This window comes from Buttiauxella noackiae ATCC 51607 (assembly GCF_001654865.1).
Lineage (GTDB): Bacteria > Pseudomonadota > Gammaproteobacteria > Enterobacterales > Enterobacteriaceae > Buttiauxella > Buttiauxella noackiae.
In genome coordinates this window covers 1-57,671 of sequence record NZ_LXEO01000052.1, presented here as the reverse complement: position 1 = coordinate 57,671, position 57,671 = coordinate 1, and the positions used below count along the sequence as shown (strand labels likewise).

General features: G+C 49.6%; 54 protein-coding genes and 2 pseudogenes (1 of these 56 running past the window's edge). 32 read left to right on the top strand and 24 right to left on the bottom strand.

Features of this window, described 5'->3' with window-relative positions; translation table 11 throughout:
• The 5 genes from rbsB to kup form a co-directional block, all read right to left on the bottom strand.
• Positions 1–15, bottom strand: the beginning of a protein-coding gene (gene rbsB, locus M979_RS17650; RefSeq protein WP_034460716.1) for a ribose ABC transporter substrate-binding protein RbsB. Its footprint begins 873 nt before the window's first position; 15 of the gene's 888 nt are visible here — the first part of the coding sequence; it begins with the start codon at positions 13–15; its stop codon lies beyond the left edge, outside the window.
• A gap of 28 nt (positions 16–43) precedes the next feature.
• Positions 44–1,009, bottom strand: a complete 966-nt coding sequence (gene rbsC, locus M979_RS17645) for a ribose ABC transporter permease (protein WP_034460715.1) — start codon at positions 1,007–1,009, stop codon at positions 44–46.
• Positions 1,006–2,520, bottom strand: coding sequence for a ribose ABC transporter ATP-binding protein RbsA (gene rbsA / locus M979_RS17640; protein ID WP_034460713.1), 1,515 nt, complete (start codon positions 2,518–2,520; stop codon positions 1,006–1,008). Before rbsA ends, rbsC begins: the two co-directional genes overlap by 4 nt.
• Positions 2,521–2,527: 7 nt before the next feature.
• Positions 2,528–2,947, bottom strand: a complete 420-nt coding sequence (gene rbsD, locus M979_RS17635; RefSeq protein ID WP_034460712.1) for a D-ribose pyranase — start codon at positions 2,945–2,947, stop codon at positions 2,528–2,530.
• Positions 2,948–3,141: 194 nt separating this feature from the next.
• A complete protein-coding gene (kup, locus tag M979_RS17630; RefSeq protein WP_034460711.1) occupies positions 3,142–5,010 on the bottom strand; it encodes a low affinity potassium transporter Kup in 1,869 nt (622 codons plus the stop codon).
• Between the two features lie 227 nt (positions 5,011–5,237).
• On the opposite strand from kup, the gene ravA reads away from it, so the two are divergent.
• On the top strand, positions 5,238–6,731 hold the full coding sequence (gene ravA / locus M979_RS17625; RefSeq protein ID WP_064555905.1) for an ATPase RavA: 1,494 nt from the start codon (positions 5,238–5,240) through the stop codon (positions 6,729–6,731).
• Complete coding sequence (gene viaA / locus M979_RS17620) at positions 6,731–8,182, top strand: ATPase RavA stimulator ViaA (RefSeq protein WP_064555898.1); 1,452 nt, start codon at positions 6,731–6,733, stop codon at positions 8,180–8,182. Before ravA ends, viaA begins: the two co-directional genes overlap by 1 nt.
• Before the next feature lie 3 nt (positions 8,183–8,185).
• Here viaA and asnA read toward each other — a convergent pair whose 3' ends face one another.
• Positions 8,186–9,178 carry an aspartate--ammonia ligase gene (gene asnA, locus M979_RS17615; protein WP_064555896.1) on the bottom strand — a complete coding sequence of 331 codons (993 nt, stop codon included), beginning with the start codon at positions 9,176–9,178 and terminating at the stop codon, positions 8,186–8,188.
• 156 nt (positions 9,179–9,334) lie between these two features.
• On the opposite strand from asnA, the gene asnC reads away from it, so the two are divergent.
• The 13 genes from asnC (at position 9,335) to M979_RS17550 (ending at position 20,789) form a co-directional block, all read left to right on the top strand.
• Positions 9,335–9,793 carry a transcriptional regulator AsnC gene (asnC, locus tag M979_RS17610; RefSeq protein ID WP_034460708.1) on the top strand — a complete coding sequence of 153 codons (459 nt, stop codon included), beginning with the start codon at positions 9,335–9,337 and terminating at the stop codon, positions 9,791–9,793.
• 90 nt (positions 9,794–9,883) lie between these two features.
• On the top strand, positions 9,884–10,333 hold the full coding sequence (mioC, locus tag M979_RS17605) for an FMN-binding protein MioC (protein WP_064555894.1): 450 nt from the start codon (positions 9,884–9,886) through the stop codon (positions 10,331–10,333).
• A gap of 373 nt (positions 10,334–10,706) precedes the next feature.
• Positions 10,707–12,596 (top strand): tRNA uridine-5-carboxymethylaminomethyl(34) synthesis enzyme MnmG, encoded by a 1,890-nt coding sequence (gene mnmG, locus M979_RS17600; protein WP_064555892.1) that lies wholly within the window; start codon positions 10,707–10,709, stop codon positions 12,594–12,596.
• Positions 12,597–12,652: 56 nt separating this feature from the next.
• Positions 12,653–13,276, top strand: coding sequence for a 16S rRNA (guanine(527)-N(7))-methyltransferase RsmG (rsmG, locus tag M979_RS17595; protein ID WP_064555889.1), 624 nt, complete (start codon positions 12,653–12,655; stop codon positions 13,274–13,276).
• A gap of 618 nt (positions 13,277–13,894) precedes the next feature.
• Positions 13,895–14,275 carry a F0F1 ATP synthase subunit I gene (gene atpI / locus M979_RS17590; RefSeq protein WP_034460701.1) on the top strand — a complete coding sequence of 127 codons (381 nt, stop codon included), beginning with the start codon at positions 13,895–13,897 and terminating at the stop codon, positions 14,273–14,275.
• An 8-nt stretch (positions 14,276–14,283) separates the two neighbouring features.
• Positions 14,284–15,102, top strand: coding sequence for a F0F1 ATP synthase subunit A (gene atpB, locus M979_RS17585; protein ID WP_034460700.1), 819 nt, complete (start codon positions 14,284–14,286; stop codon positions 15,100–15,102).
• 48 nt (positions 15,103–15,150) lie between these two features.
• On the top strand, positions 15,151–15,390 hold the full coding sequence (gene atpE / locus M979_RS17580) for a F0F1 ATP synthase subunit C (protein ID WP_000429386.1): 240 nt from the start codon (positions 15,151–15,153) through the stop codon (positions 15,388–15,390).
• Positions 15,391–15,451: 61 nt separating this feature from the next.
• Positions 15,452–15,922: a F0F1 ATP synthase subunit B gene (gene atpF, locus M979_RS17575; protein ID WP_034460698.1), complete on the top strand. Its 471-nt coding sequence runs from the start codon at positions 15,452–15,454 to the stop codon at positions 15,920–15,922.
• Positions 15,923–15,936: 14 nt separating this feature from the next.
• On the top strand, positions 15,937–16,470 hold the full coding sequence (gene atpH / locus M979_RS17570) for a F0F1 ATP synthase subunit delta (RefSeq protein ID WP_034460697.1): 534 nt from the start codon (positions 15,937–15,939) through the stop codon (positions 16,468–16,470).
• Positions 16,471–16,482: 12 nt separating this feature from the next.
• Positions 16,483–18,024 (top strand): F0F1 ATP synthase subunit alpha, encoded by a 1,542-nt coding sequence (atpA, locus tag M979_RS17565; protein ID WP_034460696.1) that lies wholly within the window; start codon positions 16,483–16,485, stop codon positions 18,022–18,024.
• Positions 18,025–18,074: 50 nt separating this feature from the next.
• On the top strand, positions 18,075–18,938 hold the full coding sequence (gene atpG, locus M979_RS17560) for a F0F1 ATP synthase subunit gamma (protein WP_034460694.1): 864 nt from the start codon (positions 18,075–18,077) through the stop codon (positions 18,936–18,938).
• Between the two features lie 28 nt (positions 18,939–18,966).
• The gene (atpD, locus tag M979_RS17555; protein WP_034460693.1) at positions 18,967–20,349 is read left to right on the top strand and encodes a F0F1 ATP synthase subunit beta; all 1,383 of its coding nucleotides are present in this window, start codon (positions 18,967–18,969) and stop codon (positions 20,347–20,349) included.
• Between the two features lie 20 nt (positions 20,350–20,369).
• Positions 20,370–20,789 carry a F0F1 ATP synthase subunit epsilon gene (locus M979_RS17550; protein ID WP_034460692.1) on the top strand — a complete coding sequence of 140 codons (420 nt, stop codon included), beginning with the start codon at positions 20,370–20,372 and terminating at the stop codon, positions 20,787–20,789.
• A 67-nt stretch (positions 20,790–20,856) separates the two neighbouring features.
• On the opposite strand, the gene M979_RS17545 is transcribed toward M979_RS17550, so the two are convergent.
• Positions 20,857–23,034, bottom strand: a complete 2,178-nt coding sequence (locus M979_RS17545; RefSeq protein ID WP_064555887.1) for a right-handed parallel beta-helix repeat-containing protein — start codon at positions 23,032–23,034, stop codon at positions 20,857–20,859.
• A gap of 339 nt (positions 23,035–23,373) precedes the next feature.
• On the opposite strand from M979_RS17545, the gene glmU reads away from it, so the two are divergent.
• Both glmU and glmS read left to right on the top strand, forming a co-directional pair.
• On the top strand, positions 23,374–24,744 hold the full coding sequence (gene glmU, locus M979_RS17540; protein WP_034460688.1) for a bifunctional UDP-N-acetylglucosamine diphosphorylase/glucosamine-1-phosphate N-acetyltransferase GlmU: 1,371 nt from the start codon (positions 23,374–23,376) through the stop codon (positions 24,742–24,744).
• Positions 24,745–25,047: 303 nt separating this feature from the next.
• Positions 25,048–26,877: a glutamine--fructose-6-phosphate transaminase (isomerizing) gene (gene glmS / locus M979_RS17530; RefSeq protein ID WP_064555884.1), complete on the top strand. Its 1,830-nt coding sequence runs from the start codon at positions 25,048–25,050 to the stop codon at positions 26,875–26,877.
• Positions 26,878–26,949: 72 nt separating this feature from the next.
• Here the strand turns inward: glmS and M979_RS17525 are convergent, their stop codons facing one another.
• The gene (locus tag M979_RS17525; protein ID WP_064555882.1) at positions 26,950–28,221 is read right to left on the bottom strand and encodes an MFS transporter; all 1,272 of its coding nucleotides are present in this window, start codon (positions 28,219–28,221) and stop codon (positions 26,950–26,952) included.
• Between the two features lie 306 nt (positions 28,222–28,527).
• On the opposite strand from M979_RS17525, the pseudogene rluF reads away from it, so the two are divergent.
• The 6 genes and pseudogenes from rluF to phoU all read left to right on the top strand — a co-directional run.
• Positions 28,528–29,262: pseudogene (gene rluF / locus M979_RS17520) on the top strand (23S rRNA pseudouridine(2604) synthase RluF); the annotation flags it as partial.
• A gap of 143 nt (positions 29,263–29,405) precedes the next feature.
• The gene (pstS, locus tag M979_RS17515) at positions 29,406–30,446 is read left to right on the top strand and encodes a phosphate ABC transporter substrate-binding protein PstS (RefSeq protein ID WP_064555880.1); all 1,041 of its coding nucleotides are present in this window, start codon (positions 29,406–29,408) and stop codon (positions 30,444–30,446) included.
• A 122-nt stretch (positions 30,447–30,568) separates the two neighbouring features.
• Positions 30,569–31,531: a phosphate ABC transporter permease PstC gene (pstC, locus tag M979_RS17510; protein WP_034460683.1), complete on the top strand. Its 963-nt coding sequence runs from the start codon at positions 30,569–30,571 to the stop codon at positions 31,529–31,531.
• Positions 31,528–32,418, top strand: coding sequence for a phosphate ABC transporter permease PstA (gene pstA, locus M979_RS17505; protein ID WP_034460682.1), 891 nt, complete (start codon positions 31,528–31,530; stop codon positions 32,416–32,418). The genes pstC and pstA overlap by 4 nt, the downstream gene beginning before the upstream one ends.
• 47 nt (positions 32,419–32,465) lie before the next feature.
• Entirely contained in the window at positions 32,466–33,239 is a 774-nt protein-coding gene (pstB, locus tag M979_RS17500) for a phosphate ABC transporter ATP-binding protein PstB (protein WP_034460764.1), read from the top strand.
• Between the two features lie 138 nt (positions 33,240–33,377).
• Positions 33,378–34,103, top strand: coding sequence for a phosphate signaling complex protein PhoU (gene phoU / locus M979_RS17495; RefSeq protein ID WP_034460681.1), 726 nt, complete (start codon positions 33,378–33,380; stop codon positions 34,101–34,103).
• Positions 34,104–34,171: 68 nt separating this feature from the next.
• On the opposite strand, the gene M979_RS23410 is transcribed toward phoU, so the two are convergent.
• From M979_RS23410 to yieH, 6 genes and pseudogenes are all read right to left on the bottom strand, one after another.
• Positions 34,172–34,366, bottom strand: coding sequence for a hypothetical protein (locus M979_RS23410; RefSeq protein ID WP_157093268.1), 195 nt, complete (start codon positions 34,364–34,366; stop codon positions 34,172–34,174).
• A 145-nt stretch (positions 34,367–34,511) separates the two neighbouring features.
• Positions 34,512–34,712 carry a DUF4926 domain-containing protein gene (locus tag M979_RS17490; protein WP_064555878.1) on the bottom strand — a complete coding sequence of 67 codons (201 nt, stop codon included), beginning with the start codon at positions 34,710–34,712 and terminating at the stop codon, positions 34,512–34,514.
• 43 nt (positions 34,713–34,755) lie between these two features.
• Positions 34,756–34,965, bottom strand: a pseudogene (locus M979_RS22690) (transposase domain-containing protein); the annotation flags it as partial.
• Between the two features lie 131 nt (positions 34,966–35,096).
• Complete coding sequence (locus tag M979_RS17485; protein ID WP_034460679.1) at positions 35,097–35,384, bottom strand: colicin immunity domain-containing protein; 288 nt, start codon at positions 35,382–35,384, stop codon at positions 35,097–35,099.
• Positions 35,381–36,475 (bottom strand): DUF8093 domain-containing protein, encoded by a 1,095-nt coding sequence (locus tag M979_RS23845; RefSeq protein WP_083963945.1) that lies wholly within the window; start codon positions 36,473–36,475, stop codon positions 35,381–35,383. The genes M979_RS17485 and M979_RS23845 overlap by 4 nt, the downstream gene beginning before the upstream one ends.
• Positions 36,476–36,869: 394 nt before the next feature.
• The gene (gene yieH / locus M979_RS17475; protein ID WP_034460678.1) at positions 36,870–37,535 is read right to left on the bottom strand and encodes a 6-phosphogluconate phosphatase; all 666 of its coding nucleotides are present in this window, start codon (positions 37,533–37,535) and stop codon (positions 36,870–36,872) included.
• A 180-nt stretch (positions 37,536–37,715) separates the two neighbouring features.
• Between yieH and M979_RS17470 the strand changes: the two genes are divergently transcribed.
• On the top strand, positions 37,716–39,053 hold the full coding sequence (locus M979_RS17470) for an NCS2 family permease (protein WP_064555876.1): 1,338 nt from the start codon (positions 37,716–37,718) through the stop codon (positions 39,051–39,053).
• Between the two features lie 106 nt (positions 39,054–39,159).
• Here M979_RS17470 and M979_RS17465 read toward each other — a convergent pair whose 3' ends face one another.
• Together M979_RS17465 and M979_RS17460 are read right to left on the bottom strand one after the other, a co-directional pair.
• Entirely contained in the window at positions 39,160–39,501 is a 342-nt protein-coding gene (locus M979_RS17465) for a RamA family antibiotic efflux transcriptional regulator (protein ID WP_034460676.1), read from the bottom strand.
• A gap of 21 nt (positions 39,502–39,522) precedes the next feature.
• Complete coding sequence (locus M979_RS17460; RefSeq protein WP_034460675.1) at positions 39,523–40,638, bottom strand: MBL fold metallo-hydrolase; 1,116 nt, start codon at positions 40,636–40,638, stop codon at positions 39,523–39,525.
• A gap of 188 nt (positions 40,639–40,826) precedes the next feature.
• On the opposite strand from M979_RS17460, the gene M979_RS17455 reads away from it, so the two are divergent.
• Entirely contained in the window at positions 40,827–41,399 is a 573-nt protein-coding gene (locus M979_RS17455; RefSeq protein WP_034460674.1) for a TetR/AcrR family transcriptional regulator, read from the top strand.
• Here M979_RS17455 and M979_RS17450 read toward each other — a convergent pair.
• The 7 genes from M979_RS17450 to rpmH form a co-directional block, all read right to left on the bottom strand.
• Positions 41,396–41,962: an NADPH-dependent FMN reductase gene (locus tag M979_RS17450; RefSeq protein WP_064555875.1), complete on the bottom strand. Its 567-nt coding sequence runs from the start codon at positions 41,960–41,962 to the stop codon at positions 41,396–41,398. The two genes, M979_RS17455 and M979_RS17450, sit on opposite strands and share 4 nt — an antisense overlap.
• 34 nt (positions 41,963–41,996) lie before the next feature.
• On the bottom strand, positions 41,997–42,725 hold the full coding sequence (locus tag M979_RS17445) for a 4'-phosphopantetheinyl transferase family protein (protein WP_034460672.1): 729 nt from the start codon (positions 42,723–42,725) through the stop codon (positions 41,997–41,999).
• 211 nt (positions 42,726–42,936) lie between these two features.
• Positions 42,937–44,301 carry a tRNA uridine-5-carboxymethylaminomethyl(34) synthesis GTPase MnmE gene (gene mnmE, locus M979_RS17440; RefSeq protein WP_064555873.1) on the bottom strand — a complete coding sequence of 455 codons (1,365 nt, stop codon included), beginning with the start codon at positions 44,299–44,301 and terminating at the stop codon, positions 42,937–42,939.
• Positions 44,302–44,408: 107 nt separating this feature from the next.
• The gene (gene yidC / locus M979_RS17435) at positions 44,409–46,055 is read right to left on the bottom strand and encodes a membrane protein insertase YidC (protein WP_034460670.1); all 1,647 of its coding nucleotides are present in this window, start codon (positions 46,053–46,055) and stop codon (positions 44,409–44,411) included.
• A gap of 2 nt (positions 46,056–46,057) precedes the next feature.
• Entirely contained in the window at positions 46,058–46,315 is a 258-nt protein-coding gene (yidD, locus tag M979_RS22685; RefSeq protein ID WP_072009476.1) for a membrane protein insertion efficiency factor YidD, read from the bottom strand.
• Positions 46,279–46,638 (bottom strand): ribonuclease P protein component, encoded by a 360-nt coding sequence (rnpA, locus tag M979_RS17430; RefSeq protein ID WP_034460669.1) that lies wholly within the window; start codon positions 46,636–46,638, stop codon positions 46,279–46,281. Before rnpA ends, yidD begins: the two co-directional genes overlap by 37 nt.
• A gap of 17 nt (positions 46,639–46,655) precedes the next feature.
• Positions 46,656–46,796: a 50S ribosomal protein L34 gene (gene rpmH, locus M979_RS17425; protein ID WP_003849659.1), complete on the bottom strand. Its 141-nt coding sequence runs from the start codon at positions 46,794–46,796 to the stop codon at positions 46,656–46,658.
• A 694-nt stretch (positions 46,797–47,490) separates the two neighbouring features.
• Between rpmH and dnaA the strand changes: the two genes are divergently transcribed.
• Genes dnaA through gyrB form a run of 4 tightly spaced genes read left to right on the top strand, consistent with a single transcriptional unit; the run spans position 47,491 to position 53,432 of the window.
• A complete protein-coding gene (gene dnaA, locus M979_RS17420; protein ID WP_373978044.1) occupies positions 47,491–48,810 on the top strand; it encodes a chromosomal replication initiator protein DnaA in 1,320 nt (439 codons plus the stop codon).
• 4 nt (positions 48,811–48,814) lie between these two features.
• Positions 48,815–49,915, top strand: a complete 1,101-nt coding sequence (gene dnaN / locus M979_RS17415) for a DNA polymerase III subunit beta (protein WP_034460667.1) — start codon at positions 48,815–48,817, stop codon at positions 49,913–49,915.
• On the top strand, positions 49,916–50,989 hold the full coding sequence (recF, locus tag M979_RS17410) for a DNA replication/repair protein RecF (protein WP_034460666.1): 1,074 nt from the start codon (positions 49,916–49,918) through the stop codon (positions 50,987–50,989).
• A gap of 28 nt (positions 50,990–51,017) precedes the next feature.
• On the top strand, positions 51,018–53,432 hold the full coding sequence (gene gyrB / locus M979_RS17405) for a DNA topoisomerase (ATP-hydrolyzing) subunit B (protein WP_034460665.1): 2,415 nt from the start codon (positions 51,018–51,020) through the stop codon (positions 53,430–53,432).
• A gap of 1 nt (position 53,433) precedes the next feature.
• Here the strand turns inward: gyrB and M979_RS17400 are convergent, their stop codons facing one another.
• Positions 53,434–54,336: a LysR family transcriptional regulator gene (locus M979_RS17400; protein ID WP_064555871.1), complete on the bottom strand. Its 903-nt coding sequence runs from the start codon at positions 54,334–54,336 to the stop codon at positions 53,434–53,436.
• 124 nt (positions 54,337–54,460) lie between these two features.
• Between M979_RS17400 and M979_RS17395 the strand changes: the two genes are divergently transcribed.
• The 3 genes from M979_RS17395 to M979_RS17385 all read left to right on the top strand — a co-directional run bounded on the left by M979_RS17395 (position 54,461) and on the right by M979_RS17385 (position 57,485).
• Complete coding sequence (locus M979_RS17395) at positions 54,461–55,486, top strand: zinc-dependent alcohol dehydrogenase family protein (RefSeq protein WP_064555903.1); 1,026 nt, start codon at positions 54,461–54,463, stop codon at positions 55,484–55,486.
• A gap of 48 nt (positions 55,487–55,534) precedes the next feature.
• Positions 55,535–55,924 (top strand): YidB family protein, encoded by a 390-nt coding sequence (locus M979_RS17390; RefSeq protein ID WP_034460663.1) that lies wholly within the window; start codon positions 55,535–55,537, stop codon positions 55,922–55,924.
• A 517-nt stretch (positions 55,925–56,441) separates the two neighbouring features.
• Positions 56,442–57,485 (top strand): fimbrial protein, encoded by a 1,044-nt coding sequence (locus M979_RS17385; RefSeq protein WP_064555869.1) that lies wholly within the window; start codon positions 56,442–56,444, stop codon positions 57,483–57,485.
• Positions 57,486–57,671 lie beyond the last annotated feature (186 nt).

Below are 57,671 nucleotides of genomic sequence, written 5' to 3'. Positions count from 1 at the left end.
CTTTTTCATATTCATAGTCAGATGTCCTGTAGGGTTATGATTGTTACTGTTTTTTGTTGTCCACCAGCACCGCCAGTAAAATAACCACTGCTTTGACGATCATCTGGTAATAAGAAGAAACACCTAATAAATTCAGCCCGTTATTCAGGAAGCCTAAGATCAGCGCACCGATCAGCGTCCCAACGATTCGCCCTTTCCCGCCAGCAAGGCTTGTGCCGCCCAGAACCACCGCCGCGATAGCATCTAGCTCATAGCCAGTACCCGCTGTCGGTTGCGCTGAAGAAAGACGCGCCACTTCGATGATCCCGGCCAATGACGCCAGCAAACCGCAAAGTGAGTAAACAATAATTTTGACTTTGTTAACGCTGATACCGGACAAACAAGTCGCAGCTTCGTTACCGCCCAGCGCATAGATATAACGACCCAGGCGAGTGTGATGCAGCATGTACCATGCAGCCAGGAAAACGATACCCATGATCCATACAGGCGTTGGGATCCCCAGCGGGCGGCCAATACCAAACCAGCCAAACAGATCTGCGTTATCAGAGAACCCGGTGTTTACTGGACTCCCGTTGGTGTACACCATCGTCACACCACGCAACAAAAGCATCATCACCAGCGTGGCAATAAACGCCTGCACCCGCCCTTTAGCAACAATCACCCCTGTTACAGCCCCGATTGCGGCACCCAATGCCAGTGCCCCGGCAATAGCCACCAGGGCATTCACTTCTAAACCAACAATCGAGGCCGCCACAGCTCCGGTCAGCGCCAGTAAAGAACCAACGGACAGGTCGATCCCGGAAGTCAAAATGACCAGCGTCATCCCGACCGCCATAATGGCGTTTACGGAGGTTTGTTGCAGGATATTGAACAGGTTATTTACAGTGAAGAAGTTAGGGCTAAGGCTCGAGACAACAGCAATCAACACAAGTAGTGCGATAAGTGATTTTTGCTCCAATAGCCACGCTTTAGTGAACCAGCGACGTGTCGAAATAGACTGGGTACTCATTTTACAGACTCCTGATTCACGCGATTTAACTTGCCGACGGCCGCCGCCATAAGTATTTCTTGGGTGGCCTCTTCACGGGTAAATTCCCCGCCGAGATGCCCTTCGTGCATCACCATAATTCGGTCGCTCATACCGAGGACTTCCGGCATTTCCGACGAAACAAGGATGATGCTTAACCCATCGGCTTTGAACTGATTGATTAACTGATAAATTTCTTTTTTGGCCCCAACGTCAACGCCGCGCGTTGGCTCATCAAGAATCAACACTTTCGGGCGAGTCATCAGGCCACGGGCAATCGCCACTTTTTGTTGATTACCACCTGAAAGCAGGCCAATCGGCTGTTCCATTGATGGGGTTTTCACGTTGAACAAACGGATAAAGTCCTGCACCGCTTGCTGTTCATCTTTATGTTTCAGGCGACCCGCGTTATGGCTGAAGTAGCGCAGTGCGGTCAGCGACATGTTCTCTTTCACTGACATGCCGAGCACCAGCCCATCACGCTTACGGTCTTCCGAAATATAAACAATACCGTTTGCCAGACCATCTTGCGGTGAACGCGTCACCACTTCACGGCCATCAAGCGCCACATAACCACCGGTACGCGGCAGTGCGCCATACAGCACTTTCATTAATTCAGTGCGACCCGCGCCCATTAAACCGGCAACACCAAGAATCTCACCTTTGCGCAAAGTGAAACTGACGTCATGCACGCCTGGTCCAGAAAGGTTATCTACGCGCAGGCGCGTTTCGCCCGGTTGTTTATCCAGCCGTGGGTATTGATCTTCGAGTTTGCGGCCGACCATCATTTCAATCAGCGTATCTTCGCTCAGCGTCACCACTTCGCGCTCGGCAATAAACTGGCCGTCGCGGAAAACAGTGACGTCATCGCAAATCTCAAAGATCTCTTTCATGCGATGGGAGATATAGACGATGCCGCGTCCCTGGGCTTTCAGCTCGCGGATCACGCGGAATAAAGAGTCTGTTTCGGTATCGGTCAAAGCATCGGTTGGCTCATCCATCACAATGACTTTCGACTCAAAGCTCAGAACCTTGGCAATTTCGACCATCTGCTGATCGCCGATCGACAAATCACCCACCAGCTTCTGGCTGTTGAAGCGCAGGTTGAGCTTAGCGAGTAATTTATCTGCCTCGGCATACATCGTTTTCCAATCAATTTTGCCGAAACGGTTTACGAATTCACGGCCAAGGAAGATGTTTTCCGCAATGCTTAGCTGCGGAATCAGGTTGAGTTCCTGATGAATAATACCGATGCCCGCTTCCTGTGAGGATTTCGGGCCATTAAAGGTGGTTTCTTTGCCAAGCCATAATAGCGAACCCGCATCGCGTTGATAAATGCCGGTCAGCACTTTCATCATGGTGGACTTGCCCGCGCCGTTTTCACCCACCAGCGCCATTACGCGCCCTGCGTACACATTCAGCGCAGCACCAGAAAGAGCTTTCACTCCCGGGAACGCTTTATCGATCCCTTTTAATTGCAGTAACGGTTCCATACCGGCCTCAGAAAGTTACGCCAGCACAAAGAATGATATTCGCATACGGGGAACACTCCCCGCTGCGAATAACCGCCTGGCTATCAGCGGTGTGAAGCTTGAACTGCTCATGACTAATGTAACGAATAGAAATGGTGTTTCCCTGGTGTTGTTGCAGTTGCTCGATGTGCTTGAGCAACGTTTCATGGAGTTGGGGATTATGTTGTTTAATTTCCGAAGCTAAGATCGCAGTTTCAACCTGCATCTCTTGCGTTACGACTTCAACGACCTGCATAAAACCCGGTACGCCGTGAGTCAGTGCCAAATCTATACGCGGTGTATTGCGCGGAATGGGCAATCCGGCATCGCCAATCACCAGCGTGTCGGTGTGGCCAAGACGGGAAATAACGGACGAGATATCAGCGTTGAGAACGGTGCCTTTCTTCATTTTCTTACTCCACTAGCGAAACGTTTCGCTGAGGTAAAGTGTAGGAAATCTAGTGATGGGAAAACAACCAGCTCGTAACGAAAATGTGATCGCTATCGAAACGTTTCGCTGAATTGTTTCATTGCGAAGGAAATGAGAGCGAGCACAGTCAAGCTAACAAAAAAAACGCCCCTTCGATTGAAGAGGCGTTAACGTTAAATCTCGACCTGAGTTCCTAACTCGATAACCCGGTTTGGTGGGATTTCAAATTGGTCAGGTGCACGCAAGGCGTTGCGTTGCAGAGCGAGGAACAGTTTGCCGCGCAGTCTCAGATACCATGGGCGTTTACCGATGATCAGTGATTCATGCGACATAAAGAACGATGTCTCCATCATTCGACAACTTAACCCTTCAAGGCCACAGCGATGGAACACCTCTTCCACATTTGGCGTTTCGCGCCAGCCGTAACTTGCAACCACGCGCCAGAACGTCGGTGAAAGTTGTTCGATAGAAACACGACGTACATTATGAACGTACGGTGCATCTTCAGTTCGCAACGTCAGCAGTACCACACGCTCATGCAGCACTTTGTTGTGCTTGAGGTTGTGAAGCATCGCAAAAGGAATCACGTTCAGCGCACGGGACATATAAACCGCTGTACCCGGCACGCGCACCGGTGGCGATTTTTCCAGAGAGGCAATCATTGCTTCAAGTGAATTTCCGTGCTCATGCATACGACGCAGCAGGCGGAAACGCTCGCTTTTCCAGGTGGTCATGATGATAAACATCACCAGCGCCAGGCACAGCGGCAGCCAACCACCGGAGAAGATTTTGACCACGTTTGCTGAGAACAGTGGGATGTCGATGCACAGGAAAGCAAAGCCCATCAGCAGTACGGCAATTTTGTTCCAGTGCCAGTTTTTGGTGGCGACAGTACAACAAAGGATGGACGTCAGCACCATCGTACCCGTTACCGCGATGCCGTAAGCCGCCGCCAGGTTACTGGAGTGCTCAAAGCTCACAATCACAATCACCACAGAGATATAGAGGAGCCAGTTAATTGCTGGCACATAAATCTGCCCGGACTCCATTTCCGAGGTGTGGATAATGCGCATTGGTGACAGATAACCCAGGCGGACAGCCTGACGAGTCAGCGAGAACACGCCCGAGATAACCGCCTGAGAGGCGATAACCGTTGCCAGTGTTGCCAGAATCATCAGCGGTATCAGCGCCCAGTCTGGAGCCAGCAAGAAGAATGGGTTCTTTATAGCTTCCGGAGTTTTGAGCAGCAGTGCGCCCTGGCCGAAATAGTTCAGCACCAGTGACGGCAAAACCACCGAGAACCACGCAATACGAATCGGCAACTTACCGAAATGGCCCATATCCGCATACAGCGCTTCAACCCCGGTAATTGAAAGCACTACTGCACCGAGTGCAAAGAATGAAACCGTTTTGTATTCGATAAAGAAGTGCACCGCCCAAGCCGGATTCAATGCATGAAGCACTTCCGGGTTGGCAATAATACTGCGTGCACCTAACACCGCCAGCACCAGGAACCACAGCATCATGACAGGAGCAAAGAGTTTGCCCACCATGCCGGTACCATGTTTCTGAATCATAAACAGCAGTGTCAGCACGACTATCGATAACGGAACGATATAGGCGTCAAGCTGCGGCGCGGCTATCTCAAGCCCTTCGATGGCCGACATAACCGATATTGCCGGGGTGATGACTACCTCGCCATAGAAGAAGCTACCGCCGATCAATCCCATGATCACCAGCACCGACGTCATTCTCGCCGAAGTATTACGCCCAGCCAAAGACATTAGCGTCAAAATCCCGCCTTCGCCGGCGTTATCAGCACGCATGACAAAAGTGAGATATTTAACAGAGACGACTAAGATCAATAACCAGAAAATTAAAGATAAAAAGCCAAATACGGCATCACGTTCTACGCCAAACCCAAATTGACCAGACAGACATTCACGAAGGGTATAAAGCGGGCTAGTACCGATATCACCGTATACCACCCCAATTGCAGCCAGCGTTATCGCAGGCAATGATTGTTTATTATCAGCGCTCATAGACTAATCTTTTGTTGGAATCCTGAAAGCGTGTGCTTAGTCCCTTGGCCCACAAAAAGGCGCACAGTATGCACGATAATGAAGTAAATCGTACCCCTAAATACAACAGGCTTAACTTATGTCAGGGAAAAAAGAGCCGTTCATCAATCCATTAACGATAATATAGATGAACGATATACTCGCTGTACTCAATGAGTTTTATACCGCGTAAGGATGCAATGCTAATTATGGCTCAATCACATTTATTGGCTGAAAGAATTTCACGGCTTAGCCAGGCACTGGAAAAAGGATTGTTTGAACGCCAACATGCAGTACGACTTTGCCTGCTGGCAGCGCTAAGCGGTGAAAGTGTTTTCTTACTTGGCCCTCCAGGTATAGCCAAGAGTTTGATTGCCCGCCGACTGAAGTTTGCATTCCAGCATGCGCGCGCTTTTGAATACCTGATGACGCGTTTCTCCACCCCTGAAGAGGTATTTGGTCCGCTTTCCATTCAGGCTTTAAAAGATGAAGGCCGCTATGAACGCCTCACTGCCGGGTATTTGCCAGAAGCTGAAATCGTCTTCCTCGATGAAATTTGGAAGGCAGGCCCAGCCATTCTTAATACTCTGCTGACTGCAATAAATGAACGCCGTTTCCGTAATGGGGCAAGTGAAGAAAAAATCCCAATGCGTTTGCTGGTGGCGGCCTCCAACGAACTCCCGGAAGCAGATAGCAGCCTGGAAGCGTTATATGATCGTATGTTGATTCGCCTGTGGCTCGACAAAGTGCAGGATAAAGGCAATTTCCGCTCAATGCTCGTCAGCCAACATGATGAGAACGACAACCCGGTTCCCGAAAGCCTGCAAGTCACTGACGATGAGTATTTCAAATGGCAGCAGGAAATTGGCACCGTGGTACTTCCTGATAATGTATTTGAACTGATCTTCACCTTACGCCAGCAACTCGATAATGCTTCAGGGGCACCTTATGTTTCTGACCGCCGCTGGAAGAAAGCCATTCGCCTCCTACAAGCCAGTGCCTTCTTTAGTGGCCGCAATGCTGTCGCCCCGATTGATTTGATCCTGCTAAAAGATTGCCTGTGGCACGACCATGCAGCGATGAATTTGATGCAGCAACAGTTGGAAATATTGATGACCGGGCACGCCTGGCAGCAAAATGCGATGCTCAGTAAATTGGGTGCCATTATTCAGCACCGTATTCAATTACAGCAGCAACACAGTGACCGGGAAGCAATCACCGTAACCAAACAAGGTGGCATGTTTAGCCGTCGTCCACAGTATCAGTTGCCTGATTCACTAACAGGGGAAACGCTGACGTTATTACTCCAGCAGCCGCTGAAACTGCACGATATCGAAGTTATCCACGTCTCTATTTCCCGCGAAGCTTGTGCCCAGTGGCTAATAAAAGGAGGGGAGTTGCGTGGCAAACTCAACGGTATTGGTTTTGCCCAGGTCTTGAATATGGAAATAGACGCAAGCCAGCATCTGGTTCTGCGCGATATAAGTCTGCAAGGTACGCGTCTGCTGCTTCCGGGCAAACAGCAAGAAGGGATGCCGGATGAGATCAAACAACAATTCGACTCTCTCGAAGCCACACTCCACCAGCAACATGAACGTTTTAACGATCAGCAAAAATGTTTGTTCATCCACAACGAATGGCTTGGGAAAATTGAAGCCAGCCTGCAAGACGTTGCGGAGCAGATTAAACAGGCACGCCACTAATGTTAAGCGTTGAAGCTCTTGATGTGATCCTCGCGATTAGCGAGGGTGAGCTAATAGAAGGAATTATTGTCGCACTGTTGGCAGCGCCTCAGTTGGCGGTGTTTTTTGAAAAATTCCCACGCATGAAAAACGCGGTAACCAAAGATATTCCTCGTTGGCGCGAATTGCTCAAAGCGCGACTGCACGACACCAACGTGCCGCAAGAGCTAACCCTGGAAGTCATGTGTTATCAGGAGAGCCAACTGCTCACCACAAACCAACTATCCGCAAAGCTTCCAGATATCTTACGCCTGCTGGAAAGGGTTGATTCTCCATTCTTCGGGCAGGCCCAGAAGCTGGTGGCTGAAACACCCAGACTGACACCTGCCCAACAAACGTTGTTTCTGCAACGCTGGCGTCTGAGCCTGGTGGTTCAGACCACATCACTTAACCAACAATTACTGGAAGACGAGCGTGACCAGTTGCTCGCTGAAGTGCAGCAGCGTCTGGCACTGAGTGGCCAGCTAGAACCGGTTTTAGTCGACAGTGATAACGCCGCAGGGCGTCTGTGGGATATGAGTGCCGGGTCGCTTAAACGTGGGGATTATCAGCTTATCGTTCAGTATGGCGATTTTCTTGCCAGCCAGCCTGAATTGCTCAAACTGGCCGAGCAGCTTGGTCGCTCTAAAGAAGCAAAAGCGGTACCTAAAAAAGATGCACCCACCGAAACCTGGCGCATGCTGGTGCGTGAACCTGCAACGGTGCCAGAGCAGGTTGACGGGCTTCAGCGTAGCGATGACATTTTGCGGTTATTACCGCCAGAGTTGGCAACACTTGGCATTAGTGAGCTGGAATTTGAGTTCTATCGTCGGCTGGTGGAAAAACAGCTGCTGACGTATCGGTTACACGGTGATTCCTGGCGCGAGAAAGTTGTCGAGCGCCCTGTTGTTCACCAGGATTTTGACGAGCAGCCACGCGGGCCGTTTATTGTTTGCGTTGATACTTCCGGTTCAATGGGCGGTTTTAACGAACAATGCGCCAAAGCGTTTTGCCTCGCACTGATGCGCGTGGCCCTGGCGGATAACCGCCGCTGCTTCATTATGCTGTTTTCCAGCGAAGTGGTGCGCTATGAAGTTTGTGGTGCAGATGGTATCGAGCAAGCGATCCGTTTTCTGAGCCAGCGTTTTCGTGGTGGTACCGATCTCGCCAGTTGCTTTAGGGCAATCGCAGAAAAAATGCAGGGAAGTGAATGGTTTGATGCCGATGCGGTAGTGATTTCTGACTTTATTGCTCAACGCCTGCCAGATGAGGTCGTCACGCAAGTGAAGGATCTGCAGCGTAAACACTTGCATCGTTTTCATGCCGTCGCCATGTCGGGGCATGGCAAGCCCGGCATCATGCGCATATTCGATCATATCTGGCGCTTCGATACCGGGATGCGTAGCCGCCTGCTGCGTCGCTGGCGGCGTTAATTCTTACAACAGTGACGCAACTTTAGCGTGGACTTCAGAAGGCCACACGCCGCACTGCACCTGACCAATGTGCGGCTGTTGCAGCATCAGCATCACCAGGCGAGACTGACCAATACCACCACCAATAGTTTGCGGCATTTCACCTTTAAGCAATGACTGGTGCCACTCAAGTTGCAGACGATCATCATCACCTGTTACTGCCAACTGGCGTTTTAAAGCTTCAGCATCAACACGGATCCCCATTGAAGAGAGCTCAAATGCATCTTCAAGGATCGGGTTCCACACCATAATGTCACCATTCAACCCTTTGAAATCACCCTGGCTGGCGGTTGACCAGTCATCGTAATCCGGTGCACGAACATCATGACGTTTCCCGTCAGCCAACTTACCGCCGATACCAATCAGGAACACTGCGCCCAGCTCTTTGGCAATCGCACGCTCACGCCCTTTTGCATCAAGCTCAGGGAAACGCTGTTGTAACTCTTCGCTATGAACAAAGTGGATTTGTTCTGGCAGGATAGGTGTCAAACCGTACTGCTCGCTCACTGCGGCTTCTGTGGCTTTCATTGCCGCCCAGATGCTTTCTACAGTTTGTTTAAGCGTACCGAGATGACGTTCTCCTTCACCCATAACGCGTTCCCAATCCCACTGATCGACATATACAGAGTGGATCGGAGTCAAACGGTCTTCATCGGGGCGAAGAGCTTTCATGTGCGTGTAAAGCCCTTCGCCCGCGCTGAAGTCATGCTGGCCGAGTGTTTTTCTTTTCCATTTAGCCAGCGAATGCACCACTTCAAACTGCGCATCAGGCAAGGTTTTCACCTTCACCTGCACCGCCTTTTCGCAACCAGACAGATTGTCTTGAGTACCATCACCCACGCGACTGAGAATTGGAGCCTGGACTTCCATCAAACCAAGCTTTTCTTCCAGTTGACGTGAGAAGTGGGACTTAACAAAACTAATCTGGCGTTGTTTAGCGATGTAGGCAGTTTTCATGGTTTTCTCTTTATTGTGTTGTTTTACTGACGATGATTAAGCAACAAACCCGGCATAACATTCAATAATCAACAATAAAAAAGCCTTACTGGTTTTCAATCGACTAATTTAAGGCTATAAAATCTGAACTATCGTTACTAATCATAGGAAAAAGTGATGGATAATTATCAGATCGACAATCTCGATCGCGGCATCCTCGACGCTTTAATGGCAAATGCTCGTACTGCTTATGCAGAACTGGCTAAACAATTCAGTGTTAGCCCTGGCACAATCCATGTGCGGGTAGAGAAAATGAAACAGGCTGGGATTATTACCGGCGCACGCATTGATATCAGCCCTAAACAACTGGGTTACGACGTTTGCTGTTTTATCGGCATCATTTTAAAGAGTGCGAAAGACTACCCTTCTGCACTGGCAAAACTGGAAAGTCTCGAAGAAGTCACGGAGGCGTATTACACCACCGGGCACTACAGCATCTTTATTAAGGTGATGTGCCGATCTATCGATGCGCTTCAACAGGTACTTATCAACAAGATCCAAACAATTGATGAAATTCAGTCCACCGAAACACTGATCTCCCTCCAGAACCCGATCATGCGGACCATCAAGCCCTGACAGCTATTTTTAATACCCATATTATCCACAGGTAGATCGCAGGCCTTACACAGCGTACAATGCCCATCGTTTCGAAAAGGTGGGATCGCAATGACAGAAGTTACTCTGATTAGCGGCAGTACCCTGGGCAGTGCTGAATATGTGGCTGAACATTTAGCGCAGAAGCTAGATGAGGCGGGTTTTACGACCCAAACGCTGCACGGGCCACTGTTTGAAGATCTACAAACCAGTGGGATATGGCTGATTGTCTCTTCTACTCATGGAGCAGGTGATCTTCCTGACAATCTGCAACCGTTGTTCGATGCTATAAATGAAGAACGTCCGGATCTGAGTTCTCTTCATTATGGTGCAATCGGAATTGGTAGTCGTGAATACGACACTTTTTGCGGTGCAATTGAAAAACTGGACACCCTTCTGACGGAGTGCGGAGCTAAAAGAGTGGGCTCTTTACTCAAAGTGAACATCCTTGATCACGATATTCCTGAGGATCCGGCTGAGATTTGGGTCGGATCATGGAAGAATTTACTCCTGGATTTGTAAAGATCTCACTTTTATCTGTGTATAAGTATGCTTAAAAGCTTGGGTTAAGCAGTAGTTATCCCAATAACAACTCCTGTTCACTTTTTGAGTTGTGCATAAGTAGCTATTTTGATCCCAGCTTATACGTTCTGGGATCACCGATCATTCACAGCTAATGATCCTTCTTAATTACTTGATCTCTTTGCCATAAAAACGGTTATCCACAGAACATGCCGATCCTAATAAGAGATCATAATAAAGAGATCTTTAAATAAAAAAGATCTTCTTTTAATTACCTACGATCCCAAGACTTTCTCGAAAGGCTAAAGTTAAGTAGAATCGCCAACCTCGGGAATCAGTCATCCCCCCATTTGCAAAACCGTGAGGCAGTACCATGTTTTATCCAGATCCTTTTGACGTCATCATCATTGGTGGGGGTCATGCAGGCACTGAGGCTGCTATGGCCGCTGCACGGATGGGCCAACAAACCCTTCTTTTGACTCACAATATCGACACTCTGGGACAGATGTCTTGTAACCCAGCGATTGGCGGTATTGGCAAGGGACATCTGGTTAAAGAAGTGGATGCTTTAGGCGGTTTGATGGCAAAAGCTATCGACCATGCAGGCATCCAGTTTAGGATACTAAACGCAAGCAAAGGCCCCGCAGTACGGGCTACTCGTGCTCAGGCAGACCGAGTGCTGTATCGTCAGGCGGTACGCACTGCGCTGGAAAACCAACCAAACCTGATGATCTTCCAACAGGCGGTTGAAGATCTGATTGTTGAGAACGATCGCGTTGTCGGTGCTGTTACGCAAATGGGTCTGAAGTTCCGTGCTAAATCCGTGGTACTGACTGTCGGTACGTTCCTGGATGGCAAAATTCATATCGGACTGGATAACTACAGCGGTGGCCGTGCAGGCGATCCGCCATCCATTTCGCTTTCACGTCGTTTGCGTGAACTGCCACTTCGTGTCAGTCGCCTGAAAACAGGCACACCTCCACGTATCGACGCTCGCACAATCGATTTCAGCGTACTTGCCCAACAGCATGGCGATACCCCAATACCGGTGTTCTCGTTCATGGGAAATGTGAACCAGCATCCTGCGCAAGTACCGTGTTACATCACGCATACCAACGAAAAAACGCATGACGTTATTCGTAATAACCTCGATCGCAGCCCGATGTATGCTGGCGTTATCGAAGGGATTGGCCCGCGTTACTGCCCGTCTATTGAAGACAAAGTGATGCGTTTTGCTGATCGCAACCAGCACCAAATCTTCCTTGAACCTGAAGGGCTAACCAGCAACGAAATCTACCCGAACGGTATCTCCACCAGCCTGCCGTTTGATGTTCAGATGCAGATCGTCCGTTCGATGGAAGGCATGGAAAATGCGAAGATCGTCCGTCCTGGCTATGCCATCGAATACGACTTCTTCGATCCTCGCGATCTGAAACCAACACTGGAAAGCAAATATATCCAGGGTCTGTTCTTTGCTGGCCAAATCAACGGCACTACCGGTTACGAAGAAGCTGCGGCGCAAGGTTTATTGGCTGGTTTGAACGCAGCACGCTTCTCTGCTGAGAAAGAGGGATGGGCTCCTGCTCGCTCACAAGCCTACCTCGGCGTACTGGTTGACGATCTTTGTACTCTCGGTACCAAAGAGCCGTACCGCATGTTTACCTCACGAGCCGAATACCGCCTGATGCTGCGTGAAGACAACGCCGATCTGCGTTTAACCGCCGTTGGCCGTGAAATGGGTCTGGTGGATGACGAACGTTGGGCACGCTTTAACGAAAAACTGGAAAGCATTGAGCTTGAGCGCCAGCGTCTGAAAGATATCTGGCTGCACCCTCACTCTGAAAGCGTTGAAGAAGTGAACGCAAAATTAAGCGCCCCTCTTTCTCGTGAAGCAAATGGCGAAGATTTACTGCGTCGCCCAGAAATGACCTATGCTGAGATGATGCAATTGTCAGTGTTCGCACCGGGCCTTCAAGATCCACAGTCTGCTGAACAGGTAGAAATTCAGGTTAAATACGAAGGCTACATTGCTCGTCAGCAAGAAGAGATTGAAAAACAACAACGTAACGAAAATACATTGTTGCCTGCAACACTTGATTACCGGCAGGTGAGTGGTCTTTCTAACGAAGTGATCGCTAAGCTTAACGATCACAAACCAGTCTCCATTGGGCAGGCCTCACGCATTTCAGGGGTAACCCCGGCTGCGATCTCTATTTTGCTTGTCTGGCTAAAAAAACAAGGCTTGCTACGCCGTAGCGCCTGATGAATACATTTCAGGGCCAGGATTTCCTGGCCTTTTTTTGATGGGTATAAACCACAGTGCTTAACAAACTCAATCGCCTGCTGGATAGTGCAGGCATTACGTTGCCAGAAAACCAGAAACAACAGCTGGTGGGTTATGTTGAACTGCTCCACAAGTGGAACAAAGCGTATAACCTAACCTCCGTTCGTCTTCCTGATGAAATGTTGGTGCGCCATATTCTCGATAGTATCGTTGTAGAGCCGTACTTGCAGGGCTCACGTTTTATCGATGTGGGAACAGGCCCGGGTTTACCGGGGATACCGCTGGCGATAGTGCGCCCGGACTCGCATTTTACGCTGCTGGACAGCCTCGGTAAGCGTGTTCGCTTCCTGCGTCAGGTTCAACATGAGCTTCACCTTGATAACATCACGCCAGTACAAAGCCGTGTAGAAGAGTTTCCGGCTGAGCCACCATTTGATGGGGTTATCAGCCGTGCTTTTGCCTCAATGACTGACATGGTGACCTGGTGTAAACATCTGCCTTCTGAGAATGGTCGCTTTTACGCTCTCAAAGGATTGCGCCCGGATGACGAAATTGCAGCCTTACCCGCAAGCTTCACGGTTGAAGAAGTTATTCGTTTGCAGGTGCCAGAGCTTGATGGTGAACGCCATCTGGTGATGATTAAGCCAAACAAAAATTAATATTTATCAAAAAAAGGCGAAAAAGGATTGTTTCGAGAACGTTAAAAATACGAGGGGAAATGCCTGAAATCTCTGGTTACATTTAACGCAATCCTAACTTTCCTGCTTGTAGTTTTTAACGTGGCGAGCATTGGCGATTTCAAAAATAGTAAACTATGAAAATATAACCCTGCTAAATATTTTGTAGGGTTGCAACTCGCGTGAATGTTAAAGTTTTAATAAAAATGTCAATGGATTGTTTTAAGTGTGTTTCAGGCTATTTTAAATAGAGTAGACAGTAATCAGCTTATTTATCAGTCATCTGTGTTTCGCACTTTATGAGGCAGACAAATGCATAATGCCTATGAGATGTTTGATTTGTGATCGGGTGCACGCTTTATAATGCGGTTATTTCGGTTGTTTGCAGTTTTTAAGAAAATAACCGCTATTCAGCAAAAGTTGAAAAATAACGCCGCAGGAAAATATTTAAACATTTGTTCACCTTTTTGCTACTTAATGTTTGAAATCACGGGGCCGCACCGTATAATTTGCTCGCTTTTTGAGGCTTGACTCAAAGTCGTAAAGGCAGTTTTATACCAGCGCGATATACCCCGAAGGGAGCAGGAGTTTGGATAAGCCATGTCTGTGTCTCTGTTGAGTAGAAACGTTGCTCGTAAGCTTTTATTCCTTCAGCTTCTTGCAGTGATAGCAATTGGATTGCTGTTTTGTCTCAAAGACCCCTGGTGGGGTGCTTCTGCTTTTGGCGGAGGCCTGGCAGCCTGGTTGCCAAATGTTGTATTTATGAATTTTGCCTGGCGTCACCAGGTGCATACACCGTCAAAGGGCCGTTTGGCCTGGACCTTCGCTATTGGCGAAGTATTAAAGGTGATAGCGAGCTTTACCATACTGGTGGTGGCGTTAGCTGGTTTTAAGGCGGTATTGTTGCCGCTTATTGTGACGTGGGTTTCGGTGCTGGTTGTGCAGATACTCGCACCAGCTGTAATTAACAACAAAGGGTAAGAGGCATCATGTCTGCAGGAGAAATCTCTACACCGCAGGAGTATATAGGCCACCATCTGAATAACCTTCAGTTGGACCTGCGTACTTTCTCGCTGGTTGATCCGTATCACCCCCCAGCTACCTTCTGGACACTCAATATTGACTCCATGTTCTTCTCCGTGGTTCTGGGTTTCTTGTTCCTGGTGTTATTCCGCAAAGTAGCAAAAAACGCTACCAGTGGTGTACCAGGGAAATTCCAGACGGCAGTTGAGTTGGTCATAGGCTTTGTTAATAGCAGTGTCAAAGACATGTACCATGGCAAAAGCAAGGTCATCGCACCTCTTGCTCTGACGGTCTTTGTCTGGGTATTCCTGATGAACCTGATGGACCTGCTGCCAATCGATTTCCTGCCGTTTATCGGCGAGCATATCTTTGGCCTGCCAGCCCTGCGTGTGGTGCCGTCTGCGGACGTGAATATCACCCTGTCTATGGCGCTTGGTGTGTTTATCCTGATTCTTTTCTACAGCATCAAAATGAAAGGCATTGGCGGCTTCACGAAAGAGCTGACGCTGCAGCCGTTCAATCACTGGGCATTTATACCGTTCAACTTAATCCTTGAAGGTGTGAGCCTGCTGTCCAAACCTATTTCTCTTGGTCTGCGACTGTTCGGCAACATGTATGCCGGTGAATTGATTTTCATTCTGATTGCTGGTCTGTTGCCGTGGTGGTCACAGTGGATTCTGAGTGTGCCTTGGGCCATTTTCCACATCCTGATCATTACGCTGCAAGCCTTCATTTTCATGGTTCTGACGATCGTCTATCTGTCGATGGCATCTGAAGAGCATTGATTTTACTTACCACTACTGCGTTTTAACTGAAACAAACTGGAGACTGTCATGGAAAACCTGAATATGGATCTGCTGTACATGGCTGCCGCTGTGATGATGGGTCTGGCGGCAATCGGTGCTGCGATCGGTATCGGCATCCTCGGGGGAAAATTCCTGGAAGGCGCAGCGCGTCAACCTGATCTGATTCCTTTGCTGCGTACTCAGTTCTTTATCGTTATGGGTCTGGTGGATGCTATCCCGATGATCGCTGTTGGTCTGGGTCTGTACGTGATGTTCGCCGTCGCGTAGTAAGCATTGCTTAATACACCAAGCAATATCAGAACGTTAACTAACAAAGAGGCATTGTGCTGTGAATCTTAACGCAACAATCCTCGGCCAGGCCATCGCGTTTGTCCTGTTTGTTCTGTTCTGCATGAAGTATGTATGGCCGCCAATCATGGCTGCCATCGAGAAGCGTCAACAAGAAATTGCTGACGGTCTCTCTTCTGCAGAACGTGCCAAAAAGGACCTTGACCTTGCACAGGCCAACGCGACCGACCAGCTGAAAAAAGCCAAAGGTGAAGCTCAGGTGATCATTGAGCAGGCGAACAAACGCCGTGCTCAGATCCTTGAAGAAGCTAAAACCGAGGCAGAGCAGGAACGTGACAAAATCGTTGCACAGGCTCAGGCAGAAATCGACGCAGAGCGTAAACGCGCTCGTGAAGAACTGCGTAAGCAAGTGGCTCTGCTGGCTATCGCCGGTGCCGAGAAGATCATTGAACGTTCCGTGGATGAAGCTGCTAACAGCGACATCGTTGATAAACTGGTCGCTGAACTGTAAGGAGGGAGGGGCTGATGTCTGAATTTGTAACTGTAGCTCGCCCCTACGCCAAAGCAGCTTTTGACTTTGCCGTCGAGCACCAAAGCGTTGATAACTGGCAGCATATGCTGGCATTCGCCGCTGAGGTGTCTAAAAACGAACAAATAGCAGAGCTTCTTTCCGGCGCATTAGCTCCGGATACTCTCTCTGCGTCGTTTATCTCCATCTGTGGTGACCAGCTAGACGCCAATGGCCAGAACCTGATTAAGGTGATGGCTGAAAATGGGCGTCTGAAAGTTCTTCCTGATGTTCTTGAGCAATTCGTTCAATTGCGCGCAGCCCGAGAGGCTACCGTTGAAGTCGAAGTGACTTCTGCCAGCGCATTAAACGAAGACCAGCTTTCGAAAATTAGCGCCGCGATGGAAAAACGTCTGTCACGCAAAGTTAAGCTGAATTGCAAAATTGACAAGTCTGTAATGGCGGGTGTCATTATCCGCGCAGGTGATATGGTTATTGATGGTAGCGTACGCGGCCGTCTTGATCGCCTGACAGACGTCTTGCAGTCTTAAGGGGACTGGAGCATGCAACTGAATTCCACCGAAATCAGCGAACTGATCAAGCAGCGCATTGCTCAGTTCAGTGTTGTGAGCGAGGCTCACAACGAAGGTACAATCGTTTCTGTAAGTGACGGTATCATCCGCGTACACGGCCTGGCCGATGTTATGCAGGGTGAGATGATTTCCCTTCCGGGAAACCGTTACGCCATTGCACTGAACCTCGAGCGCGACTCTGTAGGTGCAGTAGTAATGGGTCCGTACGCTGACCTTGCCGAAGGCATGAAAGTTAAGTGTACTGGCCGTATTCTTGAAGTTCCCGTTGGCCGTGGCCTGTTAGGCCGCGTGGTGAACACCCTGGGTGCACCTGTCGACGGTAAAGGTCCTTTAGAGCATGACGGCTTCTCCGCTGTTGAAGCGATTGCACCTGGCGTTATCGAACGCCAATCCGTAGACCAACCTGTGCAGACAGGCTATAAGTCCGTTGATGCCATGATCCCAATCGGTCGTGGCCAGCGTGAACTGGTCATCGGTGACCGTCAGACAGGTAAAACTGCTCTGGCGATCGATGCCATCATCAACCAGCGTGATTCCGGCATCAAATGTATCTATGTGGCTATCGGCCAGAAAGCGTCCACCATTTCTAACGTGGTTCGTAAACTGGAAGAGCACGGCGCACTGGCAAACACCATCGTTGTTGTTGCAACTGCATCCGAATCTGCTGCACTGCAATACCTGGCACCGTACTCCGGCTGCGCAATGGGTGAATACTTCCGTGACCGCGGTGAAGATGCACTGATCGTTTATGATGACCTGTCTAAACAGGCTGTTGCTTACCGTCAGATTTCTCTGCTGCTTCGTCGTCCACCTGGTCGTGAAGCTTACCCAGGCGACGTTTTCTATCTCCACTCCCGTTTGCTGGAACGTGCTGCGCGTGTTAACGCCGAGTACGTTGAAGCATTCACTAACGGTGAAGTGAAAGGTAAAACAGGTTCCCTGACCGCACTGCCGATTATCGAAACGCAAGCTGGTGACGTTTCCGCGTTCGTTCCGACTAACGTAATTTCTATTACCGATGGTCAGATCTTCCTGGAATCCAACCTGTTTAACGCCGGTATTCGTCCTGCGGTTAACCCGGGTATCTCCGTATCCCGTGTTGGTGGTGCTGCTCAGACCAAGATCATGAAAAAACTGTCCGGTGGTATCCGTACCGCTCTGGCACAGTATCGTGAACTGGCTGCGTTCTCTCAGTTTGCATCAGACCTTGACGATGCGACCCGTAAGCAGTTGAGCCACGGTCAGAAAGTGACCGAGCTCCTGAAACAGAAACAGTATGCGCCAATGTCTGTTGCGCAGCAGTCTCTGGTTCTGTTCGCTGCTGAACGTGGTTACCTCGAAGATGTGGAACTGGCTAAAATCGGTAGCTTCGAAGCCGCTCTGCTGGCTTACGTTGACCGTGACCATGCTCCACTGATGCAAGAAATCAACCAATCTGGTGGCTATAACGACGAAATCGAAGGCAAGCTGAAAGGCATCCTCGATTCCTTCAAAGCAACTCAGTCCTGGTAAAGTCTGGCGGCTTGTCTTAGGGCAAGCCGCAAGGCATTGAGGAGAAGCTCATGGCCGGCGCAAAAGAGATACGTAGTAAGATCGCAAGCGTCCAGAACACGCAGAAGATCACCAAAGCAATGGAAATGGTCGCCGCGTCCAAAATGCGTAAATCGCAGGAACGCATGGCTGCCAGCCGTCCTTACGCAGACACCATGCGTAAAGTGATTGGTCACCTTGCTCTGGGGAATCTTGAATACAAACACCCTTACCTGGATGAACGCGAAGTCAAACGCGTGGGCTACCTGGTGGTGTCCACTGACCGTGGTCTGTGTGGTGGCTTGAACATTAACCTGTTCAAAAAGCTGCTGGCTGACATGAAAGAGTGGTCCGATAAAGGCGTTCAAAGCGAAATCGCAATGATCGGCTCTAAAGGCGTCTCTTTCTTCAACTCTGTAGGCGGCAATATTGTTGCTCAGGTGACTGGTATGGGTGATAACCCTTCCCTGTCCGAGTTGATTGGCCCGGTGAAAGTGATGTTGCAGGCCTACGATGAAGGCCGTCTGGACAAGCTGTATGTTGTCAGCAACAAATTTATAAACACAATGTCTCAGGTTCCTACCCTGACCCAACTGCTGCCGTTACCGCCAGCAGAAGACGGTGAGTTGAAGAAGAAATCCTGGGATTATCTGTATGAACCTGATCCTAAAGCGCTGCTGGACACCTTGTTGCGCCGTTATGTGGAATCTCAGGTTTATCAGGGCGTCGTAGAAAACCTGGCCAGCGAGCAGGCCGCACGTATGGTGGCGATGAAAGCCGCTACCGACAATGGCGGCAGCCTGATTAAAGAGCTGCAGTTGGTTTACAACAAAGCTCGTCAGGCCAGCATTACTCAGGAACTCACCGAAATCGTCGGTGGCGCTTCCGCGGTATAACCAGGTTTACGTATTTAGAGGATTCGAGATGGCTACTGGAAAGATTATCCAGGTAATCGGCGCCGTGGTGGACGTCGAGTTCCCTCAGGATGCCGTACCAAAAGTGTACGACGCTCTTGAGGTTACAAATGGTAAAGACCGTCTGGTGCTGGAAGTTCAGCAGCAGTTAGGTGGTGGCGTAGTGCGTACTATCGCCATGGGTACTTCTGATGGTTTGCGTCGTGGTCTGGAAGTTTCTAACCTCGATCACCCAATCGAAGTGCCGGTAGGTAAAGCAACTCTGGGTCGTATCATGAACGTCCTGGGTGAGCCTATCGACATGAAAGGCGATATCGGCGAAGAAGAGCGTTGGGCTATTCACCGTCCTGCTCCAAGCTACGAAGAGCTGTCCAGCTCTCAAGACCTGCTGGAAACTGGCATCAAAGTAATGGACCTGATTTGCCCGTTCGCTAAGGGCGGTAAAGTTGGTCTGTTCGGTGGTGCGGGTGTTGGTAAAACTGTAAACATGATGGAGCTGATCCGTAACATCGCGATCGAGCACTCCGGTTACTCTGTGTTTGCAGGCGTGGGTGAGCGTACTCGTGAGGGTAACGACTTCTACCACGAAATGACCGATTCCAACGTTCTGGACAAAGTATCACTGGTTTATGGCCAGATGAACGAGCCACCAGGTAACCGTCTGCGCGTTGCGTTGACCGGTCTGACCATGGCTGAGAAGTTCCGTGACGAAGGTCGTGACGTTCTGCTGTTCGTTGATAACATTTACCGTTATACCCTGGCCGGTACAGAAGTATCTGCACTGCTGGGTCGTATGCCATCTGCGGTAGGTTACCAGCCAACTCTGGCAGAAGAGATGGGTGTTTTGCAGGAGCGTATTACCTCCACCAAAACTGGCTCTATCACTTCTGTTCAAGCGGTATACGTACCTGCGGATGACTTGACTGACCCATCTCCAGCAACCACCTTTGCTCACTTGGATGCAACCGTGGTACTGAGCCGTAACATCGCGTCTCTGGGTATCTACCCTGCGGTAGATCCACTGGATTCCACCAGCCGTCAGTTAGATCCACTGGTTGTTGGCCAGGAACACTACGACACCGCGCGTGGCGTGCAGTCTATTCTGCAACGTTACCAGGAACTGAAAGACATCATCGCCATTCTTGGTATGGATGAACTTTCTGAAGAAGATAAATTGGTTGTAGCACGTGCGCGTAAGATTCAGCGCTTCCTGTCTCAGCCATTCTTCGTAGCAGAAGTCTTTACCGGTTCTCCGGGCAAGTTCGTATCGCTGAAAGATACTATCCGTGGCTTTAAAGGCATCATGGACGGCGAATATGACCATCTGCCAGAGCAGGCGTTCTACATGGTTGGTACTATCGACGAAGCCGTTGAGAAAGCTAAAAAACTTTAACGCCTTAATCGGAGGGTGACATGGCAATGACTTATCACCTGGACGTCGTCAGCGCGGAGAGCCAAATGTTCTCCGGTCTGGTTGAGAAGATCCAGGTAACGGGTAGCGAAGGTGAGCTGGGGATTTATCCTGGCCACGCCCCGCTGCTCACCGCCATTAAGCCTGGTATGATCCGCATCGTTAAACAGCACGGACAGGAAGAGTATATCTACTTGTCTGGTGGTGTGATGGAAGTGCAGCCTGGCACGGTAACCGTGCTGGCCGATACCGCAATTCGTGGTCAGGACCTCGACGAAGCTCGAGCCCTGGAAGCGAAGCGTAAAGCGGAAGAGCGCATCCATAGCTCCCACGGTGATGTGGACTACGCTCAGGCTTCTGCTGAACTGGCTAAGGCGATCGCGAAACTTCGCGTTATCGAGTTGACCAGAAAAGCGATGTAACTACCTGCTTGAAAAGACAAATGCCAGCCAGGTTTCCCTGACTGGCATTTTTTTCGTCTGAACTATTCTACTGCTTTGTCAGAAACTCACCCGTTTTGAACGAACCATCAGCATTGCGTTGTAAAGGCACTGGCAGCGTCAAAGACTGATAATCTTTTATGCTCAGTTGCTTACCTTCGCTGTTTTCCGTTTTACCATCCCGAATGAAATAGTTGCTGTTATCTACGTTGCCGGAGATAGCGTCATCATATTTCCCCTCAACGCTACGCAATGAAATGTTATCGGTGAACTTACCCTGAGTTTCCGCGCTGCCATAAGGGCTTGGGCGGAAGATATAGTTAAAGCGTTGGTTATCCACCGCGACGTTGTTCGCCACCACCAGTGCACCAGGGTTGAAGTTATCGGTAAAGCCATCGAGGTGGTTACCAATCGCGATGCTGTTGTGGATTTGATGTGCGACAGGCTGCCCTTCCCCGCCCAGTTTGAAACCATTGCTGGTGTTGTTGCGGGCAATAGAGTTCTCGATCACCACAACACCATTTGCACCGTCTTCAATTTTGTTGAACAGGTCATAGCCATCATCAATATTGTCATGCGCATAGCATCCTTCAAGACGGTTACCATCACCCACACGCATCTTCACCGCAAAGCCATCGGCATTAATTTTGCCAGGATCTTCATTACTGAACGATTCCGCGTTAACAACTCTGTTGAAGCTTGCCCAAAGTGGACGGCCTACATCAGCAGGAGATGAAATCTGGATACCTGTGTCGTCATTTTTATAGGCGATTACACTTTCGATAAGGTTATGGCTGCCCTGAACCCGCAAGCTCTTATCGGTGACTTCAATACCTTTGACATGCCAGTAGTTACCATCCAAAGCCAGGCCGCGAATCACGACTTTACCATCGGCCTCAAGTGTTTTCAGTTTGCCTTTTAAGCCACTGTCAGCCGTCGGAATGGTAGTAAGTGGGTACTCACCGCTGCTTAAGATGATTTTTCCACCAGGAGATACGAGGGATATGGCGCTTGCCAAATCTAATGGTGCGGATTGAGAGCCCTTGTTACTTGATGCACCATCTGGCGCTACGTAAAGCGTATTACCCTCCATGTTTTTGACTTGCTCAACCACGAAGTTTTGGGTGACAGGGGTTTTGTCTTTACCGCTGGTTGGGGTAAACGTCACGGTGAAACGTGCTTGCTCTTTAAGTTTGGTTGGCAGAGTGAACATCTCCCCGGCCTTGGCAACTTTTTCCTGACCAATCACAACTTCATCCTGGCGTACAGTGAAGTTGCCGTCATAGTTAGCGCGTGCCTGTACCACGTATTCGCTGGTGGTGCTTTTTGCTGGAGAGGCAATTTGCATCACAACAGGCCATGCTTTCGGCACGAAAGGTGCGGAAGCAATTGTATTTGCCGCACTTGTTTCTAATGACGCATCGCTAACAGTGATTTTGGCATTGCGGGAGGCAAAGAAACCGACGTAATACTTGTCATTATCCTGGCTTGTGATGATATCGGCGCGTTTAACTTTTTCAGAAACCCATGCGTCGCTACCGGTTGGAGCCCATGAAGTGATAAAACCCTCATTGGTTCGCTCGAGCTTCATGCGGAAAGTCGGTGTTTTACTTAGATCAATGGCTTCCTGATAGCTTTTACGAGAAATAGTTGAGCCGGTATTTCCCCATGGCTGAGTAATACCATCACGAGTTATAGCCTGCATTTTTACTCGTGATGCGTCTTTTTTGTCCTGCGTCATTATGGCATTCATCACCATATTGGAAGCCGCAGGGAACTCTTCGTAACCCTCTTTCAGTGGCTCCTGGCGCGGGTTGCCTAATACATCTCTGACCAGCATCCCTGCACCTTCCTGAGCAGCCGGTTTAGCGCCATTTTCAGGGCCAAACTGATCGACACTGACCGTTGCCTGTAATACAAAATTCTCACTGGCAGGTAGTGCGGTATAGAAGAACGTTAATCCATCGTGAGAGTTAGCGATTTTACCGCCACGGCTTTCTATGGTAATGGGCCTGGACAGATCGGCAGAATCTGCAGTTGCCAGCTTTTTGCCGTCGATCGTGACGTTGTTCACACCCACTTTTTCAGGTAAGACGTTAGATGAAAAGTTAACATCTGTTGATTGCCCGAAAGCAATCGCGTGCCAGATGGGTTGTTGCTGTGCGGTTGCCGGCAGGGATAAAGCCGCGCCGCAAAGCGTAAGAGCCAGAGGTATTTTTGACGCCATTATTATTCTCCTTATAAATGTCCGCGCCATTATCTGTAAAAATGAAACATTGTTTCTTTTATGTTTGTCACAAAGGCTGATTTTTAAAACACTAACATTTCAAATATGTGGAGTGGCTTTGTTTCCGGCTGAAAAGAAGTCTTAATCCACAGAGATCTATGGCTTTTGTTATTTCAGAAGTACTTTTTCCGAGCTTATCCACCTACAATTGAGCACATGAGCAACTGAAAAGAGCATCAGAAGCCTGTTTTTTAGGCATCGCGTTTTTTGTTGCAAAATATGTAGAATTTTCAACGTTAAATCGTTTTACTTCCTTCTCAAATTAAAGTCAGGACGCGTATGTCAAACAATGCGATGAGCGTGGTTATCCTAGCCGCAGGCAAAGGAACCCGCATGTATTCAGACCTCCCGAAGGTATTACATACCCTTGCCGGGAAACCGATGGTTCAACATGTTATTGATGCGGCTAATAACTTAGGTGCCCAGCGTGTACATCTGGTTTACGGCCATGGCGGCGATCTGCTCAAAAATACACTCAGCGATAGCTCACTTAATTGGGTATTGCAGGCTGAGCAGTTGGGGACAGGTCATGCAATGCAGCAAGCTGCGCCGTTCTTTGCTGACGACGAAGACATTCTGATGCTTTACGGTGATGTGCCGCTGATTTCCGTCGAATCTCTACAGCGACTGCGTGATGCCAAACCACAAGGCGGCATTGGTTTGCTGACTGTAAAACTCGACGATCCAACCGGCTATGGTCGTATTGCTCGTGAGAATGGCAAGGTTGTTGGCATTGTTGAGCATAAAGACGCGACTGAAGAACAACGCAAAATTGACGAAATCAACACAGGTATTCTGGTGGCGAATGGTGCGGATCTGAAACGCTGGTTGGCGAAGCTCGATAACAACAATGCGCAGGGTGAGTTCTATATCACTGACATTATCGCGCTGGCGCACCACGAAGGCCGTGAAATCACCGCCGTTCACCCGGACCGTTTAAGTGAAGTAGAAGGCGTGAACAACCGCCTGCAACTGTCACGTCTTGAGCGCGTCTACCAATGTGAACAAGCAGATAAACTGCTGCTGGCAGGTGTGATGCTGCGCGATCCGGCGCGTTTCGACCTGCGTGGTGAACTGACGCACGGGCGTGATGTAGAAATTGATACTAATGTCATTATTGAAGGTTCGGTGACCTTAGGTCATCGCGTCAAAATTGGCACTGGCTGCGTTATCAAAAATAGCGTGATTGGTGATGACTGCGAAATTAGTCCATACACCGTTGTAGATGATTCTACCCTTGCGGCAGCCTGTACCATTGGCCCGTTCACTCGTTTGCGCCCTGGTGCGGAACTGGCGGAAGGCGCACACGTAGGCAACTTCGTGGAAATGAAAAAAGCGCGTCTGGGCAAAGGCTCAAAAGCCGGGCACTTAAGCTACCTGGGTGATGCTGAAATTGGCGATAACGTGAATATCGGCGCTGGCACCATTACCTGTAACTACGATGGCGCGAACAAATTTAAAACTATCATCGGCGATGACGTTTTTGTCGGTTCAGACAGCCAATTAGTGGCACCGGTCACTGTGGCACGCGGTGCGACGATTGGCGCAGGCACAACGGTCACGCGTAACGTTGGTGAAGACGAACTGGTTATCAGCCGTGTGAAGCAGACTCATATTCAGGGTTGGCAGCGCCCGGTTAAGAAAAAATAATTTTTTAACCCTCTCCCATGGGAGAGGGTTGGAGTGAAGGTCATTCTCGAAAATGACCCGCTCCGCGGCAGTACTAAAAAATAACCCCACTCTCTACAAGGCTCGGGGCCCCGGAAAACGGGATATTTACCTAAAGAATTTCGTGCGACAGAAAGGCGGTAAACTTGAGAATTCCTGGGAGCTTACACAAGTAAGTGGTCTGGATGAGCAAGTGCAGCCAACGCATCTGTAGTGCGAAAGACGACAGGTAAAACAGGTCAGCGACAACACATGGCGTAAAGCCATTATCAGGAATCTAATCTTATGTGTGGAATTGTTGGCGCGGTTGCGCAACGTGATATCGCTGAAATCCTTCTCGAAGGATTACGTCGTCTGGAATACCGTGGTTATGACTCTGCGGGCCTGGCTGTAGTAGATGAAAAAGGTCATATGACCCGTCTGCGTCGTCTGGGTAAAGTGAACAAGCTGGCTGAAGCTGCCGCAGAAACTGCGCTGCATGGCGGTACTGGTATTGCACACACTCGCTGGGCGACACACGGCGAACCATCAGAAGTTAACGCTCACCCGCATGTTTCCGAACATATTGTGGTGGTTCATAACGGCATTATCGAAAACTATGAACCGCTGCGCGAAGCACTACAGGGTCGTGGTTACACCTTCGTTTCACAAACGGATACCGAAGTTATTGCTCACCTGGTTCACTGGGAACTGGAGCAAGGCGGTACTTTGCGTGAAGCTGTGCTGCGAACCATCCCGCAACTGCGTGGCGCTTACGGCACTGTCATCATGGACACCCGTAATCCAGACGTGCTGCTGGCAGCCCGTTCAGGCAGCCCAATGGTTATCGGCCTGGGGATGGGAGAAAACTTTATCGCCTCCGACCAACTGGCATTGCTGCCGGTAACGCGTCGCTTCATCTTCCTGGAAGAAGGCGATATCGCAGAAGTGACTCGTCGCTCTGTAACCGTATTCGATACCAAAGGTGAGCAGGTTAAACGTCCTGATATCGAATCCAGTCTGCAATATGACGCAGGCGATAAAGGTATTTATCGCCACTACATGCAAAAAGAGATCTACGAGCAGCCGAACGCGATTAAAAATACCCTGACGGGCCGCATTAGCCATGGTGCTATCGATCTCTCTGAGCTTGGCCCACAAGCCAACGAAATGTTGTCTCAGGTTGAGCACATTCAAATTGTGGCGTGTGGCACTTCCTACAACTCAGGGATGGTTTCGCGCTACTGGTTTGAATCACTGGCAGGCGTGCCTTGCGATGTCGAAATCGCGTCTGAATTCCGCTACCGTAAATCAGCGGTGCGTCGTAACAGCCTGATGATTACCCTTTCTCAGTCCGGTGAAACGGCAGATACCCTTGCGGCGCTGCGTTTGTCTAAAGAGCTGGGCTATCTGGGCTCTCTGGCTATCTGTAACGTGCCGGGTTCTTCTCTGGTGCGTGAATCCGATCTGGCGCTGATGACCAACGCGGGTACTGAAATCGGTGTGGCTTCGACCAAAGCGTTTACCACTCAGTTGACCGTTCTGCTGATGCTGGTGGCGAAACTGAGCCGCCTGAAAGGTGCTGATGCTTCGATTGAGCAAGACATTGTTCATGGTTTGCAGGCGCTGCCGAGCCGTATCGAGCAAATGTTGTCCCAGGACAAACGTATTGAAGCGCTGGCTGAAGATTTCTCTGACAAGCATCATGCGCTGTTCTTAGGTCGTGGCGATCAGTACCCAATCGCAATGGAAGGCGCGCTGAAGCTCAAAGAGATCTCTTACATTCACGCTGAAGCGTATGCGGCAGGCGAGCTGAAACACGGCCCGCTGGCGCTGATTGATGCGGATATGCCGGTTATCGTTGTGGCTCCAAACAACGAACTGCTTGAAAAGCTGAAATCGAATATCGAAGAAGTGCGCGCGCGTGGCGGCCATCTGTATGTATTTGCAGATAAAGATGCAGGCTTTGCTAGCAGCGACAATATGCACATCATTGAAATGCCTCACGTTGAAGAAGTGATCGCACCTATCTTCTACACCGTCCCGTTGCAGTTGCTGTCTTATCACGTTGCGCTGATTAAAGGCACCGACGTTGACCAGCCACGTAACCTGGCAAAATCAGTTACGGTTGAGTAAGCCGTTTTAAGCTGTCATACAAAATGAAAAAGCCCGGTTGCGCTTAGCACAACCGGGCTTTTTATTGCTAAATCAACTCTCTTTCTGTGTCACCAGTTTTGGTTCCTCAGGTGATTTCAGCAACACCCACAAGACAATCGCTCCGATAACATCAAACACCGAAAGCACCGCGAACAACGGGCTGAAACCAACAGTGTCAGCCAGCGCACCCACAACCAGTGCAAACATGGTGCTGGCCGTCCACGCAGCCATGCCGGTAAATCCGTTAGCGGTAGCAACTTCGTTGGAGTCGAACATATCAGAAGACAGCGTAATCAACGCGCCAGACAGTGACTGGTGAGCGAAGCCACCGACGCATAACAGTGCAATTGCCACCATTGGGCTGCCGAACAAACCGACCATGCCCGGCAGGATCATCAGCACGGCACCCATTGTGACGACCAGTTTGCGCGATACAACAATATTCACCCCGAAAATTTTCTGGAACATACCAGGCAGATAACCGCCAATAATGCAGCCAAAATCGGCGAACAGCATCGGGATCCAGGCAAACATAGCGATATCTTTAAGGTTAAATCCGTAGGTGTGCACCATAAACAGTGGGATCCACGCGTTAAACGTACCCCACGCAGGTTCTGCCAGGAAACGCGGCAATGCGATACCCCAAAACTTACGTTGTTTCAGCAGGCGACCAATACGAACTTTCTCAACCTTTGGTTTCTCTGGCTGACCATCGGTTATATAGAGATACTCTTCCCGGGACAGTGATTTGCTTTTCGATGGACGGTTATAAGTGAAGTACCAACCCGTAGCCCACAGCACACTGAAAATACCGACGAGAATAAACGCCAGTCTCCAGTCTCTGATATAAATAGCCCAGGCCACCAGCGGAGGTGCGATCACTGCGCCTATAGAAGAACCAACGTTGAAATAGCCTACGGCGACTGAACGTTCGGTATCCGGGAACCATTCAGTCACTGATTTTAATCCGGCAGGAATCATCGCACTTTCGGCGAAACCACCAAGGCCACGGAACATTGCCAAACCTTTCCAGCCTGTCGCAAATGATGCACCAATGCAGAACACACCCCACATCAGGCCGAAAATGGTGTAACCCACTTTGGTGCCTAAAGTATCAAGCAGATAACCTGCGATAGGTTGTGCAATGGTGTAACACGCCGAGAATGTCGCAATAATGTAAGAATATTGCTGGGTGGTAATGTGCAAATCGCTCTGTAATGTTGGCGCTGCGGCAGAAATAGTATTTCGGGTTAAATAGCAAAGAATGGTGCCTAATGTCACCAGTGACAGCATAAACCAGCGCTTGTGGCCTGTTTTGCGCATAATGAATCCCCGTTTTCAAGCAATAAGTGGCCTGCCCGCTGCAAGGCAGCAGGCAAATAAATAATTCAGAGGAGATAAAAATCAGCGGCGCTTCAGAAGACGTCGAGGATTCTGGTTTGGCCCATCCTGGACTTGTTTTTGTTATGTAGATCACATCTTCTTTTGATAATGAACCTGTGTTTCACTTTTATTTGTGATTAATCTCAATTTTTTATGTGTAATCTACCCCTAAAGGATAATGTATGTGATGTGTGTCACATTTCTTTAAGTGATGAATTACTAGTAATGATGAAAAATATGAATGATATGCACCGCATAATCCCCACCGATTCACCGATACGAATTAATAAGTACATTAGCGATTGCGGTATCTGTTCCCGCCGTCAGGCCGATCGTTACGTTGAAGAAGGCGATGTGTTTATTAACGGCAGGCAGGCTAGTTTTGGCGCTCAGGTGTTTTCCGGGGATGTGGTGAAGCTAAACAACCAGCTTATTGAGCCCCGTGATGAAAACGATCTCGTGCTGATGGTTCTAAATAAGCCTGTGGGCATCATCACCACGATGGAAAAGAGTGTGTGCGATAACATCAGTGGTCTCATTCATAGCGACAAACGCGTTTCTCCTGTCGGGCGTCTGGATAAACATTCGCAGGGGCTGATTTTACTGACCAACCACGGTGATGTAGTTAATAAAATTCTACGCGCCGGTAATAATCACGAAAAAGAGTATGTCGTCACCGTGAACAAACCGATGTCTGACGAGTTTATTATTGGGTTGAGCGCGGGTGTTCCGATACTGGGTACGGTAACCAAACCCTGTAAAGTGACGAAAGAATCTTCTCAAATATTTCGCATTATATTAGTTCAAGGATTGAACCGTCAGATCCGCCGGATGTGTAAGTATTTTGGCTATGAAGTCACCCGGCTTGAACGAATCCGCATCATGAATATCTATCTGGAAGGGTTGCCGTTAGGGGAATCACGCTATTTAACTGGCGAGGAACAAAGTGAATTATTGAAGCGGATTAAGCATTCAGAATCTGCCGTATGACAGGGGAAAATAAGCAGCAAAGCGGCCTGTCATAAAACTGTCATATTTCGTACATTTAACTGTCACCAAACTGTCCTATTTTCTATCCTGCATCCACTAAACAACGATTTACGTTCACCTCTGCAGGAGACATTATGAAAGTTATGCGTACCACTGTCGCAACTGTTGTCGCCGCGACCTTATCCCTGACTGCTTTCGGCGCAAACGCCGCTGCAAGCCTGACTGGTGCTGGTGCAACATTCCCTGCGCCGGTGTATGCCAAATGGGCAGATACCTACAATAAATCAACTGGTAATAAAGTGAACTACCAGGGTATTGGCTCCTCAGGTGGCGTTAAACAAATCATTGCTAACACTGTAGATTTCGGCGCATCTGATGCCCCGCTGTCTGACGATAAACTGCAACAAGAGGGGCTGTTCCAGTTCCCGACTGTTATCGGTGGTGTCGTTCTGGCAGTAAACCTGCCGGGCGTGAAATCCGGTGAGCTGGTGCTCGACGGTAAAACTCTGGGTGACATCTACCTGGGCAAAATCAAAAAATGGGATGACGAAGCAATTGCTAAACTCAACCCAGGGATGAAACTGCCACAGCAGAATATCGCGGTTGTGCGTCGTGCTGACGGTTCCGGTACTTCCTTCGTCTTCACCAGCTACCTGGCGAAAGTGAACGAAGAGTGGAAATCTAAAATCGGTGCAGGCTCAACGGTAAACTGGCCGACCGGCCTGGGCGGTAAGGGTAACGACGGTATTGCAGCCTTCGTGCAGCGCCTGCCTGGTTCAATCGGTTATGTTGAATACGCTTACGCTAAACAAAACAATCTTGCTTATACCAAACTGGTATCTGCTGATGGTAAACCAGTAGCGCCTTCAGAAGAGAACTTCGCCAATGCGGCGAAGGGTGCTGACTGGAGCAAATCATTCGCTCAGGATCTGACAAACCAGAAAGGTGACAGCGCGTGGCCAATCACGTCTACAACCTTTATCCTGGTTCACAAAGAGCAGAAAAACCCAGAGCAAGGTGCTGAAGTTCTGAAGTTCTTCGACTGGGCTTATAAAGACGGTGCTAAACAGGCAAGTGACCTGGATTACGCCGCTCTGCCAGATGCGGTGGTTGAGCAGGTTCGTGCTGCATGGAAGACCAACGTGAAAGACAGCTCTGGTAAGGCGCTTTATTAATTAACGAGAATGGCGGATGGCGCGAATGCTTATCCGCCTTACAATTGCTTTTCGTAGGTCGGATTAGCGTAAGCGACATCCGACATGTTGTAAGAAATGTATTTAAACTTAAAGAGTAAGCTATGGCGGTAAGTAAGCCGACGTTCAAGTCCCCTGGTAAACAAGGTGATGTCATTTTCAGTGCGCTGGTAAAACTGGCTGCGCTGATTGTGCTATTTCTGCTGGGCGGCATCATCATCTCCCTGATCATCTCCTCCTGGCCGAGTATTCAGAAGTTTGGTTTCTCGTTTTTGTGGACCAAAGAGTGGGATGCTCCTAACGATATTTACGGTGCACTGGTTCCGATTTACGGCACGCTGGTGACTTCGTTTATTGCCCTGCTGATTGCTGTGCCTGTGAGTTTTGGTATCGCCCTTTTCCTGACGGAACTGGCACCAAACTGGCTGCGTCGCCCGCTGGGTATTGCCATTGAACTGTTGGCCGCTATCCCAAGTATCGTATACGGCATGTGGGGCCTGTTTATCTTTGCTCCGCTGTTTGCGAAATACTTCCAGGAACCTGTCGGCAACGTGCTCTCTTCTGTGCCGATTGTTGGTGAACTGTTTTCAGGCCCAGCGTTTGGTATCGGTATTCTCGCCGCAGGCGTAATACTGGCAATCATGATCATCCCTTACATTGCGGCTGTAATGCGCGATGTATTCGAACAAACCCCTGTGATGATGAAAGAGTCGGCCTACGGTATTGGCTGCACCACATGGGAAGTTATCTGGCGCATTGTTTTACCGTTCACCAAAAATGGTGTGATTGGTGGTGTGATGCTGGGTCTGGGTCGTGCTCTGGGTGAAACCATGGCAGTGACCTTTATCATCGGGAACACCTATCAACTCGATAATGCATCGCTGTATATGCCGGGCAACAGTATTACGTCTGCCCTGGCGAACGAATTTGCTGAAGCGGAATCTGGCCTGCACACCGCAGCGCTGATGGAACTTGGCCTGATTTTGTTTGTTATCACCTTTATCGTACTGGCTATCTCTAAGTTCATGGTTATGCGTCTGGCGAAGAATGAAGGAGCGCGCTCATGACAACAATGGAAATGCAAAGCCGCGCCGCTTTAGCTGAATCTCGCCGCAAAATGCAGGCGAAGCGCCGCTTCAAAAACCGCATAGCGCTGACACTCTCAATGGGAACGATGGCGTTTGGTCTGTTCTGGCTGGTGTGGATCCTGTTCTCAACGGTGACGCGCGGTATCGACGGCATGTCGATTGCGCTGTTTACCGAAATGACGCCTCCACCAAATACGGAAGGCGGTGGTTTAGCCAACGCCCTTGCGGGCAGTGGCCTGTTAATCCTGTGGGCGACCGTATTCGGAACGCCGCTGGGCATCATGGCGGGTATCTACCTGGCGGAATACGGACGCAAATCCGCACTGGCTGAAATCATTCGTTTTATAAACGACATCCTGCTTTCTGCACCATCAATCGTCGTTGGTCTGTTTGTCTACACCATTGTTGTCGCGAAAATGCAGCACTTTTCCGGCTGGGCTGGGGTGATTGCGCTGGCGTTGTTGCAGGTGCCAATTGTTATTCGTACTACCGAAAACATGCTTAAACTGGTGCCGGATAGCCTGCGCGAAGCGGCTTACGCACTTGGCACGCCAAAGTGGAAAATGATTTCCGCGATTACGCTCAAAGCGTCTGTTTCCGGGATTATTACCGGGGTATTGCTGGCGATTGCACGTATCGCGGGTGAAACGGCCCCTCTGCTGTTCACGTCTCTCTCCAACCAGTTCTGGAGCACCGACATGATGCAGCCACTGGCTAACTTGCCGGTCACGATATTCAAATTTGCAATGAGCCCGTTTGCCGAATGGCAACAGTTAGCCTGGGCTGGCGTTCTGATTATTACCCTTTGTGTGCTGCTGCTGAACATTCTGGCGCGCGTGATTTTCTCAAAGAGTAAACACGGTTAAATTTTGCGACGCGGCAAAGGCGGCGTCGGATGGAGATTAAGAAACAGATGAGTATGGTCGATACTACCCCAGACAAAATTCAGGTTCGTGATTTGAACTTCTATTACGGTAAGTTCCATGCCCTGAAAAACATCAATCTGGATATCGCTAAGAACCAGGTTACCGCATTCATTGGCCCGTCAGGCTGTGGCAAATCCACCCTGCTGCGTACATTCAACAAAATGTACTCGCTCTACCCAGAGCAGCGTGCCGAAGGTGAGATTCTGTTGGATGGGGAAAATATCCTCACCCAGAGCCAGGATATCGCCTTATTGCGCGCCAAAGTTGGCATGGTATTCCAGAAGCCGACGCCATTCCCGATGTCGATTTACGACAACATCGCGTTCGGCGTGCGCCTGTTTGAAAAGCTGTCACGCAGCGACATGGACGAGCGTGTGCAGTGGGCTTTGACCAAAGCCGCATTGTGGAATGAAACCAAAGATAAATTACACCAGAGCGGATACAGTCTCTCCGGTGGCCAGCAGCAACGTCTGTGCATTGCGCGTGGTATTGCGATTCGCCCGGAAGTGTTGCTGCTTGATGAGCCATGTTCAGCGCTCGACCCAATCTCTACCGGTCGTATTGAAGAGCTGATCACCGAGCTGAAACAGGATTACACCGTGGTTATCGTTACCCACAACATGCAGCAGGCGGCACGTTGTTCAGATCACACCGCGTTTATGTACCTGGGTGAGCTGATTGAATTTAGCGAAACCGATACGCTGTTTACCACCCCTGCGAAAAAACAAACCGAAGATTACATTACTGGCCGTTACGGTTGATTTGCCCTTTATCTTTCAGCCTGTAACTGTGTTGGCTGCCTTTGCTCACCCCAGTCACGTAGTTTTCTACGCTCCTGGGGATTCGCTCAGTTGCCGCCTTGTTACTGTCTAAAATCTATCGGGCAACGGGAGAATACAATGGATAGCCTCAATCTCAACAAACACATTTCCGGCCAGTTTAATGCCGAGCTGGAATATATCCGCACTCAGGTGATGACCATGGGTGGGCTGGTGGAGCAACAGCTTTCTGATGCCATCACCGCCATGCACAATCAAGATGGCGAGCTGGCGAAGCGCGTTATCGAAGGCGACCAGAAAGTCAATATGATGGAAGTCGCGATCGATGAAGCCTGTGTACGCATCATTGCGAAACGCCAGCCAACCGCCAGTGACTTGCGCCTGGTAATGGCCATCATCAAAACAATTTCTGAGCTGGAACGTATCGGTGACGTTGCCGATAAAATTTGCCGCACGGCGCTGGAGAAATTCTCCCAGCAGCACCAACCGTTGCTGGTTAGCCTGGAATCCTTAGGCCGCCATACCGTGCAAATGCTGCATGATGTGCTGGATGCTTTTGCGCGAATGGATCTCGATGAAGCAGTGCGTATCTATCGTGAAGATAAGAAAGTTGACCAGGAATATGAAGGCATCGTGCGCCAATTGATGACTTATATGATGGAAGACTCACGCACCATTCCAAGCGTGCTGACTGCGCTGTTCTGTGCGCGTTCAATCGAGCGTATTGGTGACCGCTGCCAGAATATCTGCGAGTTTATTTTCTACTTCGTTAAAGGCCAGGACTTCCGTCATGTCGGCGGTGACGAGTTGGATAAGTTGCTGGCGGGTAAAGATCCGAAAGAGTGATTTATTGCCTCATCTGACTTAATCAGTTCCCTCTCCATTAGGAGAGGGGTTTTATCCACTCTTCTAACTTAATGAATTGCTGAAACCTTCTCCCCGCTCATCATCGCCAACCCCTCACCAGTATCAATAAAACGTGGTGCTTTTAAGTCGTCGACCAGCAGATTCACCATTTCAAATAATATTCCCGTGATGTGTGCCTTCTGTTCCGCTGACTCCTTATGATTTAACAGCACTATCGTTAGCGCCACATAATATTCACGCAACGTTTCTGAATCCGACTAAATTGAGCAACAAAGGCTCTGTTTTAAGGTGGATCTTTTTCCTTGAATACACCGGAAACGCCATCCGTGGTGATGCGGTGGGGCAGGTATCGGATGTTATGGTAAATCCGCAATCCTGTAATTATCCTTACGGGATATAATCCGTTATTTGCTCAGGTAAAAGATCAGGCATCGCAATAGTTCGCCCTTCATCATCAACAAATTCAACCATGTAAGCCAGATTTTGTTTTTCATGAATAAATACGATGGCACCCACCATGCCTTTAGTTAAACCTTCATCCGGCAAATCTTCGGCTAACACAACTACTTCAAACTCTTCTCTTCTCATGGCCTGTATCTCACTTAACAAAAATCGTTGTCATGCGTGGAACGGTAATGGGTTCATTGCGGAAAAATGCCATAGAAACCACCATCCAGATAACCCTATCACCGGGCAGACGACGACGGCGAACCGTGGCGTGCTAAAGCGTCAGGCAATGTTGTATCCACTCAGCCGGAAGGTGCTCTGCGAAAAGCTGTGCAGAAGGTGGCGGCATGAGCGGGTGGTCGTGGAAATAGAGCAGGTCGTTGAGAAGTGGCATAGGAAAACGGCTCCCTGTAGTGGAAGCCGTTATAGTGCCGCAGTTTAGGGAGCGGCATTGCGCTATCGTGGGCTATTTGTCTGAGGTGGGCAACGTAACTAAGATTGAAGCTCCCTATGCTTTGATTTACTTTAGATATTTTTTGGATGTTTACTCTCAAATGAGTTAATCATTGATATGATTTGTTCACGAAGTTTATTCTCATCAATTTCATGATCATCTCTATCATCTTCTGGGTTGTATGAGTCAGCCAAGCAAAACACACTGGATAAGTACTCGCTCAAATCTTGATTATCTTGTGATAATTGTTTGTTATCTCGCTCTATCCGCCATAGCTCCATATAGGCATTGACGAACTCATCAGCAGAAAGTCTTTCGTTAGCAAATGACTTTGTAAATGTATAAATTGAAATGCTCATCGTAATATCCCGTTTTTTATGTAGTTATCATATTGAGCTGATGTTGAATCAAGTTTAAATCCTGTAATGAAATTACCAGACTCCCCCAGAACAACGGCACTATTACTATTTGGGTTAAAGAACACATTTGAGTCTTTTACAAATCCATAAGTTCCGAGTTTAAAGGTGTCGGTATCTTTCATATGAGATTTTATAGCATCGTGAAAATAACCTAAAGTTTCAGGGTTCTTCTTGGTTGAAGTGACACCAAAATCAATGGCGTGTTTAAATTTTTTATCAAGTTGTTTTTGAGTTACATCCTTTAGTTCTGATATCAAATTCCCATTTTTGTTTGCTGTGGCTCCATTTGGGATGGTTTTCCCAAGTTCTTCCAGTTCCGAAACTGGTATTCTCCCCATCATCGCGCCAGCAGCAACAGATGCACCCGCAATAATCAGGCCTTTGTTATCCATGACCTGATCGTAACCCGCTGGTGCATCGCCACCAAGCTGCTGCGCAGTGTCATGAAATCCTTCTATATTACCGTTATAAATACCACCAGCCGCCAGAAGCCGTCCCGCAGCTTTGCTGTTGATGGTTTTCGCTGCCTGTGCGTGTTGCACTGGTGCATCGCCGTAATACGCCTGCTTCACAGTCGGTGCGGGTTTACGTCCGTTGTGGTTGTTAAGGCACTTTTCATAAGCCTTTCTCACTTCACTTTCGAACCACTCGTGATAGTGATCCATAAAACAGTCGTAGACCAGATTGCTGTCTTCATCGAAATAGAATGGATTGCGGCGATTATCCCACTGGGCGTGAGTGTCGATGCCGATGATCCAGCCCTCGTCGATATTTCGCTGCGTATCGTCGTAAACGTTATCGGCATAACCCCTCTGACGGCGCTTATCAGGCGCGGAAAACAGGCTCAGATTTCCGCTTTTGCGTCGGGGGACGTCATGGCAGGAAATGTTGTCGGGGTAATGATAATGATCGCTACTGATTTCGTAGAATATTCGCGCCTGGCTTAAAGCATCCCGCGGAGACAAAATGTACTGAAAATCAGCCGGAGAAAGCTCTCTTTCTGCATCCCATGCTCTTAGTAACCTGAACATCCATGTTCCCTGTTCCCATTTTTAAATTAAGGTTATTAAACTTTCAAATAAAGCACCAGGCAAGACATGTCTTATGTCCGTGGTAAAAACACTAAAAGATGGTGTGCCTAAAAGAGTTTGAAGCCCAATCGTACGAGATCGTACGCCAGGTACATCTTTGGGTATGCCAGGCGAGTAAATAAAACGAGGGTTTTATAAACTCCGCCAGAGAATGTTTCTGTCTTAGTCCATTCAAAGTACATGGTATTTCTGACTGGAGTCGTGAGAAATCAATCGTTCATGCACGGAAAGAGCTAATAGAGGCTAATTCTGTAGTTAGGGTAAAATGTGGGAGGATTGCCGTGCCTGCGCGGTAGTTGTAGGGCGGATAAGCTTGCGCCATCCGCCATCTTCTTTAACCCGTAATATTCCAGCCTCGCGCACGCCATAACTCCGGCAACTGCGCTAAATCGGTAAAGGTTGTCACTTTCGGATGGTCAATCGGCTTGTTATGCGGGTCGGCGCAGAAATAAAAAACTTCCATGCCTGCGGCAATACCTGATTGCGCACCGGCCATAGAGTCATCCACCAGAACGCAGTTCTTCACATCCACGCGCATGGCATCTGCAGCATGAAACATTAATGCCGGATCGGGTTTCCACGCCTGAATATCGTAGCCACTAAACAGTTTGTCCGGGAAATGGTGAAGCATGTCGGTTTTGCCCAACGAATGCTGCATCTTGCTGACAGGGCCGTTGGAGACGATACACATCGGCACTTTGATTTGCGCGACTAACGCGGCGGCTCCTTCAATCTCCACCAGCTCGCTGTCAAACAGTCGCGAAACCTCAGCGCGATAAATAGGCTCCAGCACCTCTTTTGACAGATTCACGCCATATTGGGCGTTGATAGTATCGATAATCTCGTAGAGCTTTATACCCTTAAAGGTTTTGTGAACCTCCTCAAGCGCAAGTTCAATGCCGTATTGCGCAAACATATGTACGTAGGCTTTGGAGCAAATAACCTCACTATCAACCAGCGTGCCATCGCAGTCGAAGAACACCGCATCTATCCGGGACATACCGCTTCCTTATTAAAGAGTGAACGGCCATCTTACCCAATTTGCGCAATTTTTGTGGCACGCAATCGTTGCCGTATAAGAAAATTCAATGAAAAAAAATCTGTGTTGGTCATCATGTTTTGTAATTTTTGGTATAGGATAGCGACGGATTTTCCCTCTCAATGTTCGGAATTAAGACTAATGAGCCAACCACAATCTACTCCGGCCGCAAATCCGGGGCTGCTCGAGCGCGTGTTTAAACTGCGCGAACACGGCACCACGGCCCGCACTGAAGTGATCGCCGGTCTTACGACCTTCCTGACGATGGTGTATATCGTTTTCGTCAACCCGCAGATCCTTGGCGCCGCTGGTATGGATACCCAGGCCGTTTTTGTCACCACCTGTTTGATTGCCGCATTAGGTAGCATCCTGATGGGTATTTTCGCCAACCTGCCAGTAGCACTGGCACCGGCCATGGGTCTGAACGCGTTCTTCGCCTTTGTGGTGGTTGGCGCGATGGGGATCTCCTGGCAAGTCGGCATGGGCGCCATTTTCTGGGGTGCCGTAGGTTTGCTGCTGCTGACCATTTTCCGCGTTCGCTACTGGATGATTGCCAATATTCCGGTGAGTCTGCGTGTCGGTATTACCAGTGGTATCGGTCTGTTCATCGGTATGATGGGGCTGAAAAACGCCGGTATTATCGTAGCGAACAAAGATACCCTGGTGACCATTGGTAACCTGACTTCGCACAGCGTTCTGCTGGGCGCGCTGGGCTTCTTTATCATTGCAATCCTGGCTTCGCGTAACATTCACGCAGCTGTGTTGGTCTCAATCGTTGTGACTACTCTGCTGGGCTGGATGATGGGTGATGTTCAATATCACGGTATTGTCTCCGCGCCACCAAGTGTGCTGTCTGTTGTGGGCCAGGTTGATTTAGCCGGTTCACTGAACATTGGTCTGGCAGGCGTTATCTTCTCCTTTATGCTGGTTAACCTGTTTGACTCATCTGGTACGCTGATTGGCGTGACAGATAAAGCAGGGCTTGCCGACGAAAAAGGGAAATTCCCACGCATGAAGCAAGCGCTGTACGTTGATAGCGTTTCTTCTGTTGCGGGTGCATTTATCGGGACATCTTCCGTTACCGCGTATATCGAAAGCTCTTCTGGCGTGTCTGTTGGCGGGCGCACTGGCCTGACTGCGGTTATCGTTGGCCTGTTATTCTTGCTGGTTATCTTCCTGTCACCGCTGGCGGGTATGGTTCCGGCATATGCAGCAGCAGGCGCACTGATTTACGTTGGCGTGTTGATGACATCCAGCCTGTCGCGCGTGAAGTGGGATGACCTGACTGAAGCCGTTCCAGCGTTTATTACTGCGGTAATGATGCCATTTAGCTTCTCAATCACAGAAGGTATCGCACTGGGCTTCATCTCTTACTGTGTGATGAAACTTGGCACAGGCCGCTGGCGTGAAATTAGCCCATGCGTGATTGTTGTGGCGCTGCTGTTTGTTCTTAAAATCGTCTTTATCGATTCACATTAATTGGTTTTGCCGGAGACGCTTTGCTTATCCGGCCTACTTATTAACCGTGCTTCTTAGAGTAAGCGTAGCGTCATCCTCCGATACATTTGGCGGATGGCGCTAATACTTACCCGTTCAATGTATGATTATCCCTGCGATACCTGCCCGGCGGCTGATGGAATGTGCGGGTAAATATCCGCGTAAACGTCTGCTGTGAATCAAAGCCATACTTCAAACTAATGTCGTAAACCTTGTTATCGGTATCGCGTAAATCACGTGCAGCCAGCAAAAGTTTGCGCTCACGAATATATCTCCCCAAACTCTCGCCTTTGTACTGCATAAACAACCGCTGCAAGTGCCACTTTGAATAACCTGCGTGATCGGCAATATCATCAATACGTAATGGTTGATGCAGATTGTCGTCAATCCACTGAACAATGGTGTCGATAACCTGGGCTGAAATTGTCATTTATCCCCCTGCGCGGTTCGCTTACATGGCACTGGTCGATTCCCACCAGGCGCTAAATTGTTGTGCGTTGTCGTTCACCAATACAGGCTCACCCTGCTTTGGTGTTAACAGGCGAAAATCTTTATCAGCACTGGCTGCTGCGAGGCTTTTGTAGGGTGCATCCCAGGTGTGCTTAGCCAGCACAAAACGACCCGCATGGCCCGGCAACACGGCGCGTGCGTTCAAATCAACGGCTGCCTGCGCAGTTTCGTTCGGCATCATATGAATATTGCTCCAGTCCTCGTCGTACTGGCCGTTTTCCATGATGGCAAGATCAACAGAACCAAACTGTTCGCCAATCGTTTTGAAATGAGGCCCGTAGCCGGTATCACCGCTGTAATAGACTTTGTGGTCATCAGTTACAAACATAAAACTCGCCCATAAAGTCTGGTTGCTCTTCAGGCTACGACCGGAGAAGTGACGGGCGGGCAGAACATGGACCGTCAGCCCATTTGAAACTTTTACCGACTGATTCCAGTCTTTTTCGTGAATGATCTCGCTATTTATGCCCCAATAGCGCAGATGTGAACCGACGCCCAGTGGCGTAATCACCTGGCGGATTTTCGGTTTCAGCGCTTTAATCGTCGCGTAATCCAGATGATCGTAATGGTCGTGGGAAATAATCAGCAGATCGATTTCAGGCATTGACTCCGCACTCCATGGGTAATCCCCTGGAAAGGCTTTATTCAGGAATGAAAAAGGGGCGGCGTAATTACTGAATACCGGGTCGATCAGAATACGTTTGCCGGCGAGCTGGATGTACCACGAGGAGTGGCCGAGCCAGACCATGGTGTCCTGCTCCAGCGGCAGGCTCGCCAGATCGGTTTTCACCAAAGGCAGCGAATGCTGTGGGCGTGCATTTTCAGTTCGTGTGGTTAAAAACCCCCACCATGCCGCCAGCTTACTTTTCTGCCCGGTATATCCGAGAGTTGGAACCTGGTTGCGGAACTGCCCGTCCACGTAATTTGCAGAACGTTCAACTAAGCTTAAACCTTCACCTTGCGGAGCCTGACCAAAACCGGCATTCAGGACAAAAGGCAAACTGGCTGCTGTTGCAATCAACATAATAATAACCGCGCATAGGGAGAGACGTTTCATTTCCTGGCCTGCATGTTCGTCCCATCCGCTGGCACGATGCTAATAAATTTGATAATGAGTGAGTAAGCACTCATTATAGATGGGGCGTGATAACCGTCAAGATCATTTTCAATCGCTGACATTGCGCGTTGCAGTGCCGTAGCTTGCGTGATTCAATTTGTGTTTTGGTGTGAATGAGGAAAAATGTTGTGGCTCGTCCGAAGAGTGAAGATAAGAAACTAGCGATACTGGAAGCGGCGACTATCGCTATTGGCCAGGCGGGGATTGTTGCGTCTACTGCTCAGATTGCTCGTGCTGCTGGTGTGGCAGAAGGCACACTGTTTCGCTATTTTGCCACGAAGGACGATTTGCTCAACGAGCTGTACCTGCATTTGAAACAGGGCTTACTTTTTTCAATGCAGGAGAATCTCGACCGTACACTGAAAGACCCGAAAGAATATACTCGTTATATCTGGAACAGTTATATCGACTGGGCAATCCGCAATTCGCAAGCCCACAGGGCGATCCGTCAATTAGCGGTGAGCGATAAAATAGGCGAAGAAACCAAGCAGAAAGTGGCGGAGATGTTCCCGGAAATGCATGAAATTTGTTCGCAATCGATACTGAAGGCTTTTAGTAGCGGCCCGTATCGCGCGTTTAGTGATGCCATTTTTTCTTCACTGGCAGAGACGACCATGGAGTTCGCCAGCCGAGAACCGGAACGGGCTGGCGATTTTAAAGCGTTAGGCTTTGAAACTATGTGGCGCGCATTAGCGAATTAACTTTTAACTCGCTGAATATAATCACCAAATGCAGCCAGTTGCCCAGCCAGATGATCGAGTGTGCTTTGATCAACTACTTCACCTGTTTGCGTATCGACTTTATTCTGAATCACACCACCCATAAATTCTGGCTTGTTCATCACCATCGCGTCGAGGAACACCAGAATCTGGCGTAGATGGTACTGACAACGTGCGCCGCCGATTGCACCCATTGAACTGGTTTGAATCAGCACAGGCTTTCCTGCCAGAGGCTGTTCAGGTAAACGAGATAGCCAGTCGATGGCATTCTTCAGCCCGCCCGGTACCGAGTAGTTATATTCCGGCGTGACAATCACCACACCGTCTGCGGCGCGAATTTGTTCAGCAATGGCTTCAACGCTTGATGGGAAACCCTCTTCTTGCTGCACATCAGCGTCATACAAAGGAATGTCTTTAATCGACGGCAACGCATCGATGTTCATTCCCGCAGGAGCGATTCCTGGCAAAGTACGAGCAACCATAGCGTTGAATGAACCATGACGCAGGCTGCCTAATAACGTGACTATCTTTAACGTGTCGGACATAAATACTCCTTGGTGTCAGTACGTTCGGGAACGATCAGTTTTGATATAACACTTTTTCTGACGACATGCTGGTTAAACGAATAATGCTGCCATTGGGATCCTGATAGCGAGATTTGACATCTCCCAGGCTATGCCAGTTCTGAGGAGCTTCAAATTCCCACAAACTGAGCTTTTCAATGGCTGGTGACACCACGCATCCCCAGATCAATAGCCCTTCCACATCGCTGATCGCTTCAATTTCTGATTGGTCGCTAGCACGTATTCGCCCGGCCCCAGGCAGAAGTTGCAAACTTTCTTCGCGGCCTGTCAGTTTAAAAGTGCTTTGATGCAATGTGCGTAGTTGTGCGCGAGCTTCACCTGGGTTTTTTTGATTGTTTATCCAGATGGATTCATTACTGCGAAAAGTAGAGCCTGAGGCGACAGATGGGAGATGGCCAAAAGACTGGTTAATCTCAATATCTAATCCACAGCGGCCTTCGGTTGTTATCAGAACGGCGACGTTGTTTCCGGCATAGGCAATGCTGAAGTCCATTAATGAAGGATCGGCAAAGTGTGGGCGCCCGGTTGCAGTGGCAACTATTCTCGGTAGCTGTTGAATGCCATAAAGCATATGCAGTAATTCAGCTAGTAGGCTACGAGAGGCTAAATACCGTGTGCGGCGATGCTCTGGCATCTGCAGAGCTTCAGTCTGGCACTCTTTATTCAGTCGGCTAGAAAAGGGGTATTTCTGGTTGAGCGTACATCTTGCGAAGTGCGTTGCCATTTGTCTCTCCTTGATAATGGACACAGTACTTAGCGATCGATTGTAGGTTTTTTAAAGCACAAACGCACGGACAGGTGTGTGTAAAAAAGCGTCAATAGATCAACCCTATGAATATTTAGCTTTTAAAGCACCAGACAAAATGGCAAAAAATCCCGCAATACTGGATATATTGCGGGATGAGCAAAAAGTGAGCACACGCTTACTTTTTAGATTACTTACCGATACAGAAGCTGGAGAAGATGCGTCCGAGCAAATCATCAGAGGTAAATTCGCCAGTGATTTCGCTCAAGCTTTGCTGAGAAAGGCGTAGCTCTTCAGCCAGTAACTCCCCGGCCCATGCGCCCAGCAGCTGTGCTTTCCCTTGCTGCAGGTGGGTTGCCGCCTGTTCCAGCGCCTGTAAGTGGCGACGACGCGCCAGGAAGCCACCTTCCATATTGGTTTCAAAGCCCATGCTCTGTTTTAGATGATCGCGCAGCACATCAACGCCTTCACCGGTACGTGCAGAAAGGCGTACTAGTGAGTGACCGTTCACATCGCTCAGGCCCAGCGTTTCGCCAGTCACGTCTGCTTTGTTACGCACAACTGTAATGGGCAAACGTGTTGGCAAGCGCGCAATAAAGTCTGGCCAGATTTCTGCAGGGTCTGTGGCATCGGTGGTGGTGCCATCAACCATAAACAGTACGCGGTCAGCTTGTTCGATCTCATTCCACGCACGTTCGATACCAATACGCTCAACTTCGTCGCTTGCTTCACGAAGACCTGCGGTATCAATGATGTGTAGCGGCATGCCATCAATGTGGATATGTTCTCGCAAGACATCGCGGGTTGTTCCGGCAATATCCGTCACAATCGCTGCTTCGCGGCCTGCAAGGGCGTTCAGCAGGCTCGATTTCCCGGCGTTTGGACGGCCAGCAATCACTACCTTCATCCCTTCGCGCAGCAAACTTCCCTGGCGTGCTTCGGCACGAACAGCGTCCAGATCGTTAATCACCTGGTTTAGTTGCGCTTCAATTTTGCCGTCAGAGAGGAAGTCTATTTCTTCATCCGGGAAATCAATCGCTGCTTCTACGTAAATGCGTAGATGAGTCAGCGCTTCGACCAGATGGTTTACGCGGGCGGAGAAAGCCCCCTGCAAAGAATTTAATGCTGAACGAGCGGCTTGCTCGGAACTGGCATCAATCAGGTCAGCTATCGCCTCTGCCTGCGCCAAATCCAACTTGTCATTCAGGAATGCCCGCTCAGAGAACTCACCAGGCCTTGCGATACGCAGCCCTGGGAGCGCCAGAATGCGTTTTAACAGCAAGTCGAGGATAACCGGGCCACCGTGCCCCTGAAATTCCAACACGTCTTCACCTGTGAAGGAATTTGGCCCAGGGAACCACAGCGCGATGCCTTGATCGAGCACGCTGCCGTCTGCATCACGGAATGGCAGGTAATCGGCATAGCGTGGATTAGGGAGTTTACCCAGAATCGCTTGCGCGACTTCACGAGCTTGCAGGCCTGATACGCGCAGGATACCGACTCCACCACGTCCCGGCGGTGTCGCCTGGGCAACGATTGTCTCGTTATGGCTCATAATTTTCCCTTTCGAGATGGCTAGTGGATAACGCTTCGCTTATCCATCCGACAAAATAAAAAAGGCGGTCTATTGACCGCCTTTCGTAAGCTTCTAGCTAATTGTTATCAGGTCTTTTTCTTATCGCGACTGTGTAAGCCACGTTTCTCAAGACCGCGATAAATCAGCTGCTGCTGGATGATGGTCACTGTGTTACTGACGATATAGTACAGTACCAGGCCTGACGGGAACCACAGGAAGAACACCGTGAAGATGACCGGCATAAAGGTCATGATCTTCTGCTGCATCGGGTCGGTCACGGTGGTCGGCGACATCTTCTGAATGAAGAACATCGTCAAGCCCATCAGGATCGGCAGGATGTAGTACGGGTCTTGTGCAGACAAGTCATGAATCCACAGTGCGAACGGCGCATGGCGCAATTCCACAGAACCCATCAGCATGTAGTACAACGCCAGGAAGATTGGCATCTGGATAACCAGCGGGAGACAGCCACCCAACGGGTTAACTTTCTCAGCTTTATACAACGCCATCATTTCCTGACTCTGGCGCTGCTTATCGTCACCAATACGTTCACGCATGGCCGCCAGTTTCGGCTGCAACATACGCATTTTCGCCATGGATGTGTACTGCGCTTTAGTCAGCGGGTACATGATGCCACGAACGATAAAGGTGATAACGATAATGGAGAAGCCCCAGTTACCGATGAAGCTGTGGATAAATTTCAACAGCTTGAACAGCGGCTGAGAAATAAACCACAACCAACCATAATCCACTGTCAGGTCAAGGTGCGGCGCAACGGCTGCCATTTTGTCCTGAATTTCCGGGCCGACCCACAGGGTGCTACCCAGTTTAGCGGTCTGACCTGGCTGAACCAGTTGCGGCGAAGATTTATAACCAATCGCTGCCACATCGTTGTTCAGTTTGGTGGTATAGAAGTTGTTGGTACCCTGATTATTTGGAACCCACGCTGTTGCGAAATACTGCTGCAACATCGCAACCCAACCATTGCTGGCGTTGACGTTCAGGTTCTCACCGTCTGCGATTTTATCGAATTTATATTTTTCGTATTTCGCATCTGGAGTCGAGTACGCAGCACCACGGAAGGTATGCAATGCAAAGTTGTTGCTTCCTGTATCGCGGTGAGTCGGCAAATTGATGGACTGCTTCAACTGACCAAAAGTAGCCAGTTCCAGCGGTTTCTCACCGGCGTTCTTCACATCGTAATTCACGCTTACCGCGAACTCGCCGCGTTTCAGGGTGAAGGATTTAGTGAAGGTATTGCCCGCCGCATCGGTATAGGTCATTGGGATAACGATTTCGTTCTGGCCTTCTGGCAGCACGAAAGTATCGCTAGCAACGTTATACAGAGGACGCTCACCGTTAGCCGGGTTATCCGGGCCATCGCGACCGGTCAGGCCACTTTGCGCCTGGTAGACAAACTCTGGCGTAGTTTCCAGTAACTGGAACGGCTCATTAGATTTGAGCTCTTTCGGGTAGGTCAACAACAGCGCCTGCTCAACATCACCACCACGGGTGTTGATGGAAAGCTCAAGAACGTCAGTTTTAACTGTGATGAGTTTACCCTGGCCACTGGTCGGTACACCCTGGTTTGCGGCGTTACCTGCTGCGGTGGTCGTAGTCTGCGTGGTCTGCTGTACCTGAGGTTGTGGAGCGTGGTCCTGCTCCCAGGCTTGCCAGATCATGAAAGACACGAACAACAAAGCGATGAGAAAGAGATTGCGTTGCGAATCCATCGTTAGTGTTCTCTGGTATCAAAAGGTCCAGGTGGGACGGGATCGTCTCCACCGGGGTTCAAAGGGTGGCATTTTAATACGCGTTTCACTGTCAACCAACTGCCTTTTAACACCCCAAACCTGCGCAATGCCTCAATTCCGTAGTGAGAACAGGTTGGAGTAAAACGACAATGCGGCCCGAGAAGCGGACTTATCAGGCGCTGATAGACCCTAATCAGGCCTATCAAGAGCCGGGAGAAAGGCGACAATGACGGCGCCATAACTTTTCCAATGCTTCCGATAAAGCCCGGTTATCCAGGTCTGCAACCCCTTTCTTAGCCACTACCACGAAATCCATTGCAGGAAGTTCGTGCTGACGCAAACGGAAACTCTCACGCGTCAGACGTTTAATCCGATTGCGTTCGTGTGCACGTTTAACATTTTTCTTAGCGACTGTAAGACCGATGCGGGGATGCCCCAGCGAATTTAGGCGGCCGAGGATGGTGATTTGCGGCGTGCCAGCCCGTTGAGGCTGCTGGAAGACGAAAGTGAAATGAGTGGGAGTTAACAAGCGTAACTCCCTGGGAAATGCGAGCTTAACCACTCAGGGGTTAGCTTTTATTACTTAGAAACGGTCAGACGAGAACGGCCTTTAGCACGACGACGTGCCAGTACCTGACGACCATTTTTTGTAGCCATACGAGCACGGAAGCCGTGTGAACGGTTGCGCTTCAGTACAGACGGTTGAAAAGTGCGTTTCATGGCGATTTCTACCTAAACTTGGATAAATTTCACTGGGTTAGCGAAGAGCCCTGCAGAAACTGCAAACGACTTACGCCTCAGTGTGGCTGATTAAAGAGGCCGGATTGTAATAATTGTACACTCCGGAGTCAATTCTCTTTCCTTATTTCCCGTGCCTTAATTCGCTTTTTGACCCTTAAAACGACCAGGATCTGACCAAAATAAAGCCGTGGTGACACGCGACGGGTGGGGAATTATACGGCGTCCCCATTAAAGCGCAAGGATCGTTGGGGATCTTCCTTAGATCAGATAAGTCGATTTTGTGCGCGAGTCAGTAAATTTTCCAATATAGGAATGTAACGCACTGCGCGTCTGGCAGGATCGTTTACACTTAGACTCCACAAAACAGCCCTGTGGATAAATCGGGAAGAAACTGTGAGAAACAGAAGATCTCTGGCGCACTTTAGGCTATGATCCGCGGTCCCGATCGTGATCCTTTAGCGTTCACCCTGGGGTAAACCGCAGATAGCGGTTCGCACGCTTCCCGTACCGGGATCCCTGTGGGAAAGTCGGCGTGTGTCAACAATCATGAATATAAACTTTCAGTCTTCGTCATTTTATCGACTTTGTTCGAGTGGAGTCCGCCGTGTCACTTTCGCTTTGGCAGCAGTGTCTTGCCCGATTGCAGGATGAGTTACCAGCCACAGAATTCAGTATGTGGATACGCCCCCTACAGGCGGAACTGAGCGATAACACGCTGGCCCTGTATGCGCCAAACCGTTTTGTGCTCGACTGGGTGAGAGATAAGTACCTCAATAATATCAATGGCTTGCTCAATGATTTTTGTGGCACTGATGCACCCGTATTGCGTTTTGAAGTTGGCAGCAAACCGGTCAGCCAAACAATGAACCAGCAGGCTGTAACCAGCGCTCCTGCGCATGTACATATTGCACGTCCAACGAATCAAATTCGTCCAAGTTGGGATAACCTCCCGGCTCCGGCTGAACACTCCTATCGCTCTAACGTTAACGTAAAACATACTTTCGATAACTTCGTTGAAGGTAAGTCGAACCAACTGGCTCGCGCGGCAGCACGTCAGGTGGCAGACAACCCTGGTGGCGCTTATAACCCTTTATTCCTTTATGGCGGCACCGGTCTGGGTAAAACGCACCTTTTGCATGCTGTTGGCAACGGTATTATTGCGCGCAAACCGAATGCAAAAGTGGTGTACATGCACTCTGAACGTTTCGTTCAGGACATGGTAAAAGCACTGCAAAATAACGCTATTGAAGAGTTCAAACGTTACTACCGTTCTGTTGACGCACTGCTGATTGATGACATTCAATTCTTTGCTAATAAAGAACGCTCACAAGAAGAATTCTTCCACACCTTCAACGCCCTGCTTGAAGGTAACCAACAGATCATTCTGACTTCGGATCGTTATCCAAAAGAGATCAACGGTGTTGAAGATCGTCTGAAATCTCGCTTCGGTTGGGGGCTCACGGTTGCGATTGAGCCACCAGAACTGGAAACGCGTGTTGCGATCCTGATGAAAAAAGCAGACGAGAACGATATCCGTCTGCCGGGTGAAGTGGCCTTCTTTATTGCCAAGCGTTTACGTTCAAACGTGCGTGAGCTTGAAGGGGCATTGAACCGTGTTATTGCCAACGCCAACTTTACTGGCCGGGCGATTACCATCGACTTCGTGCGCGAAGCGCTGCGCGATCTGCTGGCGCTGCAAGAGAAGCTTGTCACCATCGACAATATTCAGAAGACGGTGGCAGAGTACTATAAAATAAAGATTGCTGACCTGTTGTCCAAGCGTCGTTCCCGCTCTGTTGCCCGTCCACGTCAAATGGCAATGGCTCTGGCGAAGGAACTGACTAACCATAGCTTGCCAGAAATCGGCGATGCCTTTGGTGGCCGCGACCATACTACGGTTCTCCATGCCTGCCGTAAGATTGAGCAGTTGCGTGAAGAAAGCCACGACATCAAAGAAGATTTCTCTAACCTAATCAGAACATTATCTTCGTGACGCTATGAAATTTACCGTTGAACGTGAAACTTTATTAAAACCGCTGCAACAGGTGAGTGGCCCGTTAGGTGGCCGTCCGACGTTACCGATTCTCGGCAACCTGCTGTTGCAAGTCGCGGAAGGAACTCTTTCATTAACAGGTACTGACCTGGAAATGGAGATGGTGGCGCGTGTCGCGTTGGTGCAACCGCATGAGCCGGGTGCCACGACGGTTCCAGCACGTAAATTTTTTGATATCTGCCGTGGTTTGCCGGAAGGTGCAGAAATAGCTGTTACGCTTGAGGGCGACCGTATGTTGGTGCGCTCCGGGCGTAGCCGATTCTCGCTCTCGACGCTGCCTGCTGCTGATTTCCCTAACCTGGACGACTGGCAGAGCGAAGTAGAATTCACGCTCCCGCAAGCGACCATGAAACGCCTGATTGAAGCCACGCAGTTTTCTATGGCGCATCAGGACGTTCGCTACTATTTGAACGGCATGTTGTTTGAAACCGAAGGCGAAGAGTTACGCACCGTGGCGACCGATGGTCACCGCTTGGCTGTGTGTTCTATGCCGGTAGGTCAGTCTCTGCCAAACCATTCGGTGATCGTGCCGCGTAAAGGCGTGATTGAACTAATGCGTATGTTGGACGGCGGCGACTCGCCGTTGCGTATCCAGATTGGTAGCAACAACATTCGCGCTCATGTTGGCGACTTTATCTTCACGTCTAAGTTAGTTGATGGTCGTTTCCCTGATTATCGCCGCGTGTTGCCGAAGAATCCTGATAAGCATCTGGATGCCAGCTGCGATTTGCTGAAACAAGCGTTTTCGCGCGCAGCCATTCTTTCGAACGAGAAATTCCGTGGTGTTCGCCTGCAGGTTATTCAAAACCAGCTGAAAATCACGGCTAACAACCCGGAACAGGAAGAAGCCGAAGAGATTCTTGACGTCACTTACGACGGCACAGATATGGAAATTGGTTTCAACGTCAGTTACGTGCTTGATGTCCTGAATGCACTTAAATGCGAGAACGTACGCATTTTGCTGACCGACTCTGTTTCCAGCGTGCAGATTGAAGATGCAGCCTCACAAGCGGCGGCGTATGTTGTGATGCCAATGAGACTGTAGATGTCGCTCAACAGGCTGTTAATTAAAGATTTTCGAAATATCGAAGATGCGGATCTGGCTCTGTCTCCAGGGTTTAATTTCCTGGTCGGAGCCAACGGAAGTGGCAAAACCAGCGTGCTGGAGGCGATTTATACCCTCGGGCACGGTCGCGCTTTTCGCAGTCTGAAAATTGAACGTGTGATCCGCCATGAAACAGAATCCTTTGTACTGCATGGGCGTATACAGAACGGCGAGCGGGAAACCTCAGTTGGCCTGACCAAAGACCGTGCAGGCGACAGCAAAGTGCGCATCGACGGCAGCGACGGTCACAAAGTGGCTGAACTTGCGCTGTTGATGCCCATGCAACTCATCACCCCAGAAGGGTTTACCTTGCTTAACGGTGGCCCGAAATACCGTCGAGCTTTCCTCGATTGGGGATGTTTCCACAATGAACCAGGTTTTTTTGTCGCCTGGAGCAATCTCAAGCGCCTACTTAAGCAACGCAATGCTGCGTTGCGCCAGGTAACGCGTTATGCGCAGTTGCGGCCATGGGATCAAGAGCTTATCCCACTAGCGGAGCAAATTAGCCGCTGGCGTGCCGACTACAGTGCAGCCATTGCTGATGACATGGCTGATACCTGTGCACAATTTCTCCCGGAGTTCTCTCTAAACTTCTCCTTCCAGCGCGGTTGGGAAAAAGAGAGTGACTATGGCGAGTTACTGGAACGCAACTTCGAACGCGATCGAATGCTGACCTACACCGCCCACGGCCCCCACAAAGCGGATTTTCGGATACGTGCAGACGGTGCGCCGGTAGAAGATACGTTGTCGCGCGGGCAGCTTAAATTACTGATGTGCGCTTTAAGACTGGCACAGGGTGAGTTTCTCACCCGACAGAACGGGCGACGTTGCCTGTATCTGATAGATGATTTTGCCTCTGAACTAGATGATGCACGCCGTGGTCTATTAGCCAGCCGGTTAAAGGCAACGGAATCACAAGTTTTTGTTAGCGCGATTAGCGCAGAACATGTGATGGATATGGCGGACAAAAATTCGAAGATGTTCGCCGTGGATCAGGGTAAAATAACGGATTAACCCAAGAATAAATGAGCGAGAAACGTTGATGTCGAATTCTTATGACTCCTCCAGTATCAAAGTCCTTAAAGGGCTGGATGCGGTACGTAAGCGCCCGGGAATGTATATCGGTGATACGGATGACGGCACCGGTCTGCACCACATGGTATTTGAGGTCGTAGATAACGCTATCGACGAAGCACTTGCCGGTCACTGTAAAGACATCGTTGTCACCATTCATGCTGATAACTCTGTCTCTGTAACCGATGATGGTCGTGGTATTCCTACTGGTATTCACCCGGAAGAAGGTGTGTCTGCTGCCGAAGTTATTATGACCGTGCTTCACGCCGGCGGTAAGTTCGATGACAACTCTTATAAAGTTTCTGGTGGTCTGCACGGTGTGGGTGTTTCTGTAGTTAACGCCCTGTCCCAGAAGCTGGAATTGCTGATTCGCCGCGAAGGCAAAGTGCACCAGCAAACTTACATCCACGGTGTGCCACAGGCGCCGCTGGCCGTTACGGGCGAATCTGACGTAACCGGTACGCAAGTCCGTTTCTGGCCAAGCCACGAAACCTTCACCAACGTCATTGAGTTTGAGTACGACATCCTGGCTAAACGCCTGCGTGAACTGTCGTTCCTGAACTCTGGTGTTTCTATCCGCCTGATTGATAAGCGTGATGGCCGCCAGGACCACTTCCACTACGAAGGCGGTATCCGCGCGTTTGTTGAATACCTCAACAAAAACAAAACCCCAATTCACCCTACCGTGTTCTATTTCAGCACTGAAAAAGACGGTATTGGTGTAGAAGTGGCGTTGCAGTGGAACGACGGTTTCCAGGAAAACATCTACTGCTTTACCAACAACATCCCGCAGCGCGATGGTGGTACTCACCTTGCTGGTTTCCGTGCGGCGATGACGCGTACTTTGAACGCGTATATGGATAAAGAAGGCTACAGCAAAAAAGCGAAAGTGAGCGCCACCGGTGACGATGCCCGTGAAGGCCTGATTGCTGTTGTCTCCGTGAAAGTTCCAGACCCTAAATTCTCTTCTCAGACCAAAGACAAACTGGTTTCTTCTGAAGTGAAAACCGCAGTTGAACAGCAGATGAACGAACTGTTGTCTGAATACCTGCTGGAAAACCCGTCTGACGCGAAAATCGTGGTCGGTAAAATTATTGATGCAGCTCGTGCTCGTGAAGCAGCACGCCGCGCACGTGAAATGACCCGTCGTAAAGGCGCGCTCGATTTGGCTGGTCTGCCAGGCAAACTTGCTGACTGCCAGGAACGCGACCCGGCTCACTCCGAACTGTACCTTGTGGAAGGGGACTCTGCGGGCGGCTCTGCAAAACAGGGGCGTAACCGTAAGAACCAGGCCATTTTGCCGCTCAAAGGTAAAATTCTGAACGTTGAGAAAGCGCGCTTTGACAAAATGCTCGCCTCTCAGGAAGTGGCCACGCTGATTACCGCGCTGGGCTGCGGCATTGGCCGTGACGAATACAACCCGGATAAGTTGCGTTACCACAGCATCATCATCATGACGGATGCGGACGTCGATGGTTCGCACATCCGTACCCTGCTGTTGACCTTCTTCTATCGTCAAATGCCTGAAATCGTTGAGCGCGGCCATGTGTATATCGCACAGCCACCGCTGTACAAAGTGAAGAAAGGCAAGCAAGAGCAGTACATCAAAGACGATGAAGCAATGGATCAATATCAAATTGCCATTGCCCTGGACGGCGCAACACTGCATACCAATGCCCACGCACCAGCAATCGCTGGCGAAGCGCTGGAAAAACTGGTGTCTGAGTTTAAAGCTTGCCAGAAAATGATTGGCCGCATGGAGCGCCGATATCCGCGCAACTTGTTGAACAACCTCGTTTATCACACAACGCTTGAAGACACCGATTTGGTTGACGAAAGCAAAGTGACTGCCTGGGTTTCAGCACTGGTTAACGCGCTTAACGAAAACGAACAGCACGGCAGCACCTGGAACTCCCTGGTTCGTCATAACCGTGAACTGAACCTGTTCGAGCCAGTGATCCGTGTGCGTACCCACGGCGTTGATACTGACTATCCGCTGGAGCAAGAGTTTATCGTTGGTGGTGAATATCGTCGTATTTGCACACTGGGCGAAAAACTGCGCGGTCTGATCGAAGAAGATGCGTTCATCGAACGTGGCGAGCGCCAACAACCTGTTGCCAGCTTCGAGCAGGCGCTGGAGTGGTTGGGTAAAGAGTCACGTCGTGGCCTGTCGATTCAGCGTTACAAAGGTTTGGGCGAAATGAACCCGGATCAGCTGTGGGAAACCACAATGGATCCACAAAGCCGTCGTATGCTGCGCGTAACTGTTAAAGACGCGATTGCAGCCGATCAGCTGTTCACTACCCTGATGGGCGATGCGGTTGAACCACGTCGTGCCTTTATCGAAGAAAACGCCCTGAAAGCGGCGAACATCGATATCTAAGTTAGTTCATGCTGGTGGGCAATCTGCTCACCAGCATATCCACAGCCAGCCTCACTTTTAGCGGTAGATGAAGTGTTTGTACCCACACCGCATGCGTTTCATAAACACTATCCAGATCCTTGCTCAGTATCCTGACCAACTTCCCATTCTGTAACTCTTCCTCAATCAGCCAGCACGGCAACAGCGCAATACCAAACCCGGCAATCGACGCATCTGCTATCGCTTCTAAATCGTCCATCAGCATTCGTGATTTCGGGACAAACTCGCTTTTCTTATCGCCTTCACCATTAATAATCCAACGATGCGGTACGCCTGAATTGATGTAATTAAACACTTCATGGTGCGATAAATCGTCGATGGTTTGTGGTTCACCATGTTGCCGTAAATAGTGAGGTGATGCGCAAATCATCATGCGATGCTCGCCTAGCTTTCGTGCGACCAGACCGCTGCTGTCCGGCAATTTTCCGTTGCGAATCACCAAATCCAGCCCGTCTTCAAGCAGGTCTGAAACTCTGTCGCTAAATAGTAATTCCAGCTTTAAATCGGGATGTTGGATGGCAAATTCTGTCAGCAACGGCGCAATACACATGCGGCCATACAGTGCCGGCATTGAAACTCTCAACCGCCCCCGTACGGATTTTTTCCCGCTTTCTAGAAGCGTTTCGGCGGCCTGAATTTCTTCCAGTGCGCGCAGACAATGCTCATAAAAAATTGCGCCTTCATCGGTTAGCGCCAGGCTGCGCGTAGTTCGTTGAAAAAGCCGCACGCTTAATCGATGCTCGAGCTGGGAAATGGTTTTGCCCACGGCTGAACGTGAAAGGTGTAGGCGTTCAGCAGCAAGAGAGAAGCTGCCTGCTTCAACAGCAGTAACAAAAACAGAAATGCCCTTCAGCTGCTCGGTCATTATTTGTATCCATTCAGGAACCAATATATGGAAAATCTATCGCCACTGGTGATTAAAGGTCAACGATATACTTTCGGTGGAGATGAATTAACCTGAGCCCCTGGAGATAATGATGAGCCAAACGATCAGCCAAACAATGCAACGCTGGACGATGAATGCCGTTGGGCGTGAAAACCTGGCACTTTCTACAGAAACGATCCCAACACCAGGACCTGGAGATGTACTGGTGCGCGTGAATGCGGTTGCGCTTAACTATCGCGATAAAATGGTGATTGATGGGTCCATGCCATTGCCGCTTCCCTTCCCTTTTACTCCCGCGTCAGACATGGCGGGCGTGGTGGAAAGTATCGGGGAAGGCGTCACTCGTTTTCAGAAAGGTGCGCGTGTTATCTCGACATTTTCACCTGACTGGATAGACGGTAAACCAAATGGTAATGCCCGAACTCCACCATATCGCACGCTCGGCGGTGTGCATCAGGGGATGCTCGCGGAGTATGTAGTTATGAGTGAAAACTGGCTGGTGGATTCACCTGCCAGCCTCGACGATATTCAGGCCAGCACGCTACCATGCGCGGGGCTTACCGCCTGGTTTGCATTGGTTGAACGTGGCGGCTTACGCGCAGGGAAATCAGTGCTGGTGCAGGGAACGGGCGGAGTTTCTATGTTTGCGTTGCAAATCGCCAAAGCTCACGGCGCGAAAGTGTTTATCACTTCGGGTAGCGATGAAAAACTCGCGCAGGCGAAAGCCCTGGGTGCCGACCACGGCATTAACCGACTGAAAAATGACTGGGTTGATGCCGTTTACGAACTCACACAGGAGAACGGAATCGACCATATTATTGAAACCGTTGGCGGCGCAAACCTGGCAAATTCCCTGCGTGCGGTTGCGGTGCATGGGCGTATATCCGTGATTGGTGTGCTGGACGGTTTTGAGTTCTCAGGCCCTGCGGGTGAGTTGCTGCTGAAATCCCCAACTATTCAAGGTATTGGTGTCGGTCACCGCCGCGCACTGGAAGATTTCGTCCGCGCTATTGACGCAAACAACATCAAACCGGTCATCGAAATGACCTACCGCTTTGATGAACTACCGCAGGCGCTGGCGCATCTTGACCGTGGCGCCTTCGGCAAAATTGTCGTAACAGGCCCGTGATTGACTACACTTCTAAGGCACACTTCGTGATTGCAAGAGGACACGGTCATGGGTTTATTCGATCAAGTTACTGGCATGATGGGGGGTGGCGATGCAGGTAAATTCAAAGTCATCCTTACATGGATTAATGAACAAGGCGGCATTCAGGCAATTCTTGAGCGTTTTCGGGAAAAGGGTTTCTCTGATGTAGTCACCTCCTGGCTGAGCGGTGCGCATAATCAAAGCGTTAACCCTGAGCAGGTGCAGGAGGTGCTGGGCACCCCAGCAATCAGCGGTTTAGCTGAGAAACTCGGGATTGATGTGGGAAGTGCATCTCAGCTGCTGGCAGAGCAGCTCCCGAAAATCGTCGACACGCTTTCACCTGCGGGTGAAGTCGCTCACGATGAAGATTTGCTGACCAAAGGCTTCCATATGCTGAAGGATAAATTCTTCCGCTAGCTTGAATACCCGTCATACTTCAAGCCGCAGATGCCTTAGCAATACTCGGCCTCACCTCTTTAGGGGGCGCAAGCACAGAACAAAAGGCTTTAGCCTTTTGTTCTGCAACTCGAATTATTTTGGGTATCGACCCATCAATGATTATTTAGGTTTAAAAAACTCTGCTCAAAGCGAGGGAAAAAGACTCCCTCGCTTCTCTCCCAGTTGTCCGTGATGCGCAAGCCCATTCTCTCAATGGTTTTATTTTTTAAGATAACCACCAGGGATGCTTTCCTAAATAAAACTGCTTAGATATTAAACAATACGTCGGTTAGTTATGATGAGTCAGTTAAAGGGGTGTCGCAATCACGGCAATCAAATGATTAATCGGAAGTGTAACTTGTTAAAATATCTTTTGTTATTTGTTTTTTTATTTAGCGGATTTACAGCATCAGCCTCAGTGGTCACCTGCACGAATAGGGCTGGGGCAAACCCCATATACACCCAGGTTCTGCCCTACAATGGCTCACAGGATTCCATGACTGCCCCCGGCAATCCGTCACAATATAAGGCTCTCTATACCTGGAGTGGTTTCGTATGGGGCTGGGCATCGACGATTATTGACTGCTCACCCAATCCCAGTGGGATCTCGGTTAATTATCTGCAGTATATTGTTCCCCCTACGGGTTCTGTGCCTGTTAAAGATAGCGCTAGTGGCAACTGGATATTCCCGATACCGGGCACCGGGTTTGGTCTGTCATTCTATAACTTAGATCAGAGAAACGGCCCGCTTGGAGACTATCAAAACCCCAATAAAAGCTATACGGCAGGAATAAACGCGGGTGGGCAATTCTATATTAAAGTTGCGCTCTGGAAGCTCCCAGGGGCAGAAAACCCCGGCAACGTGATCAATTTTTCTAACTTCCAGGTGGTGCAGGCTCTACAGCTGACTAATTCAGCAGATAGCTGGGGTAGCCTACCTACGAATGGCCCCAATCTAATCAGTAATACTTTTACCTCAAACTCAGCGATTATTTCCGGGAACATCACGCTATCAACCGGCACCTGTACTTTTAATAATTCAACCGTTGAGATGGGCACTTATGATGCCACTTGGTCAGGAGCAGAGAGAGCCCCTGCGCCATGGAAGGATGCCAGTTTCACGTTGCAGTGCCCGCAGGCCATGGGTTATGACCGAACAGCATCGATAAACACCGGCAACAATACCGTGACATCACGAACGGGGGTATCGACCAAAAACCAGAACGTCAATATAACGGTCGTGCCGCGTACGGAAGTGCTTGATAGCGCACGCGGGATTATGGCGCTCAATAGCGGTGGCGCTCAGGGTTACGGTATACAGCTTGCCTGGGGAACGGTGGCTTCCCAGTCAGCGGCACTCACCCCGGCTCGACCCGTGATTTTTAATGTCCCAACTCAGCAGGCCACGTCAGCTTTCGGAGTAGGTTCAACGAACAGTATGACGGTGAATATGGCTGCCCGCTATATACGCATTCCTGATGATGAAGTACAGGCTGGCCCAGCTGTAGCGACCGTGGAGGTTATCGCTAATTATAATTAGTGATGATGGAAGCATACGGCCGCTTTCGGGGAAATCGTTTATACCCGTCATACTTCAAGTTGTTGATGCGTTGGCTGCTCACCCTTTGAGCCTGTGCAAACGCTGTTCAAAAGGCTCAAGCATTTTGAACAGTGACTCGAATTATTTTAGTTATCAATGCCACTCACACTTTTTATTTACGGTGCT

Excerpts from the sequence above, each read along its gene's own strand:
- asnA (WP_064555896.1), bottom strand. The coding sequence starts at position 9,178 with ATGAAAACTGCCTACATCGCTAAACAACGCCAGATTAGTTTTGTTAAG.
- M979_RS17550 (WP_034460692.1), top strand. The coding sequence starts at position 20,370 with ATGGCAATGACTTATCACCTGGACGTCGTCAGCGCGGAGAGCCAAATG.
- atpH (WP_034460697.1), top strand. The coding sequence starts at position 15,937 with ATGTCTGAATTTGTAACTGTAGCTCGCCCCTACGCCAAAGCAGCTTTT.
- gyrB (WP_034460665.1), top strand. The coding sequence starts at position 51,018 with ATGTCGAATTCTTATGACTCCTCCAGTATCAAAGTCCTTAAAGGGCTG.
- M979_RS23845 (WP_083963945.1), bottom strand. The coding sequence starts at position 36,475 with ATGTTCAGGTTACTAAGAGCATGGGATGCAGAAAGAGAGCTTTCTCCG.
- M979_RS17465 (WP_034460676.1), bottom strand. The coding sequence starts at position 39,501 with ATGACAATTTCAGCCCAGGTTATCGACACCATTGTTCAGTGGATTGAC.
- kup (WP_034460711.1), bottom strand. The coding sequence starts at position 5,010 with ATGAGCGCTGATAATAAACAATCATTGCCTGCGATAACGCTGGCTGCA.
- recF (WP_034460666.1), top strand. The coding sequence starts at position 49,916 with ATGTCGCTCAACAGGCTGTTAATTAAAGATTTTCGAAATATCGAAGAT.
- atpI (WP_034460701.1), top strand. The coding sequence starts at position 13,895 with ATGTCTGTGTCTCTGTTGAGTAGAAACGTTGCTCGTAAGCTTTTATTC.
- viaA (WP_064555898.1), top strand. The coding sequence starts at position 6,731 with ATGTTAAGCGTTGAAGCTCTTGATGTGATCCTCGCGATTAGCGAGGGT.
- dnaA (WP_373978044.1), top strand. The coding sequence starts at position 47,491 with ATGTGGATACGCCCCCTACAGGCGGAACTGAGCGATAACACGCTGGCC.
- dnaN (WP_034460667.1), top strand. The coding sequence starts at position 48,815 with ATGAAATTTACCGTTGAACGTGAAACTTTATTAAAACCGCTGCAACAG.
- M979_RS17400 (WP_064555871.1), bottom strand. The coding sequence starts at position 54,336 with ATGACCGAGCAGCTGAAGGGCATTTCTGTTTTTGTTACTGCTGTTGAA.
- mioC (WP_064555894.1), top strand. The coding sequence starts at position 9,884 with ATGACAGAAGTTACTCTGATTAGCGGCAGTACCCTGGGCAGTGCTGAA.
- ravA (WP_064555905.1), top strand. The coding sequence starts at position 5,238 with ATGGCTCAATCACATTTATTGGCTGAAAGAATTTCACGGCTTAGCCAG.
- yidC (WP_034460670.1), bottom strand. The coding sequence starts at position 46,055 with ATGGATTCGCAACGCAATCTCTTTCTCATCGCTTTGTTGTTCGTGTCT.
- yieH (WP_034460678.1), bottom strand. The coding sequence starts at position 37,535 with ATGTCCCGGATAGATGCGGTGTTCTTCGACTGCGATGGCACGCTGGTT.
- M979_RS17490 (WP_064555878.1), bottom strand. The coding sequence starts at position 34,712 with ATGAGAAGAGAAGAGTTTGAAGTAGTTGTGTTAGCCGAAGATTTGCCG.
- glmS (WP_064555884.1), top strand. The coding sequence starts at position 25,048 with ATGTGTGGAATTGTTGGCGCGGTTGCGCAACGTGATATCGCTGAAATC.
- mnmG (WP_064555892.1), top strand. The coding sequence starts at position 10,707 with ATGTTTTATCCAGATCCTTTTGACGTCATCATCATTGGTGGGGGTCAT.
- M979_RS17450 (WP_064555875.1), bottom strand. The coding sequence starts at position 41,962 with ATGTCCGACACGTTAAAGATAGTCACGTTATTAGGCAGCCTGCGTCAT.
- atpA (WP_034460696.1), top strand. The coding sequence starts at position 16,483 with ATGCAACTGAATTCCACCGAAATCAGCGAACTGATCAAGCAGCGCATT.
- mnmE (WP_064555873.1), bottom strand. The coding sequence starts at position 44,301 with ATGAGCCATAACGAGACAATCGTTGCCCAGGCGACACCGCCGGGACGT.
- M979_RS17460 (WP_034460675.1), bottom strand. The coding sequence starts at position 40,638 with ATGAAACGTCTCTCCCTATGCGCGGTTATTATTATGTTGATTGCAACA.
- M979_RS17485 (WP_034460679.1), bottom strand. The coding sequence starts at position 35,384 with ATGAGCATTTCAATTTATACATTTACAAAGTCATTTGCTAACGAAAGA.
- atpE (WP_000429386.1), top strand. The coding sequence starts at position 15,151 with ATGGAAAACCTGAATATGGATCTGCTGTACATGGCTGCCGCTGTGATG.
- pstC (WP_034460683.1), top strand. The coding sequence starts at position 30,569 with ATGGCGGTAAGTAAGCCGACGTTCAAGTCCCCTGGTAAACAAGGTGAT.
- rbsD (WP_034460712.1), bottom strand. The coding sequence starts at position 2,947 with ATGAAGAAAGGCACCGTTCTCAACGCTGATATCTCGTCCGTTATTTCC.
- glmU (WP_034460688.1), top strand. The coding sequence starts at position 23,374 with ATGTCAAACAATGCGATGAGCGTGGTTATCCTAGCCGCAGGCAAAGGA.
- M979_RS17390 (WP_034460663.1), top strand. The coding sequence starts at position 55,535 with ATGGGTTTATTCGATCAAGTTACTGGCATGATGGGGGGTGGCGATGCA.
- M979_RS17385 (WP_064555869.1), top strand. The coding sequence starts at position 56,442 with ATGACTGCCCCCGGCAATCCGTCACAATATAAGGCTCTCTATACCTGG.
- M979_RS17525 (WP_064555882.1), bottom strand. The coding sequence starts at position 28,221 with ATGCGCAAAACAGGCCACAAGCGCTGGTTTATGCTGTCACTGGTGACA.
- phoU (WP_034460681.1), top strand. The coding sequence starts at position 33,378 with ATGGATAGCCTCAATCTCAACAAACACATTTCCGGCCAGTTTAATGCC.
- pstS (WP_064555880.1), top strand. The coding sequence starts at position 29,406 with ATGAAAGTTATGCGTACCACTGTCGCAACTGTTGTCGCCGCGACCTTA.
- atpG (WP_034460694.1), top strand. The coding sequence starts at position 18,075 with ATGGCCGGCGCAAAAGAGATACGTAGTAAGATCGCAAGCGTCCAGAAC.
- atpD (WP_034460693.1), top strand. The coding sequence starts at position 18,967 with ATGGCTACTGGAAAGATTATCCAGGTAATCGGCGCCGTGGTGGACGTC.
- rpmH (WP_003849659.1), bottom strand. The coding sequence starts at position 46,796 with ATGAAACGCACTTTTCAACCGTCTGTACTGAAGCGCAACCGTTCACAC.
- rbsA (WP_034460713.1), bottom strand. The coding sequence starts at position 2,520 with ATGGAACCGTTACTGCAATTAAAAGGGATCGATAAAGCGTTCCCGGGA.
- rbsC (WP_034460715.1), bottom strand. The coding sequence starts at position 1,009 with ATGAGTACCCAGTCTATTTCGACACGTCGCTGGTTCACTAAAGCGTGG.
- pstB (WP_034460764.1), top strand. The coding sequence starts at position 32,466 with ATGAGTATGGTCGATACTACCCCAGACAAAATTCAGGTTCGTGATTTG.
- pstA (WP_034460682.1), top strand. The coding sequence starts at position 31,528 with ATGACAACAATGGAAATGCAAAGCCGCGCCGCTTTAGCTGAATCTCGC.
- atpB (WP_034460700.1), top strand. The coding sequence starts at position 14,284 with ATGTCTGCAGGAGAAATCTCTACACCGCAGGAGTATATAGGCCACCAT.
- M979_RS17545 (WP_064555887.1), bottom strand. The coding sequence starts at position 23,034 with ATGGCGTCAAAAATACCTCTGGCTCTTACGCTTTGCGGCGCGGCTTTA.
- yidD (WP_072009476.1), bottom strand. The coding sequence starts at position 46,315 with ATGGCGCCGTCATTGTCGCCTTTCTCCCGGCTCTTGATAGGCCTGATT.
- M979_RS17470 (WP_064555876.1), top strand. The coding sequence starts at position 37,716 with ATGAGCCAACCACAATCTACTCCGGCCGCAAATCCGGGGCTGCTCGAG.
- asnC (WP_034460708.1), top strand. The coding sequence starts at position 9,335 with ATGGATAATTATCAGATCGACAATCTCGATCGCGGCATCCTCGACGCT.
- M979_RS17445 (WP_034460672.1), bottom strand. The coding sequence starts at position 42,725 with ATGGCAACGCACTTCGCAAGATGTACGCTCAACCAGAAATACCCCTTT.